The following is a 57,088-nucleotide window of genomic DNA, read 5'->3' as shown; positions in this document are numbered from 1 at the left end:
ACCGCCGGCACCATCGGGAAGACGACAAGCTCCGCCAGAACCCTGGTCACTGCCGCCGGCCGCGCCAGCAGACGCCACAGGCAGGTTGCGACAAGTGCGACGGCAAGACCGATCCCTACCGCGAGGCCGAAGTCCAGCAGACCGGCGCAAAACCCTAGAACCGCGACGAGACCACCGAAGAAAAGAGACGCAAACCGTAATGCAGGGCGCCCACCACCATCGGGCAGGACGCGCAACAGCGCGACCCCGGCCGCCTCATAGCCGACCCGTAGACCGAGCACCGCCAGCGCGAGATCGCGCCAGACGCTCCCGGCCAGGAACGGCAGCAGGCCACCGGCGACGATAACAAGCTCCGTGCCGTAGATAGGCCAGAGCGGCCGTGTCTTGCCAGCCGTCGCCGGGACCAGGCTGCCGAGAGCGAGCAGCACGAAACCGATGGCGAGGCCAACGAGAATGGCCAGCGCGACCGTGGGAAGCGCCACTGCCTGCAGGCCCATTCCGCTCATCCCTTGCGGAACATCGTCGCGGCGTGGCGGCGGGCGATGCGCGTCTGCCAGCGCCGCAGGGCCGGAGCAAGCAGGCTGTGACCATAGGCAAGCAAGCCCATCTGCGTGCCGGGCGCAACCAGGAACCGCCCGCGCTCGGCGCCGCGCACGATATGCTCGGCCACCCGCTCGGCGCTCCAGAGACCGCCCCCGGAGGTGATCTCCTTGGTGGCCGTCGGCTTGGTCAGCGCCTCAGCGGCAAGCTGCGGCGTGTCGGTGTCGGGCGGATAGGCCAGGGTCACGGAAATGTCGACCAGCGCCAGCTCCACCCGGAGCACCTCGGCAAGTCCGCGCAGGGCGAACTTCGACGGCGCGTAGGCGCCATAGCCGTAGATACCGAAGAAGGCGGCACCGGAGGAAACGAAGACCATCCTCCCGGTCCCCTTCGCGGCCATCTTGGGAGCAAGCTCGTGGGCCAGATTGAGCGCGCCGAAGTAGTTCGTGCGCATCTGGTCGACATGCTCGTGCAGCGGCTGCTCGAGGAAATGCCCGGGCTGGGCAATCCCGGCATTGAAGACCGCCCACGCCGGCACGCCGAGCCTGCGCACGAGCGAACGCAGCGCCTCGCGCGAGGCCGCCTCGTCACCGACGTCGGCCGACGCCCATTCGACGCGGGCCGCAGGCACCGCCAGCAGGATCTCGGCTGCCGTCTCGGCCAGCCGCACCTCGCCCCGCGCCATCAGCCCGAGGTCGAACCCCTTGCGGGCGAGAGTGAACGCAAGCGCCCGCCCGATGCCGCTGCTGCCGCCGGAGATGAAGGCGACAGGACGGTCGGCATCGCTGGCGTCCGCGTTCCCCATCGTCAGACGTCCGTTGCGTCGCCGGCGAAAGCGAGAAGACGGTTGTAACCTTCCGCATCCTCGATCTGCAGCGGCGGATGCTTGAACAGGAAGGCGCTTGCGTCCTCGATCGGACCGACCATGCCGCGGTCGCGAGCAATCGCCGCGGAACGGATGGCAATCAGCGCCATCGCCGCCGCATTGGGGCTGTCCTCGACCTCGAGACGCATCTCCACATGGGTGCGCACACCGCCGAAGAGGCGTCCCTCGAGACGCACATAGGCGACCTTGCGATCCTCGAGCCATGGCACGTAGTCGGACGGGCCGATGCGGATCTCGGTGTCGGAGAGACGCGCGTTCATCGCTGTCTGCACCGCCTCGGTCTTGGACTCGCGCTTCATCGCCAGCCTGTCCATGTCCATCATGTTCAGGAAGTCGGTGTTGCCGCCCACATTGAGCTGATAGGTGCGATCAACCTTGACGCCACGCATGTCGGCAAGCCGCGCCAGGGCGCGGTGGGTGATGGTCGCGCCGAACTGCGCCTTGAAGTCATCGCCCAGGATCGGCAGCTTCGCCTGGCGGAACTTCTCCGCCCACGCCTGGTCGGAAGCGATGAACACCGGAATGCCGTTGACGAAGGCGCATCCGGCCTCGAGAGCGCATTGGGCGTAGAAGTGCGATGCCTCGATGGAACCGACCGGCAGGAAGTTGATGACAACCTCGGCCTTGGCCTCCTTCAGGGCCGCAACGATGGCGTCCTTGCCGAGTGCCGGCTCGCTGGAGACAACGAAGCTGCGATCGGGCGCCTGGTTGCGCATGAAGGCGGAAACGCCATCGAGATCGGGGCCGCGCAGCACAGGCGCGCTCATGCCACCAAGATCCTTGTGGAAGATCTCCGTGCAGTTCGGCAGCGCCACGGCGGCCTCGCCGACCGTACGGCCGACCTTGCGCGCATCAACCTCGAAGGCAAGCACGATGTCCACGTCCTGCGGCCGGTAGCCGCCGAGAACCGGGAACGGCACGCCGATCGCCTCGTCCCCGAACGCGCGGCAATAGGCCACGCCCTGCACAAGCGAGCTGGCGCAATTGCCGGCTCCGACGATCGCTGTCCGGATCGTCCTGGCGGAAGTCGCTGTCATGATCAGTGTCTAGCCCCTACCCATGCCCATCGGCCTGGAAAGCGGCCTTCCGGGAACTGTCGTTGTTTCTGGCCGCGCGAGGGAATGTCCTTGCGGCTTTTGGCTGCGGTCGGGCGACCCGATCCGCGATGAGCGTTACTCGATCTCGATCCGTTCCACCAGCGGCTTGCCGGTTCCCACATCCTGCCCGACGACGACAACCCGGCTCACGCTCGGCATCAGGCCGCTTTCGTCGACGTCGACATAGGCATAGGTCGGCTTCATCTCGTAGCCGCCGGCGCGCAGCGTGAGCTGCGCCTTTCCCGGCTCGATGAGCCTGAGTGTCGCCATCCGCTCGGGATACGAGACGACGTAAAGGCTGAAGACGTTCGGATCTTCTGTTTGTCGTGCGCGCACGCCGAAAGCGAAACTGTCCTCGATCATCTTCAGCGGCAGTCTCTCGCCGGTCGTGTTGTAGCGCCGCCAGTAAGCCAGCACCGGTTCGCGCGGATCGAGGCTGCCATCTGCGCGAAAGTTCGCCGCGTAGATGATCGTGTTCGAATTGGTGGAGCGCTGCAGATAGAAGAGCATACCCGGCTCTTCGGGAACCGGGAAATCGGGCCGAATGACGGGAGCCCGATCAACGGGCTCGACGACAGACGCCTGCGCCCGCTGGCTTGAGCGCGTCTCGATGCGCGTACCTTCCTGGGCATGTGCCGACATCGGCGCAAGCGTCGCTGCGACCGCAACCGCGAGAAGCGCGGCAACGACGGCCATTCGCTTGCGCCATGCGTTCGCATCGCGTCTTGTGCCGCAGGAGATTGCGCTCGCCGCCATGGTTGGAAAGTCCGTGATTGTCGTTCGGGAACCCGAGTGGCGACGGCCGGTCAGACGCCGGCGACCGCCGGCTGGGGCTGTGTGTCGGCTGCGACCGTCCCACCGATCACCGCCAGGACGATATCGATCGCCTTGTCCATTTCCGCCTCGGTGTGGTCGGCGGAGATGAAGAAACGAATCCTTGGTTGATCCTTGGGAACGCCGATCTGGACGATAGGAGGAGCATAGATACCGGCATCGAGCAACGCCTGCGACGCGACCATGGTCTGCATCGGATCGGCGAAGAGGACCGGAACCACGCCACGACCGATTGCCGGACCCGTGTCGAGCCCGACGGCCCGCGCGCGGTCGCGGAAGTACTCGGAATTGTGGTGAAGGCGCTTGACCCTCTCCGGTTCGGCCACCAGCCGCTCAAGCGCGCCATGGGCGCTGCCCAGCGTCGCCGGCGACAGGCCGACGCTGTAGACGAAGCCCGGCAACGTGAAGCGCATCCAGTCGATCACGCTCGCCTCGGCGCAGATGAAACCGCCGGAGGACACGAAGGACTTGGACAGCGTTCCCACCGTCAGCTCGATGCGACGCGGATCGATGCCGAAATGCTCGCAAAGACCGCGCCCCGTCTCGCCGAGCACGCCGTAGGAATGCGCCTCGTCCACGAGAAGCCAGGCGTCATGCGTCTCCTTCAGTTCCACAAGGCGCGGAAGATCGGGAATGTCGCCATCCATCGAATAGAGGCCTTCGACGACCACCAGCACGTTCCGGTACTCGCCGCGATGCTCCTCGAGCAGTCGCTCCAGATCGTCGAAATCGTTGTGGGCGAAGACCTTGTGATCGTAGCGCCCGTTCTTGGCGCCAACGAAGATCGAATTGTGGGCCAGTTCGTCGATCAGGACGAGATCGCGCGGCCCCATCAGGAAGTTGATGAGCGAGACGTTGACCAGATAGCCGCTGACCAGCGTCATCACGTCGCCGACGCCAAGGAACTCCGCTATATCGCGCTCGAACGAGCGGTGCCCGGCGCGCTCGCCACCCACCAGGCGTGAGGCTCCGACGCCGCTGCCGAGGGTGTGCAGACCTTCGACCGCACGCTCGACGACCGCGTCGTTGCGGCTCAGGCCAAGATAGTCGTAATGGGCAAAGCTGATGAAGGGGATGCCACTGCGCTCGCACTTTTCGCGGTGCTCGTCGACGGGCAGGAAGTAGGGATTGTGTCGTTCGATGATCGCCTTTCCAGCAAGGCGAAAACGGCGTTCAGCAACCACTGCAAAGCTCGGCCGTTCAGGCTTCATTCGTTTCAATCTCCCAAAACCCGAGCGGCATTAATTCGCAATACAATCCCGTAAATATTGCCAATACAGAATTCATGCTGCGCAGCACGGCGCCGCCTCTCGCTTCCGCCCGCCAGAATCCATGACGCGACATGGTTTCCAGTTGCTCCTTCAAGGCAGGAAGCGTTTCCCAGAAAGCGTCGCCGACAGCCATGCGTCCTCAAACTGGCGGATTTCGCTAAATAGCCGAAAGGTCTGGTCGTGTCGAGTAAGCCGTCGAAGACCCTGCCCATCGGACAGCGCCAGAATGCGAAAACCCGACGTGCCCTGCCGGACGATAGCGCCGGCTATCCTTCTCCGCATCGGGATTTTTGCGGCAAACCTTGCGAAAGTAAGGCGCTCGGTGACCTTGAGCTTCACCGGATCAATTTCTGTTTCATCTCTGTCACAACAGCCCGGGCGCAATCCAGAAAACGCTCGATGACGACAGAATCTATCGCTCCAATGGTCCCCACGCGAAACGTTCCGACGTCGCGCATCTTGCCCGCGTAGATCGCAAAACCGCGCGCGCACAAGGCATCATAGAAAGTGGTGAAATCGAACCACGCCTCCCCCGGCTCGCGGAAGGAGACGATGACCGGAGCCTGGCGGGCGGGATCGAGGGCGGTCTCGAAGCCAAGCGCCGCCATGCCGTCGACGAGTGTCCGGCAGTTTCGCGAATAGCGCGCCAGCCGGGCCTCTGGTCCGCCTTCCTCGTCGAGCTCGTCCAGCGCCTCGGACAGCGCTGCAACGACATGGGTCGGCGGGGTGAAGCGCCACTGGCCGTCCGCCTCGATGCCCTGCGCTTGCGCCTCGAGGTCGAGAACAAGCGAGGGAGCAACCCCTTTGCGCGTGCCGAGATCGGCGCGCCGGCAGATCACGAAGGAGAGGCCGGGCACGCCCTGCAGGCACTTGTTGGAAGACGCGGCGACGGCGGCTATATCCATGCCGCTCATATCCACGGGCAACGCGCCGAAACCACTCATGCTGTCGAGAAGCAGCCGCCGGCCGGCCCGCGCCACAACCGCGGCGATCTCGGGCACCGGGTTCAGCAGCCCCGACGTGGTCTCGCAATGAACCGCGGCGACGGCGGCAAGCCCTGGGTCCAGCTCCAGCCGCCGCGCGATCTCGGCCGGATCATGGGTCTGGATCTCCGCCACCTCATAGACCTCGACCTGACGCCCGATCCTGCGGCAGATCTCGACGATGCGTCGCCCGTAGGCGCCGTTGGCGAGCACCAGAATGCGCTCGTCGGGGCGCGTCAGGCTGCCGAGCATCGCCTCCACGGCGAAGGTTCCACTCCCCTGCAGCGGGACGCAGACGCAGCTCTCGTCCGCGCCAGCGAGCGTGCGCAGGCGCTCGACGGTGCGTGTCGACAACGCAACGAAACCCGGATCGCGCGAGCCCCAGTCGCGCTGCATCGCAGCCTTGACGCGCGCGCTCGTCGTGAGCGGACCGGGCGTGAGAAGGATCGGCGCCTCGCTCATGCTCCTGCCTCGCCCGCCAGATAGGCGCGGAACCGCCGTGCGACATCGCGCGGCGCAACGCTCGGCCGCCCAAGGCCGGAAACCGTTTCCGGCGCGACCGTGACGTGCAGGAGCCGCGGGCCGGGCTGGCGCAGCGCCTCGCCAAGCGCTTCAGCCGCCCCAGCGATGCCGCTTGCCCTGGCCGCGAAACGGTAGCCGCAGGCGGCCGCAATCGCCGCGAAATCGACATTCGCCGAAACCGTGGACTGCCCGCCGGTGGACAGATGCCGGCCGTTGTCGAGCACGACGTGGGTAAGGTTCTCCGGCGCCTGGGCCCCGATGGTCGCCATGTTGCCAAGCTTCATCAGAGCCGCACCATCGCCGTCGAGAACCACGATCTCGCGGTCCGTGTTGAGCGCCGCGCCAAGGCCTATGGCGCTCGCCCCGCCCATCGAGCCGACGCAGTAGAGATTGCGCGGATGATCCTCGAGCGTGAAAAGCTCCCGCCCGGTATGGCCGGTCGTGGCGATCACGCCCGCCCCTTGCGGCAGAAGTCCGCTCATCGCCCGCAGCACGTCGAAGCGCAGCGCCGGGGCCGCGTCCGTGTCGAAGTCCTGGACCCGCGGGCGCGGGGCGACTGCGACGGGTGGCTCGTCGAGCGGACCATCGGCGATGACGCCCTTCGGCAGGACGAAGGCGGCGGGCCGACCGCTCTCGCGCATGTGTGCGAGCGCCTCGCAAAGAGCTGGCGCAATTGCCTCCCGCCTCTCGGGGAAATCCGCCCGCCGCGCGCCGAGCAGGTCGACCAGCCCGCCGGTGATCTCGCCCATCAGCGTATGCTGCGGCTCGTCCTTGATGCCGGGCTGCCCGCGCCAGGTGACGATCACCAGTGTCGGGATCTCGAAGGGATGGTTGAGCGAGGTCAGCGGGTTGACTGCATTTCCGAGCCCGGAATTCTGGAACATGACCGCCGTCTCGCGCCCCGCCAGCCAGGCGCCGGCGGCAATCGCCACCGCCTCGCCTTCGCTGGTCGCACCGACATAGCGTGCTTCCCGGTCGGAGATGACCGCGTTCATCAGCGGGGTCAGGAAACTGCACGGCACCCCGGTGAAGAAGTCGAGCCCCTGCCGCTTGGCTTCGGCGAGAAAATCCGTTGCCTCGATCATTGTCGCTGCCTCACACCTGATCGCGCGCCTGGGCGAGGTCCATCAGGTCGTTGACGTTGCGCCAGTAGCCGCGCACGTAGACAACCGCGATCCGCTCGCCGGCGCTCGCAAGCCGGGTCAGCACGGAGCCGACGTCGGCGGTGTCAAGGCTGCCCTCGGTCGCCATTTCGGCCAGCGCATTGCGCAGCTTGTCCGTTCCAGCCGCGCTGGCGCGCAGCAGACCGATCCATTCGCCGTGCCCCTGCGCGACGTCGCCGTCCGCAAGGAACCGCTGCAGCGTCGGCTCCACTCCGTCGATCTCCACCTCATCGCCGTCCGGGTGCGAGGCAAGAACCGCGTCGCGTCCGTTGTCGCCCGCCCCCTTCGCGTCGACCAGCAGCACGATATCCTCGTCGCGTCCCTCCATCAGCGACAGGAAGAACGGCCGGTAGACGATGTCGCCGAAGGAGACGACGGCATCGCCCGCGACCCCATCCAGACCGATGGCCAGCGAGCGCGCCTCGCCGGTGGTCTCATAGGCGGCGTTTTCCAGCTTGACGATGCCGGGGGCCGCCACCGCATCGCCGCGATAGCCGACAACGACGCGAACATCGCCCACGCCATGCTGCGACAGCGCCTCGACCTGACGCCCGAGCAGCGACTTGCCACGGATGGGCACCATACATTTCGGCTGCTCAGCGGTCAGCTCGCCGAGCCGTGCTCCCCTGGTCGCCGCCAGGATCACCGCCGACGACGGCGAACCGGCCGAGAGATAGCGCTTCTCGGCCCGCTCCAGCTCCTCCGAGCCCGCGAGCGCGAAGACATCTCCGAGCACCGCGACCTCGTCCTCGACCTCGATCAGCGTCTCGTCGCGCTTCAAGGTGGCGCAGGTTTCGCGCATGGCCTTGATCGAGGCGCGCAGATTGTGGTTCGCCCAGATCACCATGGAGGCACCGGCCTCGCGGAAGCGATCGGTCGGCGTGCGGTAGTATTTCGTCGGAATGAGGATGACCGGCGCGCGGTTGTCCCACTGCCGGCAGAAATCGAGGATCTCGTCGGCCGTACTCTTCTTGGAGTGGATGACGATCGCGTCCGCCCCGGCCTCCGCATAGGCATGCGCGCGCTTCAGCGCCTCGTCGACGCCACGGCCCGCGATCAGCGCCTCGATGCGCGCCACCACCTGGAAGTCCGGGTGGGTCTGGGTGTCCTTGCCTGCCTTGATCTTTCCGCAGAACTCCTCGATGTCGGCGAGGGGCTGGTTCTCACCGAGGAACGAGTTGGTCTTCGGGAAGATCTTGTCCTCGATGCACACGCCGGCGATGTCGCGCTGGCAGAGCTTGCGCACGAAGCGGCGGAAATTGTTGAAGTTTCCGTACCCCGTGTCGCCGTCGACCAGGATCGGCAGGTCGGCCGCGTCGGACATGTATTCCAGCATGTCCAGCACCTGGCTGAAAGAGAGTTCGTTGTTGTCGCGCACCCCGAGGCTCGCCGACATCGACAACCCCGACGCCCAGATCCCCTCGAAACCGGCCTCCTCGACAATCTTCGCCGAAAGACCGCTGTGCGCCTCCATCAGGAAGGCGAGTTCCGGTCTGGCCAGCATGTCGCGCAGGCGAGTGAACTTGCTCGGGCGCGCGGCCCGCTCGTCGATGGATCCGTCGGAATGCAAGGTCGATCCTCTTGGTCGGCGCGTCGCCGCGACCGGGAATGAAAGCCGGCGGGAGCAAATTCTCCCGCCCGAAACGGAGCATATAGGTAGCGAAGACGGCTGCCGTTGGAAAGCGACGTTCGCCTGCCTGTCCCGCCTGTCAGGCGTTGACGTCGACCACGACCCGCCCGCGCACCGCACCCTTGAGGATCGCGGCGCCAAGCTCCGGCAGTTCGGCAAGCGTTGCCGGCCGGATCATGTCGGAAAGCTTGTCCATCGGCAGGTCCGTGGCGATGCGCGCCCACGCCCTCACACGGTCCTCATAGGGCCGCATGACGGAATCGATACCGAGCAGATTGACCCCACGCAGCAGGAAGGGAATGACGGTTGCCGGCAGACCGGCACCGCCGGCAAGCCCGACAGCCGCGACCGACCCGCCGTATTTCATCTGCCCGAGAACGCGCGCCAGCATCGCACCGCCCACAGCATCGACGCAGCCGGCCCAGTTCTCGCTCTCGAGCGGCCGCTTCACCGTTTCCGCGATGTCCTCACGTGCAACGATGCGCGACGCACCGAGCCCAGCAAGATATTCCGCCACCTCCGGCCGACCGGTCACCGCGGCGACCTCATATCCCAGATGCGCCAGGATCGCCGTTGCGACCGAGCCGACGCCGCCGGCCGCCCCGGTGACAAGCACCGGTCCCTTCTGCGGCGTCACGCCATGATCCTCCAGCGCCATCACCGCAAGCATGGCGGTGAACCCGGCCGTTCCGACGGCCATGGCATCGCGGGCCGAAAGGCCTTGCGGAAGCGGCACCAGCCAGTCGGCCTTGACGCGTGCCATCTGCGCGTAGCCGCCCCACCACACCTCTCCGACACGCCAGCCGGTGAGCACCACCTTGTCGCCGGGCTTGTAGCGTGCGTCGTCAGAGGCCGTGACGGTGCCGGCGAAGTCGATGCCCGGCACATGCGGATAGGTGCGCACCAGCCCGCCACCGGCCCCCAGGCACAGCCCGTCCTTGTAGTTGAGCGTCGAATACTCGACCGCCACGGTGACGTCGCCTTCCGGCAATCTGCTCTCGTCGAGCGTCTCGACGCCCGCCGTCACCGCGCCAGCCTCGTCCTTGTTCACGATCAGTGCCTTGAAGCTCATTGCGGTCCTCTCCCGTGCTCCGCCGTATCGACGCCTTTGGTAGCAGAGCAGGGCTGCGAAAGAAAACCGGCTTGTTCACCCTGCTTGCGCCTGTCGAACGACCGCCAGGAATGGGGTCTATCCCGCAAGTCGTTGGACCCCTGCCCCGCGTGGCGCTATCACCGGTTCCGTCACTCGATGAAGGAGGCTTCCCGCCACCATGACCGGTCCCCTGTCGCATCTGCGCGTTCTCGATCTCTCCCGCGTCCTCGCCGGCCCCTGGTCGACACAGACGCTCGCCGACATGGGCGCGGAGGTGATCAAGATCGAGCGTCCCGGCACCGGCGACGATACGCGCGGCTGGGGGCCTCCCTTCGTGGAGGACGGTCCCGCCGCCGGCGAGAGCGCCTATTTCATGGCCGCCAACCGGGGCAAGAAGTCGGTCGCCGTCGACATCGCCAGCGACGAGGGGCGCGCCCTCATCATCGAACTTGCCCGGAAGTCCGACATTCTCGTCGAGAATTACAAGGTCGGCGGCCTGAGGAAATACGGCCTCGACTACGACAGCCTTTCCAGGGCCAACCCAGGCCTGATCTATTGCTCGATCACCGGCTTCGGTCAGACCGGCCCCTATGCCGCACGCGCCGGCTACGACTTCATGATCCAGGGCATGGGCGGGCTCATGTCGGTGACCGGCGAGCGCGACGCGCTGCCCGGCGGCGGACCGCAGAAGGCCGGCGTGGCGCTTGCTGACGTTCTCACCGGCCTCAACGCCACCATTGCCATTCTCGGCGCGGTCGCCCACCGTGAGCGCACCGGCGAGGGCCAGCACCTCGATATCGCCCTGTTCGATGTTCAAGTCGCCTCCCTCGCAAACCAGGCGCTCAGCTATCTTGTCTCCGGCGCCTCACCCGTGCGCATGGGCAATGCCCATACCGCCATCGTGCCCTACGAGGCCTTTGCCAGCGCCGACGGGCACCTGATCCTCGCTGTCGGCAACGACGGCCAGTTCGTGCGCTTCTGTGAGGTGGCTGGCCGGCCGGACCTTCCCGCCGACCCGCGCTTCACGCTCAACCGCGACCGGGTGAAGCATCGCGAGATCCTCGTGCCGGTCATCGCCGACATCATCAAGACCCGCACCACCCGCGCATGGATCGAGGTTCTGGAGGCTGCCGCCGTCCCCTGCGGCCCGATCAACGCCATCGCCGAAGTTTTCGAGGAACCCCAGGCCAAGGCACGCGGGCTCCGGAACGAGTTGCCCCACGGCAGCGGTGGCACCGTGCCGGGCGTCGCAAGCCCGTTGCGGTTCTCGAAAACCCCGGTCAACGACAAGGTCGCGCCGCCGCTGTTGGGCGAACACACCCGCGACGTGCTCACCCGCGTGCTCGAGATGGCGCCGGAGGAAGTCGAGGCGCTCGTCGCCAGTGGCGTGGTGGGAGACCGCAAGCCATGACCCATTTCAGCGATGCCCGTCGGGATCGCCCTTGAAGCCCCTGCGTCATATTTGATTTTGAGCATATTTTAGGCACAATCTCGCCGCGCCGCACTCTTGTGCAAACGCATTGTGCGCGGCACGAAAACTTGCGCAAAGCGGAAAATTTCCGCCAATCCAGCCGGGAGCCTCGCGGATTCAACGCCCTAGCGCAAAATCCCCGCTCCGCGGAAAATTGGCACGCATCTTGATCTTCTCTGTCCGTCTCGTTCTCCGGGGGAGACTGACAGAGGGGAAAACAATGAAAATTCGTAACAGGACTTCCATTGCCGGCCTGGCTCTCGCCGCCTTCATGACTTCCACCGCCTTCACTGGCGCTTTTGCGCAAGACGACACGATCAAGGTCGGCATCCTGCACTCGCTGTCGGGCACCATGGCCATTTCGGAGACCACTCTGAAAGACGCGATGCTGATGCTCATCGAGGAGCAGAACAAGAAGGGCGGCCTGCTTGGCAAGAAGCTCGAGGCGGTCGTCGTCGACCCGGCCTCCGACTGGCCGCTGTTTGCCGAGAAGGCACGCGAGCTGATCGAGGTCGACAAGGTCTCCGCCGTCTTCGGATGCTGGACCTCGGTGTCGCGCAAGTCGGTCCTGCCAGTTTTCGAGGAGCTGAATTCGCTGCTGTTTTACCCCGTCCAGTACGAGGGCGAGGAAAGCCAGCGCAACGTCTTCTACACCGGCGCCGCCCCCAACCAGCAGGCAATCCCGGCCGTCGACTACCTGATGAACGATGAGGGCGTCGAGCGCTGGGTTCTCGCCGGCACCGACTATGTCTACCCGCGCACCACCAACAAGATCCTCGAGGCCTATCTCAAGGCAAAGGGCGTGGCGGACGAGGACATCATGATCAACTACACGCCGTTCGGGCATTCCGACTGGCAGACGATCGTGTCCGACATCAAGGCCTTCGGCTCGGCCGGCAAGAAGACCGCCGTGGTCTCGACCATCAACGGCGATGCCAATGTCCCCTTCTACAAGGAGTTGGCCAACGCCGGCATCAAGGCCGAGGACATTCCGGTCGTCGCCTTCTCGGTCGGCGAAGAGGAACTGGCCGGCCTCGACACTGGCCCGCTCGTCGGCCATCTGGCCGCCTGGAACTACTTCCAGTCCGTCGAAACCGAGGCCAACGCGCAGTTCATCGACACCTGGAAGGCCTACATCGGCGACGACAAGCGCGTCACCAACGATCCGATGGAAGCTCACTTCATCGGCTTCAACATGTGGGTGAAGGCGGTCGAGAAGGCCGGCACCACCGACCCGGACGCGGTGATCGATGCCATCGTCGGCGTCTCGGTTCCCAACCTGACCGGCGGCTATTCGGCCATGATGCCGAACCACCACATCACCAAGCCGGTGCTGATCGGCGAGATCCAGGACAATGGCCAGTTCGAGACCGTATGGGAGACCCCCGGCCTCGTCGTCGGCGACGCCTGGTCCGACTATCTCGAAGGCTCCAAGGATCTGATCTCCGACTGGCGCAAGCCGCTGTCCTGCGGAAACTTCAACACGGCCACGGGCAAGTGCGGCGGATCGGGCAGCTAACCCGACCCCGCATCCAGGGGGGGAGGGAGGCGGGCGCAAGACCCGCCTCCTCCTTACCCCCTTCAGCCGCCTCCCGTCTTTTTCCGCCCGCGACAGGACCCGCCGTGACCGACATCACCGTGACAGGCCTTCCCGCAAAAGCTGCCCCCGCCTTGTGCCTTCCGGCCCCGCACCCGGCAGCCGGCCTCCGCCTCGGGCTTTTCCTCTGCCTCTTCGCCGGCCTGCTCGCGCTTGGCGCGCCGCGCGCTTGGGCCCAGGACACGAGCGCGCTTCGCCCGCTTGTCGACGCGCTTGGCAAAGGTTCCTTCGACGACACGCAGCGCCAGGTCTCGGCGCTCGCCGCCACCGGCGACCCGGCCGTCGTTCCCGCGCTCGAGGCCCTGTCCGACGGCGACCTCTACATCCGCAAATCCGATGGTCGCGCCGTCGTCGCCAAGCGTTCCGGCACATCCTACCGGCTCAAGGACCCGCTGACAGGCGAGGATCTCGGCGAGGTATCGCGCGGCGGCGCCGACAAGATCCGCGTCAACAACCGCCTGCGCCGGACGATCCGCGCCGCGCTCGGCGGGCTTACCCTGAGAGCCGGGGATCCGGCCGTTCGCCTTTCAGCGGCAGATGCCATGTTCAAGGCGCAGGACGCCGAGGCGATCCCCGCGCTTGACGCCGCGCTGGCGGCGGAAACCTCCGAGACCGTTGCCAAGGCGATGCGCGAGGCCCGCGCTGCCGCTGTCCTTGCCTCGAACCTGCCGGAAAGCGACAAGCGCGCCGCTCTCGAAACGCTCGCCGACCGCGGCGACCGTGATGCGCTGTCGCTGCTGACCGCGGTCGCCAACGGACCCGACGCAAGCCTGCAGGCGCCGGCGCAGGCCGCCATTGCCCGCGTGCAGAAGCTCCAGGCTGTCTGGGACGCGGCCCGCAACATCTGGTTCGGCATCTCTCTCGGCTCGGTGCTGCTGCTCGCCGCGATCGGCCTCGCCATTACCTTCGGCGTCATGGGCGTCATCAACATGGCGCATGGCGAGATGGTGATGCTCGGCGCCTACACCACATTCGTCGTTCAGGACCTGTTCCGGAGCTTGGCCCCCAGCTTCTTCGACTATTCGCTGCTTGTCGCGCTTCCGGCCGCGTTCCTCGTCGCCGCCCTCGTCGGCATCGCCATCGAACGCGGCATCATCCGTTTTCTCCACAACCGGCCGCTCGAAACCCTGCTTGCCACCTGGGGCGTGTCGCTGATCCTCCAGCAGGCGGTGCGCTCGATCTTCGGCCCCACCAATCAAGAGGTCGGCAACCCGAGCTTCATGTCGGGCGCCTTCGAGATCGGCCAGCTCACCATCACCTACAACCGCCTGTGGATCGTCGTCTTCTCGCTGGTGGTCTTCGCCGCGCTGCTCGTCGCGATGAAGTTCACCCGCTTCGGGCTCAACGTGCGCGCCGTCACCCAGAACCGGCGCATGGCCGCCTCGATGGGCATCCGCACGCCGCTGGTCGACGCGCTCACTTTCGGCCTCGGCTCCGGCATCGCCGGCATCGCCGGGGTGGCGCTGTCCCAGATCGACAACGTCTCGCCCAACCTTGGACAGTCCTACATTATCGACAGCTTCATGGTCGTCGTCTTCGGCGGCGTCGGCAATCTCTGGGGGACACTGCTTGGCGCCATGACGCTCGGCATCGCAAACAAGTTCCTGGAGCCCTTCGCCGGCGCGGTGCTGGCCAAGATCCTGGTTCTCGTCTTCATCATCCTGTTCATCCAGAAGCGCCCGCGCGGCCTGTTCGCGCAAAAGGGCCGGGCGGTGGAAGCATGAGCGCGAGCCCCTCGCCTCGCCGTCCGCCCCACCGCATCCGGAGCCCTCGCCCATGATCCTGCGCCATCTCTCAGGCGGCCTGACCGGCGGGCGCCTCGCGGCCCTTCTGGTCATTCTCGCGGCCGCCGTTCTCGTGCCGGTGCTCAACCTGGCGCTCCCCGCCGACCATCCGCTGCATGTGCCCACCTATGCCGTCACGCTGATGGGCAAATACCTGACCTACGCGCTTCTTGCCCTCGCGCTCGATCTGGTCTGGGGGTACTGCGGCATCCTCTCGCTCGGCCATGCCGCCTTCTTCGCCCTCGGCGGCTATGCCATGGGCATGTACCTGATGCGCCAGATCGGCACCCGCGGCGTTTACGGCGACCCGATCCTTCCCGACTTCATGGTATTCCTCGATTGGAAGGAACTGCCCTGGTACTGGTACGGCTTCGACATGTTCCCCTTCGCCATGGTGATGGCGCTTGCCGTGCCGGGACTGCTTGCCTTCACCTTCGGCTGGTTCGCCTTCCGCTCGCGGGTGACCGGTGTCTATCTGTCGATCATCACCCAGGCGATGACCTATGCGCTGCTTCTGGCCTTCTTCCGCAATGACATGGGCTTTGGCGGCAACAACGGGCTGACCGACTTCAAGGACATCCTCGGCTTCGACGTCCAGTCCAGCGCCACCCGGGCCGGCCTGTTCGCGGCCTCCGCCCTGGCGCTCGCCGGTTGCCTGCTGCTCGCCGTGGCCATCACCAGCTCCAGACTGGGCAAAGTGCTGATCGCCGTGCGCGACGCGGAAAGCCGCGCCCGTTTCCTCGGCTACCGTGTCGAGCACTACAAGCTGTTCGTCTGGACGGTCTCGGCCATGATGGCGGGCCTCGCCGGCGCGCTCTACGTGCCGCAGGTCGGCATCATCAATCCGGGCGAGTTTGCCCCGGCGAATTCCATCGAGGCGGTGATCTGGGTCGCCGTCGGCGGGCGCGGCACGCTCATTGGCCCGATCCTCGGTGCCGTGCTCGTCAACTTCGCCAAGAGCTGGTTCACCGCCGCGCTCCCCGAGATCTGGCTTTTCGCGCTCGGCGCCCTTTTCGTCGCCGTCACCCTGTTCCTGCCAAAGGGCATCGTCGGCGTCGCCAGATCGCTCGCGGCGCGATTGCCGAAACGCGGCAGCGGAGATCCATCCGCCAGGAACCCCGACAACAGCGACGCGGCCAATTCCGCCGCGCCGCGCCACCAGGCGGCGGAGTGAGATCCATGTCCAAGGCGGAAACCCTCCTCTATCTCGACGGCGTCAGCGTTTCCTTCGACGGCTTCAAGGCGCTCAACAACCTTTCCTTCGTCATCGGCCGCAACGAGATGCGCGCCATCATCGGTCCCAACGGGGCGGGCAAGACCACGATGATGGACGTCATCACCGGCAAGACCCGACCCGACTCCGGCGACCTGCGCTTCGGCGACATGATCGACCTCACCCGCCATGACGAGGCGGAGATCGCCGGCTTCGGCATCGGTCGCAAGTTCCAGAAGCCAACCGTCTTCGAAAGCCACACGGTGGAAGACAATATCGGCCTGGCGCTGAAGGCGCCGCGCGGGCCCTTCGCCACCTTGTTCCACCGCACGAGTACCGAGGAACAGGCGCGCATCGACGCGCTGCTTGATCTGGTGCGGCTCACTGGCCGGCGCGACGACCTTGCCGGCGATCTCAGCCACGGCCAGAAGCAGTGGCTGGAGATCGGCATGCTGCTGGCGCAGGACCCGCAGCTGCTGCTCGTCGACGAGCCCGCCGCCGGCATGACCGACGCCGAGACGGCCGCGACCGCCGACCTTCTGCGCGACATCGCCAAGAGCCATTCGGTCGTTGTCGTCGAGCACGACATGACCTTCGTGCGGGCACTCGGGGTGAAGGTCACCGTCCTGCATGAGGGCTCGGTGCTCGCCGAAGGGTCGCTCGACCATGTTTCCGCCGACCAGAGGGTGATCGATGTCTATCTCGGCCGCTGACGACACCGCATTGGCGGGAGAGTTCCCATGCTGAGCGTTGAATCCATCGACCTGCACTACGGTGCGGCGCAAGCGTTGAAAAGCGTGGGCTTTTCCGCCGAGGTCGGCAAGGTGACCTGCGTGCTCGGGCGCAACGGCGTCGGCAAGACCTCGGCGCTGCGCGCCATCGCCGGCCAGCAGCCGGTCTCCGCCGGCGCCATCCGCTGGGATGGCGAGGACATTTCCCGCCTCTCCCCCTATCAGCGCGCCCGCAAGGGCATCGCCCTGGTGCCCCAGGGCCGCGACATCTTCCCGCTCCTGAGCGTCCGCGAGAACCTGGAGACCGGCTTCGCCGTCCTGCCGCGCGCCGAGCGCAAGGTGCCCGACACCGTCTTCGAGCTTTTCCCCGTGCTCAAGTCCATGCTGTCGCGCCGCGGCGGCGACCTGTCCGGCGGCCAGCAGCAGCAGCTCGCGATTGGCCGTGCCATCGTCATGCGTCCGCGCCTTCTCCTGCTGGACGAGCCGACGGAGGGCATCCAGCCCTCGATCATCAAGGACATCGGCCGGGCAATCTCGTTCCTGCGCGACACCGGTGAGATGGCCATCGTGCTGGTGGAACAGTATTTCGAGTTCGCCCGGGACCTGGCCGACCGCTTCGCCGTGATGGACCGCGGCGAGGTGGTGCTCGCCGGCAGCCGCAACGAATTGGATGAAACAGAGGTGCGCGCCCATCTCACCGTGTGAGACACGGCTGCGACACGGGCGGGCATGGCGCCCGCCCTCCTGCTTGGTCGTTCTTCAGCCGCGCCCGATATAGGGCATGTTGGTCGCCATCACGGTCATGAACTGCACGTTCGCCTCCGGCGGCAGGCTCGCCATGTGCAGCACCGCGTTGGCGACGTTGGAGACATGCATCACCGGCTCCGGCTTGATCGAACCGTCGGCCTGCGGCACGCCCTTCTGGATCGTCTCGGTCATTTCCGAGGCGGCATTGCCGATATCGATCTGGCCGCAGGCGATGTTGAAGGGACGCCCGTCCAGCGAAATCGAGCGCGTCAGGCCGGTGACCGCGTGCTTGGAGGCCGTATAGGCCACGGAGCCGGGACGCGGCACATAGGCCGAGATCGAACCGTTGTTGATGATCCGCCCGCCCTGCGGCGACTGCTTGCGCATCATGTTGAAGGCGCCGCGCGCGATCAGGAACGATCCGTCGAGATTGACGCCCACCACCCGACGCCAGTCCTCATAGGAGAGATCGCCGATGGGCGTCGACAGCACGGCGGCGCCCGCATTGTTGAAGACCACGTCGAGCCTGCCGAAAGCATCCTCGATGGCGCCGAAGAGGTCGTCCACCGCAACAGGGTCTGTCACGTCGCAGGCGACCGCCAGGCCATTTGCAGCGTCAACGCCCGATTCCGCGATTGCCTGCTCCAGCAGCTCTCCCCGTCGGCCGACCAGCACGGTCCTGTAGCCGGCCTTCAGGAAGGCGATCGCCGTCGCCTTGCCGATACCTGCCGATGCACCCGTGATCAGGGCAACGTCGCCCGCTCCAGCCATTCTGCTTCCTCCCGTTGGCGACACCATCCCTCAGGTGCCTTTCGGGTCAGATTGGGCGAAGCGGGCGGGCAAATGCAAGTCGCCATCGACGGTTGGCGCGGATGCGCGCAGGCTTCCGCAGCGTCCGATCAGGCAAAATTGCGGGCAACAAGATAGCCGCAAAGCGCGGAGACGCCGGTCAGCGTCGCGCCCCAGGCGATATCGACCACCGTCACCGAAATCGGCCAGTTGCGCAGGGTCGCGAGATTGGTCATGTCGTAGGTCGCATAGGCGAAGAAGCCGAAAAGCACGCCGTAGAGCAGCGCGTCGGTCCATTGGCCGGAGCGGAACGCCGGGGCGATCGCGAAGATGACGATGCCGGCCACATAGGCAAGATAGAACCCCGCGGCGACGCCGATCCTCACCTCGTCGGCCATCAGGTGAGCAAGCCTGTCACGATAAAAGCCGACCGCAACCCGCGTTAGCCATACAAAGTCCACCGCGAGGAAGACAAGGGATGTCGCGATGTAGGCGATGGCGTACTTCATGCTCTGTCTTTCTCTGGCCAGGGTGGGCGCGCCATGTCGCATTCCGGCGCAGCCTTCCTGACTTTAAACGAAGGGAATGCGCCAGCGGTTCACTTCTGCTGTCGCGGGTCCCGCCCCCTTTACGCATGTGCCGGTGGATGAACGGGAAAGCCCCTTCACATCTTTTTGGAATTATTCTAATGTGATCTGGACAGGCCCGGTCGGCACGGTGTCGCCTCGCCTATTCCGGGCTTCGAAGGCCCCCCGATGGACCTGTGCCCATCCAACAAGGAGTGTGTCATGAAAGGCAGTGAAAAAGTCATCGAGCGGCTGAACGAGGCCCTGTTTCTGGAGCTCGGCGCCGTCAACCAGTACTGGCTGCACTACCGCATGCTGGATGACTGGGGACTGACCAAGCTCGCCGCCAAGGAGCGTGCAGAATCCATCGAGGAGATGCAGCACGCCGACAAGCTGATCGCCCGCATCCTGTTCCTCGAGGGCCATCCGAACCTGCAGAAGGTTTCGCCGCTGCGCATCGGTCAGGATGTGGAAGAAGTGCTCAAGGCCGATCTCGCCGGCGAGTACGATGCGCGTTCCTCCTACTCCAAGTCCCGCGACATCTGCCACGCCGAGGGCGACTACGTCTCGATGAAGCTGTTCGAGGAGCTTCTGGCTGACGAGGAAGGCCATATCGACTTCCTCGAGACCCAGATCGATCTCCTCGGCAAGCTCGGCGTCGAGCGCTACTCGCTGCTCAATTCCGGCTCGGCCGACGAAGCCGAATAAGTTGCTGACCGCCGCGCCGCTTTTGGTGCGGCGGTCGCTCTTGCCATTGAAGGGCCGCAGTTGCACTCTCCCCTCGTCGCGACACCCGCGAAGGGAAGGAGACCCGATGACGCCCACCGATGCCGGCCTCCGCAAGGCCGCTCTGGCGCTCTGCGCCACATTCTTTTTCGCAAATCCCGCAAACGCCGAATGCCCCGACGACAGCACGATCGACGCCTTCATGGCGGCGCGCGCGCAAGCCGCGCCGACGCCGGCGCCCGTCGCCGCCGGCGGGTCGATGGAAGATGCCCTCTGCGCCCAGGACAAGATCGTCCAGCGGCTGAGCAAGGATCTCGGCCCGGTCGCGGGATACAAGGCCGGGCTCACCTCGCCCAAGGCGCAGGAAGCCTTCGGCGTGAGCGAACCCGTCTTCGGCACGATGCTGCGCGACATGTTCCTGCAGGACGGCGCCACGGTCAGCGCCTCCGAGGCGGGCCGCCCGCTCTTCGAGGCTGACCTTATCGTCGAGATCGCCGACCCGGCCGTCAACGACGCGACCACACCGGAGGAGGTGCTCAGAACCATCTCCGGCGTGCGCCCCTTCATCGAGCTTCCCGCCCTGGTCGTCGCCAAGGAGAACAAGCTCGACGGCCCGGCGATCACCTCGATCAACGTCGGCGCGTGGAAGGGCGTGATGGGCAATGTCATCGCCATTCCGCAAGGCGACGTCGGCACCGAGATGATGGCGAACTTCAACGCGAAGCTCACCGACAGCGCCACCGGCGAGGTCCTGTCCGAGGCCCCTGGCAAGGCCGTGCTCGGCAACCCGCTCAACGCGGTCATCTGGGTCGCCGCCAAGCTCAAGGAACAGGGAAAGTCCCTGAAGCCGGGCGACTACGTCTCCGTCGGTTCCATTGGCCCGCTTCACCCGATGAAGCCCGGCATGAGCATCACCCTCACCTATGAGGGCCTGCCCGGCGATCCGAAGATCGGCGCCACCTTCGAATGACAAAAAAGGGCGCGGCGGAAATTCCGCCACGCCCTTTTTGCTTTTTTTTGAAAATCAGCGCTTCTTCTTGTTGAAAGCCGCCGCGAGTGCCGCGGCCATCGCACCATCGCCACCAGGCGATGCGTCCTTCCCGCCGCGGTCGTTGCGCCCCCCGCCCGAGGACCCGCCGCCAGGCCGGCCGCCCTTTCCGGGGCCGCCCGCTCCGCCGCCCCGTCCGCCACCGCCGCCGTCGCGCCGCGCGTCTCTCTGACCGCCGGAGGAGCGCTCCGCCGCCTCCGCCCCGCCATCCTTGCGCATGGAGAGCGCGATGCGCTTGCGCGGCATGTCAACCTCGACAACGCGAACCCGAACGATGTCGCCAGCCTTCACCACCTCGGCCGGATCGCGCACGAAACGGTCGGCGATTTGCGAGACATGAACAAGTCCGTCCTGATGCACGCCGATATCGACGAAGGCACCGAAATTGGTGACATTCGTCACCGTTCCCTCCAGCGACATGCCGGGCCGCAGATCGGCCATGGTTTCCACCCCATCGGCAAGCTTCGCCGTCTTGAATTCCGGGCGCGGATCGCGGCCGGGTTTTTCCAGCTCGGCAATGATGTCGCGCACCGTCGGCAGACCGAAGGTCTCGTCGACGAAGCTTTCCGGATCGAGCGACTTCAGGAGGTTGCCGTTGCCCATCACGTCGCCGAGCGGCCGTCCGCACGCTTTCACGATGCGCGAGGCAACCGGATAGGCCTCCGGGTGAACGGATGAGGCATCGAGGGGGTTCTCGCCGCCTGGAATGCGCAGGAAGCCGGCGCATTGCTCGAAGGCCTTGGGGCCCAGACGGGCGACCTTCAGGAGATCCTTGCGGCTGCGGTAGGCACCTTCCGCGTCCCGATGAGAGACGACCGCCTCCGCCAGCATCGAGGTCAGACCCGAGACACGCGCCAGCAGCGGCGCCGAGGCGGTGTTGAGGTCGACGCCAACCGCGTTCACCGCATCCTCGACCACGGCGTCCAGCGCGCGCGCAAGCTTCGTCTGGTTGACGTCGTGCTGGTACTGGCCGACGCCGATGGACTTGGGCTCGATCTTGACGAGTTCGGCGAGCGGGTCCTGCAGCCGCCGGGCGATGGAGATCGCTCCGCGCAAGGACACGTCGACATCGGGGAATTCGCGCGCGGCCAACGCGCTGGCCGAATAGATCGACGCACCCGCCTCGTTCACCACCACCTTCACCGGACGCGCCGCCGGAGGAATGTCGCCGAGAAGATCGAGCACCAGCCGGTCCGTCTCCCGGCTCGCCGTGCCGTTGCCGATGGCAATCAGCGCCACCTTGTTGCGTGCGATCAGCGCCAGCAGTGCCGCCCGCGTGCCGGCGACGTCGTTGCGCGGCGGATAGGGATAGACGGTCGTCGTCTCGACCAGCTTGCCGGTCCCGTCGACAACCGCGACCTTAACGCCGGTGCGGATGCCCGGATCGAGCCCGAGAACGGCCTTGTGACCGGCTGGCGCGGCCAGCAACAGGTCCTTGAGGTTGCGCGCGAAGACGTGGATCGCCTCTTCCTCGGAGCGCTCACGCAGCATGTTCATCAGATCGAGTTCGAGATGCAGCGACAGCTTGACCCGCCACGCCCAGCGCGCGCATTCCACAAGCCACCTGTCGGCCGGACGCCCCTTGTCCTCGATGCCGGCGGCATGCATCACCATGCGCTCCACCGGCCGCACAGGGCCTGGGTCCTCCTCGTCGACGGCCAGCTCAAGCGCCAGCACGCCTTCGTTGCGCCCGCGCATCAGGGCAAGCGCCCGGTGGCTCGGCACGTCGGCCCATTTCTCGCGGTAATCAAAATAATCGGAGAACTTGGCGCCCGCCGTCTCCTGCCCCTCGACGACGCGCGACCGCACGACGCCGCCGCGCCTGAGGTGATCGCGCAGCCGGCCGACCAGCGCCGCATCCTCGGAGAAACGCTCCATCAGGATCTGGCGCGCGCCGTCGAGCGCCGCCTTCTCGTCGGCCACGCCCTTGTCAGCGTCGACGAAGCCCGCCGCTTCCTTCTGGGGGTCGCGGGAAGGATCGGCCATCAACAGGTCGGCAAGCGGTTCGAGCCCCGCCTCGCGGGCGATCTGCGCCTTGGTCCGCCGCTTCTTCTTGAAGGGCAGATAGAGATCCTCGAGTTGCGCCTTGGTCTCGGCGGAGAGGATCTTGCCCGCCAGATCCGGATCGAGCTTTCCCTGCTCGTCGATCGACTTCGCAATGGCGACGCGGCGCTCCTCCAGCTCCCGCAGATAGGTAAGCCGCTCCTCGAGCGTGCGCAGCTGGGTGTCGTCGAGACCGCCCGTCACCTCCTTGCGGTAGCGGGCGACGAAGGGCACCGTGGCCCCTCCATCGAGCAGCTCCACCGTCGCCGACACCTGTTCAGGCCGGCAGGACAGCTCGCCGGCGATGCGCACGGCGATCCTCGCCGACACCTCAGCCGGCAGGGCCGATGCCTTTTTCGCCTGCGGCGCGGCGGCGGAAATCTCGGAAAGCAGCTCGGTGTTGTCGGTCATAGCATTGGCCTGTTGGGGACGCTTCGGCTTCGGTCTTAAGCCGGCCTGCGTCGCTCTTCCACTCCCCCGCACCCTTGCCCACAGACGGGTCCACAGATGCGGCGAGACGAAGGCGTCAGCGTACCACGGTGATGGAATGCGCCGCGCGGGTTACCGCCGTGTAGAGCCAGCGGTCGCGGAAATCCCGGAAGGCAAAGCTCTCGTCGAAGAGCACCACGTCATCCCACTGCGAGCCCTGCGACTTGTGGACAGTGAGCGCGTAGCCATAGTCGAACTCGTCGGAACGCCGGCGCATCGCGTAGGGAAGTTGCTCCGAACCCTCCTCGAAAAGCGCCGGAAGCACCTTTACCGCGACGCTCGACTTGCCACCCGCCTCGTCCTCGGGACGCACGTCGAAGCGGATCGTGTTGCCCCGCGACGGCCTGAGCCGTTCCACCGTCCACAGTCCGCCATTGAGCAGGCCCTTGGTCTTGTCGTTGCGCAGGCACACCAGCTTGTCGCCGACCGCCGGCATCGGCGTGGTGAAGCCCTTAAGCTCGCGGATACGGCCGTTGTAGAGCCGGCGCGTCCGGTTGGTTCCGACAAGCACCTGGTCGGCGGCAAGGATCGCCTGCGCATCGATATCCCGGCGCGAGATGATCCGGCTCTCGCCATAGGTGCCGTGGTCAAGAGTGCCGCCCTCGCGAATGACCATCGACATGTGCACGATCGGATTGTCGCGCGCCTGCCGGTGCACCTCGGAGAGCATGATGTCGGGCTCGGCGTCGGTGAAGAAGCCACCGCCCTTGACCGGGGGAAGCTGGGCAGGATCGCCAAGCACCAGCACCGGCGTGCCGAAGGACAGGAGATCGCGGCCCAGATCCTCATCGACCATCGAGCATTCATCGATGACGATGAGCGAGGCCTTGGCCGCCACGCTCTCGCGGTTGAGGGAAAAGCTCAAAGCCCCCTCGTCCTCGTCCTCCGCCTCGTCCTTGCGCCCGCGCGGACGGTAGATCATGGCGTGGATCGTGGTCGCCCCGTCGCACCCCTTCTGGCGAAGGACATGCGCGGCCTTGCCGGTGAAGGCGCCAAAGGCGACGTCGCCGTCGATGCCTTCGGCAAGATGCCGGGCGAGCGTCGTCTTGCCCGTCCCGGCAAAACCGAAGAGGCGGAAGACCTGCTTGTCGCGCGATTTCAGCCAGCGCGCCGTCTCGGCGAGCGCCTGTTCCTGCTGCGGTGACCAGTCCATGAAGCGATTCCCGTTTCGTTCGCTTCCTGTCTACCCGCTTCGCCGCCGGTTTGGCACCCGCCTTTCGCGCCTCATGGGCGCGGATGCAGCTTCACGCCCGTGCCTGTTACCGAAAAGCCGGCCATATAGGGGTCGCGTTCGTCGAGCGTGATGGTCGACGTCCCCGTCTTCACCGCCCAGCCCTCGATGGTCGGCACGATCGCCGGAAGATCACCGACGCGCGTTTCCTCCTTCACCCCGCCCCGGAAGAGCGAGCCGATGACGCTTTCATGGACGAAGCTGTCGCCGACCTTGAGGCGCCCGCGCGCGTGAAGCTGGGCAAGGCGCGCGGATGTCCCCGTGCCGCAAGGGCTGCGGTCGATGGCCTTGTCGCCGTAGAAGACGGCGTTGCGCGCGTCGGCCCCCGCCTGCGTTGCCGGCCCGGTCCACTGGATGTGGGTGATGCCACGGATGCGCTCGTCCAGCGGGTGCACCATCTCGAAGGTCTCGTTGAGGACCTTGCGCAGCAAGGGACTGATCGCCACCAGCTTGTCGACCTCAATCGAACCGACACCGGGAAAATTCTTCTGCGGCTCGACGATTGCGTAGAAGTTGCCGCCATAGGCGACGTCGAAGACAATCCGCCCGAGTTCCGGGCAGTCGATCTCGAGATCCCTTGCGGCAAGGAACGAGGGCACATTGGTGAGCTTCACCGACGTGACGAAGCCATCCTCCATCGCGTAGTCGGCGAGAACGAGGCCAGCCGGGGTCTCCAGCCGCGCCGTGCCCGGCGTCCTTGGCGCGAGCAGCCCCTCCTCGATGGCCATGGTCACCGTGCCTATGGTGCCGTGGCCGCACATCGGCAGGCAGCCCGAGGTCTCGATATAGAGCACGCCGATGTCGCAATCCTCGCGCGTCGGCGGATAGAGGATCGACCCGGACATCATGTCGTGGCCGCGCGGCTCGAACATCAGCCCGGTGCGGATCCAGTCGTAGCGGGACAGAAAATCGGCGCGCCGGGCAAGCATGCTGTCGCCCGACAGCAGTGGCCCGCCGCCGGCGACCAGCCGCACCGGGTTGCCGCAGGTGTGACCATCGATGCAGAAGAACGTATGACGCGCCATGTCGGGCACCTTGAATGCGGCCGCTCAGAACCGGCCGATGGAATAAGGGGAAAGATCGATCGCGGGCGCCCGCCCGGCGATCATGTCGGCAAGAATTTCGCCCGTCGTCGCCGCCTGCGTCAGCCCGTGATGGGCATGGCCGAAGGCATGGAAGACATGCGGAGAGGCAGAACTTCGGGAGATGACCGGCAGGCTGTCGGGAAGCGAGGGGCGAAACCCCATCCAGCGCGTCCCCTCCGCCGCATTGAGGCCCGGAGCCACCTTGCGCGCCCGCGTCACCAGCGCGTCGACCCGCGCCCAGTTGGGCGGGGCGTCGAGGCCGGCAAACTCCACCGCGCCGCCGATCCTGAGGCCCGGAGCGAGAGGCGAGAGCACGAATCCGTAGCCGGGGAGCATGATGAAGCGGCGGAACGAAACGCCCGGCTCCGGCACGGTGATGTTGTAGCCGCGCTCCGTGTCGAGCGGCACGTTCTCGCCAAGCCCGCCCGCGAGCTTGCGGGACCATGCCCCGCAGGCGATCACAACCCTCTGCGCCTCAATCTCTTCGCCGCCGGCAAGCCGGATCCGCACGCCGCTCTCGGACGGGGCGAGGTTCTCGACGCTGCCGTCGACGAACCGGACACCGCGCGCGCGCAAATGCGCGGCGATGTCCTGACACAGAGCGAAAGGATCGTCGACATGGGACCAGCCGGGAATATAGGCGCCGCCGGCGACGGTCGGCCCCAGGTCCGGCTCCATCTCCCGGATCTGCGCGCCGGATAGCTCGCGCACCTCGATACCGTGGTCGCGCTGGAGCTGCCAGCCCGGACGCGCCCGCGCCACCTCGGCCGGCTTGTCGAAAACGTCGAGACAGCCGTGCGAACGCAGCCTTCCGCCGGTGCCCGTTTCGGCCCAGAGCCGCTCCCAGGCGGGAAGCGCGGTAGCGTTGAGCGCAGCGATTGCCGAGACCGACCGACGCCAGGCGGAGGGGCGCGAGGCGGCGAGGAACCGCAGCATCCAGGGCAGGAACGCCGGCGCATAGGACGGGCGCAGCGACAACGGGCCGAGCGGGTCGAGCAACCAGCCCGGCGCCTTGCGCCAGATCCCGGGCGAGGCCAGCGGCGATACATCCGTCCAGGCGATGCCGGCGGCGTTGCCACGCGAGGTGGCCGCTCCCGGCTCTCCCCGGTCGATCAGCGTCACCTCATGGCCACGAGCAGCCAGGGTCGCGGCGGCGGCAAGGCCGACGATCCCCGCACCCAGAATGTGAACCGATGGCACTGCGCTCATGTTTCCTCCCCACGGGCGTCGCCTGCCCGATGGTCAGATCATCGGCAAAGCCGGGCGAACCGCAAGAGCCGCCTTGATGATATCGTCGACCCGCTTGCCCTCGACACCGGCGAGCGGCAGCCGCGGCGCGCGGCAGCGGTCGTTCGACCCGAGCGCATGCACCTCCGCCCGCTTGATGTTCTGGACGAGGTTGGTGGAGACGTCGAGGTCGAGCAGCGGGCGGAACCAGCGGTAGATGTCGCGCGCCTCCTCGAGGCGACCGGCCTGTACCAGTTTCCAGATCGCGACCGTCTCCTTCGGGAAGGCGACGACGAGACCGGCGACCCAGCCCGTCGCGCCCATCAGCAGGCTCTCGAGCGCGAGATTGTCGACACCGGTGAAGACGTCGAAACGCGTGCCGAAGCGCGAGATCACCTCGCTCACCCGGCGAATGTCGTCGGTGGATTCCTTCATCGCGACGACAAGCGGCTCGCTGGCGAGCTCCTCGAACATGTCGAGTGTCACGTCGACGCCATAGGCGACCGGGTTGTTGTAGACCATCATCGGAAGACCGGCGGCCCGCGTCACCGTCAAAAGGTGCCCGAGGGTCTCCCGCGGCGCCGAGCGATAGGGCACGCCCGGCAGCACCATCAGCCCGTCGGCGCCTGCCTTGGCCGCCGCCTCCGCCGCCTTCGCGGCACGCCGGGTGGAGCTCTCGCACACGGTCATGATCACCGGTCGCTTGCCCGCGACCGATTTTGCGAGCGTCAGGATCTCGAGCTTTTCCTCCGGCTCCAGCGCCATCGCCTCGCCGAGCGAGCCGCAGACGATGAGACCGTCAACGCCGGCATCGACCTGCAGCGCGAAACAGCGCTCCATCTCGACCCCATCAAGCGTGTCGGCCTCGGTGAACTTGGTGGTAACCGCCGGAAAAATGCCCCGCCACATGGTCGATCGCTCCTTGCCCAGAGTTTGGCTTGAACCTGATATATCAGGTGTCGAGCGAAGAATTTCACGCAGCTTCCTTTATGTCAACAACTGATATATCAAGAGACGGGACGTATTCGGCAGACGTGCGGGGACAGGATGAGCGGCACCAACGGCAGCGACGAAGGCAGGCAGCGCGGCACGGCGGCGCGCAGTCTCGCGGAACGCAAGGCCACGAGCCGCGCCCCCGGTGCAAGCCGATCCCGCCAGGTGACGGGCCCCGGGCTGGAACGCCTCGTCTCCGGGCGCGCACCGACGGAGGCGGTCCAGGAGGAGGAAAGCCGGGCGACCACTGCCTATCGGGCGCTCGAAGAACGCATCGTGACACTCGACCTCGCGCCGGGAACCGCGATCACCGAGAACAGGCTCGCCGCCGCGCTCGACATGGGCCGCACCCCCGTGCGCGAGGCGATCCAACGGCTCGCCTGGGAAGGTCTCGTCACCATCCGCCCCCGTCTGGGCATTCTGGTCAGCGAGATAAGCCCGGGCGATTTCGCCCGCGTCCTCGATGCCCGCCACGCGATAGAAGTCCTTCTCGCCGGCTCCGCCGCCCGTCTGGCCAGCCGTCCGCAGCGCGACCGGCTGGCGGAATGTGCGGTCGCCATGCGCGATGCGGCCGCCTGCAAGGACATTTCCGAGTTCCTGCGCCAGGACAAGATCTTCGACGAGATCGTCGCCATTGCCGCCTGCAACCCCTTTGCCGCGCGCGTCGTCGCGCCGCTGCAAACCCACTCGCGCCGCTTCTGGTACCGGTATTTCGGCGAGGCGGACCTCAACTCCGCCGCCTGGCACCATATGGAGGTGATGCAGGCGATTGCCGCCGGCGACGTCGACGCGGCGCGCGCCCGGGCCCACGACCTGCTCCACAACCTGCGCCGCCAGGCCGAAACGCTCACCGGCCCGGGAAGCTGACCGCCGCGCCGGCATTCCTGTTGGCGCGCGCCCGCACGACCGCAATGCCCGACATGGCGGCGAGCGACAGACATCCGGCCGCAAACGCCAGCACAAGTCCCATCCCCGAACCACCCACATCGACCGCCGCCCCCAGCGCGAACGGCGCCGCCGCCCCCACGATCAGCGCCGGCCGGGCGATCAGGCCAAGCCGCAACGCGTAGCCCTCCGCCCCGAAGAGGGCGAGCGGCAGCGTGCCGCGCACGATGGTGACAAGTCCGTTCGCCCCACCGTAGATCACCGCGAAGACAGCGGCCGAAAGCGGCGTCACCCCTCCCACCAGCAACACGAGAAAGGCCGCCGGCAGCATGGCCGCCGACACGATGCCCACCCCCAGCGGCGAAATGCGACGCGCAAAGACGAACTCCACCACCCGTGCCGCAACCTGGGATGGACCGATCAGCGTGCCGACAGCAACCGCGACCGCCGCCGACAGGCCCAGATCCTCGAAGAGCGCCAGCAGATGCGCCGACAGGCCGATGAACAGAAACGCGTTGGCGGCGATCGCCAAACTGACCAGCACGAATGCGGCACGTCTGTATCGCTCATCGACGATCATCGGTGCCAGCTCGGCCGTCTGCCCGCTTTGGGCAGTGTCAGCGTCCCTGTCCGGGGACTCGCCAAGGCCGCTTCCCCGCCTTGGCAACAGCAGATGCGCCGGAAAGGCGATGGCAAGCGTTGCAAGGGAAAACGCCAGATAGGCACCACGCCAGCCGTGGCTTTCGATCAGCCAGTGGGTCGCCGGCCAGGCAAGCGTCGAAGCGAAGCCGGCGATGAGCGTCAGCGCGGTTATGCGCGAGCGCGCCCGCCTGCCATAGATCCCGCCCAGCGTCGCGAAAGCGGGATCGTAGAGCGTCATCGCCATGGCGACGCCGAGAACCGCCCAGACGCAATAATAGGAAACAAGACCGCCGACGCCGGACAGCGCGGCAAGGCCGACTGCCGCCAGCAGCGACCCGCTCGCCATGACCCGCCGCCCGCCATGCGCCCCGACAGCGGCACCCACGGCCGGCGAGGCAAGCCCGGCCACGACAAGCCCCAGCGAAAAGCCGCCGAGGCCGGTCGCACGAGACCAGCCGAACTCATCGGAGATCCGTGGCGCCGTCAGCGCAACCGCATAGAACAGGCTGCCGTAGCCAACGATCTGGCTGACCCCGAGAAGAGGCACGGCGCTCCAGAGCGGAAGTCTTGCCATCGCCTCGTCCGGTGCCGGATCAGGCAGCCCCGCGCGCGGCGAGCCGCGCCCGGATGCTCGCGACATCGGCCCTGGGCGTCGCCGCGAAAAGCGTCTTCGTGTAGCTGTGCTTGGGGTCGCCGAAAACCTCGTCGCGCGTGCCGTATTCCACCGCTTCGCCAAAGTACATCACCATCACCATGTCGGCGATGTAGCGTACCACCGACAGGTCGTGACTGATGAAGACATAGGTGAGGCCGAACTCATCCTGGAGATCGGCAAGCAGATTGAGGATCTGCGCCTGCACGGAGAGATCGAGCGCGGAAACCGGTTCATCGAGCACCAGCAGCTTGGGCTTCAGCATGATCGCCCGCGCGATGGCGACGCGCTGCCGCTGGCCGCCGGAAAACATATGCGGGTAACGGCCGTAATGCTCCGGCTTGAGCCCGACCTTCTCCAGCATCGCCAGCGCCGCGTCGCGCCGTTCGGCCGCGCTCATCGACGTGTTGAGCAACAGCGGCTCCTCGAGGACCGCACCGATCTTCTGGCGCGGATTGAGCGAGCCATAGGGATTCTGGAACACGATCTGAACGGCCTGACGCATCTCGCGCCCCACGCGGTGGCGGGAGATGTCGATCATCTTGCCGTCGATCTCGATCGTGCCGGAGGTCGGCTGATCGATCATCGTCAGCATCCGGGCAAGCGTCGACTTGCCGCACCCGGATTCACCCACCACCGCCAGCGTCGATCCGCGCTCCACGTCGAAGCTGACGCCCTTGACCGCATGCAACAGGCTCGGCTTTCCGAACATGCCGCCGCTGACCACATAGTCGCGCTTGAGGTCGCGCACCTTGAGGATGGGGGCACTCATCGGCGGGCCTCCATGTCGGCGGAAAAGGTCTCGGCGAAGTCGGCCACCGTCGGCAGCCGGTCCCCCTTGGCGTTCTCCGGCAGAGCCGAAAGCAGCGCCTTGGTATAGGGATGCGTCGGCGTCTCGAAGAGGCTCAGCACGTCGGCTTCCTCCATCTGCTTGCCCTGATATTGCACCACCACCCGGTCGGCGGTCTCGGCAACGACACCCATGTCGTGGGTGATCATGATCATCCCCATGTCGTGGTCGCGCTGGAGATCGCCAAGCAGGTCGAGGATCTGCTTCTGGATGGTCACATCCAGCGCCGTGGTCGGCTCGTCGGCGATCAGAAGCTTGGGTTGGCAGGCGGTGGCGATGGCGATCATCACACGCTGGCACTGACCGCCCGACATCTGGTGCGGGAAGGCATCGAGCCGGCTTGCCGGATCGGGAATGCCCACCGCGTTCAGCAGCTCCACCATCCGGTCGCGTCGTTGCCGGCGGTTCATGTCCGTGTGCGTCTTCAGCACCTCGTCGAGCTGGAAGCCGACCGTGAAGCACGGGTTGAGGCTGGCGACCGGCTCCTGAAAGATCATCGAGATGTCCTTGCCGATGATCTGCCGCCTGGCATGGACCGAAAGCGTTCTGAGGTCCGTGCCCTCGAATGCCATCATGTCGGCCGTGACGGTCGCCGTGTCCGGCAGCAACCCCATCACCGCGAGCATGGCGACCGACTTGCCGGAGCCGGATTCCCCGACGATGGCGAGCACCTCACCCTTTTCAACCGTGTAGTCGACCCCGTCCAGCGCCCGGAAGGGCCCGGCCGCGGTGTCGAACTCGACGCTGAGGTTGCGGATTTCGAGAAGAGGCATCGTCTCAGCTCCGCTTCAGCTTGGGATCGAGGGCGTCGCGCAGCCCGTCGCCGACCAGGTTGATCGCCAGCACCGTGATCAGGATCGCGAGACCCGGGAAGGTCACCACCCACCAGGCGCGCAGGATGAACTCGCGCGCCTCGGCCAGCATCGTGCCCCATTCCGGCGTCGGCGGCTGCGCGCCCATGCCCAGGAAGCCCAGCGCCGCCGCGTCGAGGATCGCGTTGGAGAAGGACAGCGTGCCTTGCACGATCAGCGGCGCCAGACAGTTCGGCAGGATCGTCTTGAACATCAGCCGCAGGTGGCCGGCGCCTGAAAGCCGGGCCGCAGCCACATAGTCGCGGGTTCGCTCGCTCAGCACCGCCGCACGCGTCAGCCGCACGAAATGCGGCTGCAGCACGACGGCGATGGCGATCATCGCGTTGACCAGACCGGGCCCTAGCACCGCGACCAGCACAAGCGCCAGCAGCAGAGATGGAAACGCCAGGATGACGTCCATCACACGCATGATGACCGTATCGACCCAGCCGCGAAAATAGCCCGCGACCAGACCCAGGACGATGCCGCCGGTCAGCGCGATGACAACGACGACAACGCCGATGAAGAGCGAGAAACGGGCGCCGAAGATCAGCCGCGAGAGCATGTCGCGGCCAACAGCGTCCGTTCCCAGCAGGAAAGCGGCCCGGCCGCCCTCCGCCCAGAAGGGCGGCACGAGCAGCGCGTCACGATATTGCAGGTCCGGATCGTGCGGCGCAACCAGCGGCGCGGCAAGCGCCACGACCACCAGCAGCACGAAGATCGCCAGGCCGATCACCGCGCCTCGGCTCTGGGAAAAATAGAACCAGAACTCCACCAGCATCTGCCGTGTGGCGTTGCGGCTTTCGGCTTCGATGGAAACGGGTTTCGAGGTTTCTGTCATTGCTCTGTCCCGTCTCAGGTATGTCGAATGCGCGGATTGACGAGACCGTAGAGCAGGTCGACCGTCAGGTTCACGAGCATCACGATGGCGGCGATCATCAGCAGGCCGCCCTGCACGACCGGATAGTCACGCCGCGAGATGCTGTCGACCATCCACTTGCCGATGCCGGGCCAGGAGAAGATCGTCTCCGTCAGGATGGCGCCGGCGAGCAGCACGCCGACCTGCAGCCCGATGGTGGTGATCACCGGGATCAGTGCGTTTCTGAGCGCGTGCAGACCGATGACCCTGAGCGGAGCCAGTCCCTTGGCGCGCGCGGTGCGCACATAATCCTCACCCAGCACCTCGAGCATGGCCGAGCGCGTCTGGCGGGCGATCACCGCCAGCGGGATCGTGGCCAGGACGATGGAGGGCAGCACCAGGTGGCTCGCCGCCGACTGGAACGCACCCTTCTGCCCAGAAAGCAGGCTGTCGATCAGCATGAAGCCGGTCGGCTGCGGAAAGAAGTAGAGCAGCGATATGCGTCCCGACACCGGCGTCCATTGCAGGATGCCGGAAAACAGGATGATCAGCAGCAGGCCCCACCAGAAGATCGGCATCGAATAGCCGACGAGCGCCACGCCCATCACCGTCTGGTCTACGACCTTGCCGCGTTTCACCGCCGCGAGGATGCCGATCGGAATGCCGACCACAATGGCGATGATGATGGCGCAAAGGCCAAGCTCGGCGGTGGCCGGAAACAATGTCAGGAATTCGGTGACCACCGGTTTCTTGGTCACGATGGACGTGCCGAGGTCGCCGGAAAGAATGCCGCCGAGATAGTCCAGATACTGCTCCCATATCGGGCGGGAGAAGCCGAACTGCTCCATCAGTTTCTGGTAGCGCTCGGGAGAAAGCCCCCGCTCGCCCGCCATCAGCAGAACAGGATCACCGGGCAGCAGACGAATGAAACCGAAAGCCACCAACGACACACCGAGAAAGGTGGGCACGAGCAGCAGGAGCCGGCTGAGGAAAAAGCGGATCATGGGATACCGTCCATGCGCCCGCACCGGCCGCAAGGGGCCGGTGCGGGGTGTCGGGCCCGCCGGTCGGACACGTCAGCCTGGAAAATCTCCGGGCCGTGCCGCCGGCGGCTCCTCTTCGGGACCGCGGAATTACTCCGCGATGTCGACGCCGTCGAACCAGTGGCCGCCGAGCGGGTCCATGACGTAGCCCTCGACCTTCGCCGACATCGGCATGAAGACGACCGAATGGGCGATGGTCGCCCACGGGGCCTGCGCCTTGAAGACGGTCTGCGCCTCCTCGTAGAGCGCCGTGCGCTCCGCCTTGCTGGAGACGACCTTGGCCTTCTGGATCAGATCCTCGAACGGCTGGTAGCACCACTGCGCACGGTTGGAACCGCCGACGCCGTCACACCCCAGAAGCACGGCGAGGAAGTTGTCGGGATCACCGTTATCGCCGGTCCAGCCGAGCAGCACGGCACCGTCGCGGTCGGCTTCCTTGGAGCGGGCCAGATACTCGCCCCACTCGTAGGAGACGATCTCCGCCTCGACGCCAACCTTGGCGTAATCGGCCTGGATGACCTCCGCCATGCGGCGCGCGTTCGGGTTGTACGGGCGCTGGACCGGCATCGCCCAGAGCTTCATCTTGAGGTCGGTGACGCCCTCTTCCTCAAGCATCTTCTTCGCCGCTTCCGGATCGTACGGGTCGTCCTTGACGGCATTGTTGTAGGACCACATCGTCGGCGGGATCGGGTTCTTCGCCGCCTGGCCGGAGCCCTGGAACACCGCGTCGAGAATGGCCTGCTTGTTCATGGCCATGTTCAGCGCCTTGCGGACCTTCGGGTTGTCGAAGGGCGCCTGCTTGGTGTTATAGGCCAGATAGCCGACGTTGAGGCCCTGTTGCTCCATGAGCTTCAGGTCGTTCTGGGCACGGATATCGTCCAGATCGGCCGGGGCGGGATACGGCATGACATGGCATTCGCCCGCCTTCAGCTTCTGAAGGCGCACGGCCGCGTCGGTCGTGATGGCGAAGACGAGGTCATCGATCGGCTGCTTGCCGCCCCAGTAGTCGGGATGCGCCTTGTAGCGGATCACCGCGTCCTTCTGGTAGCCGACGAAGGCGAAGGGACCGGTGCCGAGCGGCTCCTGGTTCATCATCTCCTTGCGGCCGTCGGCGGCGAGCTTGTCGGCGTATTCAGCGGACAGGATCGAGGCGAAGTCCATGGCCAGATTGGCCACCATCGGCGCCTCGGGGCGCGTGAGCACGAACTTCACCGTGTGGTCGTCGACCTTGACGATCTCCTTGATGAGATCGGGCATCGACATGCTGTCGAAATACTCCCAGGCCGCACCGGATGTGTACTGGTGCCAGGGATGCTCCTTGTCGAGCTGGCGCCCGAAGGAGAACAGCACGTCGTCCGCGTTGAAATCGCGCGTCGGCGTGAAGAAGGACGTGGTCTGGAACTTGACGCCCTTGCGCAGGTGGAAGGTGTATTCCTTGCCGTCCTCGGAGATGTCCCAGCTCTCGGCGAGCCCGGGGATGACCTCGGTGGTGCCGCGCTTGAACTCTACCAAGCGGTTGTAGACCGGCTTGGACGACGCGTCGAACGTAGTGCCTGCGGTGTAAAGCGCGGAATCGAAGCCTTCCGGCGACCCTTCCGAGCAGTAGACCAGCGTCTTGGCCGAAGCTGCGGACGCCATCAGGACCGCAAGACTGGCGCCCATGAGCGCCGTTTTCATGGTGCGGCGAACAAACATGCAAACTCTCCCCTGAATGATCTCGGCCCGCCATTTTCGTTTTCCCGCTTCACTGAGATGGGGAAGCGGATTCCTGGCTCTTGGGCCTTGGCCGAAGATTAGTCGCTGTCGAACCCACTCACAACCGGTGCGATATTTCTTCTTTTGGAAATTATAGCGAAATTTTTCCAGAATTCCGCCGGCGACGCAACGCGACCCAGGCACCCGCCGCCGCCGTCAGGCCACGCGAAACGGGCGCGCCATTCCTGGCGCGCCCGTTCCTGAAATGACCTGCATTTCCCGCTTCGCCGGGCTGGATCAGAGCTCGTCCTCGCTGGGAATGTCGCGATCCTTCTTGGACCTGCTGCTGGCCGGCTTCGCCTCGATGAGAACGTCGTCGCCCGGCAGCGACGGTGTATCGGCGGCGCGCTCGCCGCCTTCCGCCGACGGGCTCGACACATGATAGGTGACCTGCGGGAACGGGATCTCGATGCCGCGTTCGTCGAAGACCGCCTTGAGATACTCGTTGTAGGCGCGCCCGGTGGCCCACTGCGAGCCCGGCAGGGTCTTGATTCGGGCCCGCACGGTGATCGCGCTGTCGCCGAACGTGGTGACGCCATGCATCTCCAGCGGATCGAGGATGTCGCGCCCGGCCTCGCTTTCCTTGAGCCGGTCGAAGGCGACATGCATCGCCATCTTCACATCGGTGATGTCGCTGTCGTAGGCGACCCCGATGGCGGCGACGTGATAGCCGTAGCCGCGCATGAAGTTGGCCACCCGGTCGACGGTCGAGAACGGGATCATGTGCGCCGCGCCATCGAGGTCGCGCAGCCGCACCGAACGGATCGTCAGCTTCTCCACGGTCCCCGTGACACCGCCCAGGGTGACGACATCGCCCTCGTTCATGGCGTTCTCGAACTGGATGAACGCACCCGTGATGATATCCTGAACCAGCTTCTGGGAGCCGAAGGAGATCGCCAGACCGAAGACACCGGCACCGGCGATCAGCGGCCCGATGTTGACCCCGAGCTCGGACAGCGCCAACAGCGCGATCATCACCAGCAGCAGGATCGTGAAGGCATTGCGGAAAAGCCCGAAGAGCGTCTTCTCCCGCGAGGTCGGCAGGCGGCCGCGCGGATTGAGCCGCAGGTCGACCCAGGACATGATGCCGAGCCAGATGAGGAAGCCGATGAAGGCGACAATGAGCGCCGAAACGAGCCGGCCGACCCAGTCCTGCCCGTCGGAGGAGCCGAACCAGCTCATCACATCGACAGCCGCCCATGCCTGCAGGATGCCGAGCAACACGCAGACGAACACCAGGAACCGCACGATGGACAGCACGCGCGGCACGAAGGCGTTGAGACGCCTCTCGAGCAACGGCAGGCGCTGGTGGACGTTCTCAGGCAGATGCACGCCGTCGGTGATCGCCCGCGTCAGCATCAGCGACACCAGCGTGCCAATCATCACCGAGAGAACCGAGAAGGCCGTGGCTTTCACCATGAAGGCGGTGGCGTCGAACGGGCGCGACAGCCACACCGAAAGCAGCAGCAGCACGTAGAAGATCGCCACCGCGTGCCAGATCCGGCCCATCACCTCGATCAGGCCGCTCGCCAGCACATTGCTCTGCCGCCCGGCATAGTCGAGGATGCGGTCGCGGGTGGCGACGCGGTTGCGCAGAACCGCGAAGATCGCAATCAGAACCGCCGCAAGAACGATCATCATCCGCACGGAATCGGCGAGCAGGAACGAGATGTTGCGGGAAATCACCGGCACCGCCACCATGACGCCGTAGCCGAGCAGGTTGTAGATGATGAACAACCAGAAGCGCCAGTAGTAGGCCTGCTCGTCATCGAGCGGCACCAGGCGCAAGGAACTGAACTTGGGGCTGAGCGCGAAGCGGGTCGCGATCTTGGCCACCTGAACGAAGAAGAAGGCGTTCAGGATCAGGGATTCGAACAGCTCCACCTCGCCATGGGTCGAGCCGGTCGCCATGGCAACCCCGTAGCCCGCGCCGATGGCGATGCCGACCACGACGAACTCGCTGACGCCGCGCAGCAGCAGCAGCAACGCGCGCTTGAGCACGGTGATCCCCTCGCCGTCGCCGATAAGGCGCCGAAACAGCATGTCGGATGCCTGCCGCAGCAGCCACACGATGACCATGAGCGAACCCGCGATCAGCGCGATCTGGATCACGATCTCCTGGATGCGGTCCCAATTCGCCCGGCTGCTGTAGGAAAGCGCCGTCGGCAACGTCGTGAAGGCGCGCAGGATCTGTTCGGCATATCCGCGCCCCTCGTTGATCATTTTTTGCGTGAGCTCGGCGATCCGCAGCGCGATCGTCGCATCGCGCGCCGGCTCCTGGTCACCGGAGGCCCCCTCCGCCGCCGGTTCGCTCTGGGCGGCCCCGCCTGGGGCAACGGCCTGGCCATCGCTCGCCGGAGCTGGGGCAGCGCCCGGTGCGCCGCTCGGCTTCCCACCCAGATACTCGATCAGCGCATTGCGCGCGCCCGGATCCTGCAACAGCTGCAACAGCGCCGCCGCCTGGGCTTGTGAGGGCGCGACACCGGAGGCTGCCGGCTGCGAGGCCGCATCCGTGCTGTCCGTGCCCGCGGTCTGGGCCCCGGCCGGGATCGGCAACTGGACGACCGACAGGCCGAGGACGAAGAGGACAAGCGCAAGCCAACCGGGGAACCGCATATGAACTCCTGAGCGACGGAACTGAAATGGACGTCGCGGGCGACTGGGGCCGCCCGCGATCCGGTCCGCTCTTTTACGTACCCGAATGAGCCTTGCCGTCAACCAGGCGCGGCCCACCGTCATTGCCGCCAAGTCCCTCGGGAAGCATCTCCTCGAGGAAGTTCTGGTAGGCAACGGGACGCAGGAACCGGTCGATGGCGCGGGAACCGACCGAGGTCGAGCGCACGTCGGTGGACGCGGGATAGGGGCCACCGTGCATCATCGCGTGAGACACCTCGACGCCGGTGGAAAAGCCGTTGCGAAGCAGACGGCCCGCCTTGCGTTCGAGAACCGGCACCAACGCACGCGCCGCGTCGAGATCACCATCTTCCATCAGCACGGTCGCGGTAAGCTGACCCTCCAGCCCGCGGGCGACGTCGGCCATCTCGCCGGTATCCTTGCAGCGGACGACGACGGCGGCCGGGCCGAACATCTCCTCGTGCAGCGAGCTGTCGGAGAGCCAGGTCTCGGCGCTCACCTCGAACACCGCCGGCAGCACAGCGCTGCCCCCGGCTTCCTCGCCGATGCGGCGGCCGGTGACGCCGGAGGCCTTGGAAAGCCGACCCACGGAAGCCCGATAAGCCTTGGCAATGCCACCGGTCAACATCGACTGGGCGGACACGCCGGTCAGCGCCTCGTCGGCGGCCTGGAGAAAGTCGGAAAGCCCCGCGCCTTCGAGCGCCACGACGACGCCCGGATTGGTGCAGAACTGGCCGACGCCCATGGTCAGCGACTGGGCCCAGCCGGCACCGAGTTCGGCACCGCGCGCGCCGAGCGCGCCGGGAAGCGCGAAGACCGGATTGACGCTACCGAGCTCACCGTAGAAGGGGATGGGCTGCGGCCGCGAGACGGCCATATCGAAGAGCGCCCGTCCGCCGCGCAGCGATCCGGTAAAGCCGACGGCCTGGATGAGCGGATGGCGCACGAGCTCGCCACCTGCCTCATGGCCGGAGCCCTGAACCAGATTAAAGACGCCTGCCGGCATTCCGCACGCCTCGATGGCGGCCAGGATCGCCTGGGCGACGATCTCGCTGGTTCCCGGATGGGCAGGATGCCCCTTCACCACGACCGGACAGCCGGCGGCCAGCGCCGAGGCCGTGTCGCCGCCGGCTGTGGAGAAGGCGAGCGGAAAGTTGGATGCGCCGAAGACGGCGACGGGGCCAAGCGGTCGCAGGATGGAGCGGATCTCCGGGCGCGGGGCTGGCTTGCGGTCGGGCTGGGCGGTATCGACACGCGCGTCGAAGCAGATGCCGGCCTCGATCCAGTCGGCGAAGAAGCGCAGCTGCCCGGTGGTGCGACCGCGCTCGCCCTCGAGACGTGCCGCCGGAAGGGCCGACTCCTGCTGCGCGCGCTCGGTGATTTCGGCGCCGCGCGCCTCGATCTCGTCGGCGATGCGGCGGAGGAAGGCCGCCCTGTCGCTGGCCGGTCGGGCGGCATAGTCGGCAAAGGCGGCCTCCGCGGCTTCCGCCGCCTTGCCCACGAGCGCTGCGTCCGCGTCACCCACGCGGGGCGACAGTTCCTCGCCGGTGGCCGGATTGAGCGGCGCAAAGGTCCGTTCCGATGCAACCCACGTTCCGTTGACGAGATGATGCCCGTTCAGCATAGAGGTCTCCTGTCGGTTCGCCGTCCGGTGACGCCTTGCGCCAGCTGGACGGCGGAGCCCGGACGATCGCGCCCGGGATGATCCTGTCGGTTTCGCCCTCCCGGCGGTTTCGCCTGAAAGGGTTCGAGAATTCCGTTCGGTCTCGCACGGGGTCGTCTTGGGAAAAGCAATCGATCCGACCGTGCACCCTGCCGTGCTTGCCATGGATTGCGCCTCGCGACAACTGACATGTCCCGCTCCAGTTTCTCTTGCGAGAGAATTTGAGCATTCATTGCAACACCTTGGTAACAATGAAAATGATACGCTCGGGAGCGAACGACGAAGGCCCACGATGCTCGAAGCATTGCTGAAGCTAGCCAGAAATCCATCCCCCGAAGCGCGCGGCCGATTGCTGCAGCGCGTCGCCGACATCTTTCTGGACCGCGTTGGCCGGCACACGGACGCGGAACTCGAACTCTACTGCGATATCATCCTGAAGCTTCTCGACAACTCCGGCCGCGAGGAGCGCGCACGCCTTTCGCGGCGCATCGCCCCCTGGAGCGACACGCCCAACAAGGTGGCCTATCGGCTCGCCTGCGACGACATCACCATCGCCGCGCCCATGCTCGAGCTAAGCCCGAGCCTCAACGAGGCCGATCTGCTGAAGCTTGCCCGGCGCATGCCGCAGTCGCACCTGACCTCCATCGCCAAGCGCGTCGGTATGCCGTGCCGGGTGTCCGACACGCTGGTCGAGCGCGGCTCTCCCCAGGTCTGGCGCGCCGTCGCCGGCAACGTCCAGAGCCCGCTGTCCGACTGGGCACTGCGGACGCTGGCGAAACGCTCCCTCTCCGACGCCCCGCTGCGCGAGCGCATGAGCGAACGGCCCGACCTGACGCCGCTCATCTGCGAGTGGCTGATCCCCCACGTCAACGCCGCGACCCGCCTGCGTCTCGAGGCGGTGATGGCCGGCACGGACCCCCGCGACCTGACGGCACCCGAGGAGATACGCCAGGATCTGCAACGCCGGTTCTCGATCTTCCTCGAGACGACGGACGTGGACGAGATATGGCGGTTGGTCGAGCGTGGCGACTACCGTTTCGGCTCGATGATCCTGGTGCTGCTGGCTGAGGGACGGATCAATGATGCCTTCCAGATTCTTGGCCGCAAGACCGAGACGCCGCTCAAGACCGTGCAGCACGCCATCTTCCAGGCCGGGATCGAGGACATGATCGCATTGGCGTTGCGGGCGGAGACCACCGACCAGGTGTTCCTCGGCCTCGCCCATCTGCGCTGCAAGCACCTTCGCCTGCCGGAGAGCCAGGCCGTGCGCTGGCTGTCAGCCTATCGCCAAAGCCGGAATGCCGACACGAACGCCGACGGCGGCGCCTCGAAAAACGCCCCTTCCCCGGGGACCGAAACCCCCGACGCCAGTCTTTCGTGACGGTTCTCTCCACCCGTCCGCCGGCGGCACGTCAGCGCCGCGCCAGGGCGGCCGAAAGCGCGCTGGCGACCACCGCGGCGCCGTAGCACCACAGACCCGGCAGCGTCACGGCGCTGGCGAAGCCGCTTGTTTTCGCGGCGAAGATGACAAGCGCGACCAGCATCACGTCCATCATCGACCACTTGCCGAGCGCATGCAGCAGCGTCAGCGCGAAGCCGGAGCGCTCTGAGACGACGGCAACGTGCAGCGCCACGATCTTGGCTGCCGGGAAGATCACCGAGAACAAGGCGACGACCGCTGCCAGCCACGTCTCGCCATCACTCCAAAGCCCCTGCAGCAACTGCAGCAGGCTCGGCCGGTCGGTGAACACATAGAGCCGTTCGAGCTCCATGAGCGGAAGGATCAGCCCGAGCACGAAGGCAGCCGTGGCGACCGGCAGCAGGAGCGACAGGAACAGGCGGCGCAAGCGAAGTCTCCGATTGGAACGCGAAGCGAACATAGGGGCGACGCTCGCCCGGCGCCACATGTCTTCGTCAGGTCCGGGGATCTCAGCTGCGCGCGGCGGCGCCGTGCCGCAGGTGCAGGAGCGGATAGGGCCTGCCCTGGTCGTCGCGCGGCGATCGGTCGACAACCGAAAAGCCCATACGCTCATAGAAGCCGACAGCCTGGGCGTTCTGCTCGTTGACATCCGTCAGCAACGCGGGAAACCGGGAAAGCGCGTGTTCCACGAGGGCCCGCCCCGCACCGCGTCCGCGCATCTGCGGGTCGATGAACAGCGCCTCGAGATGCCCTTCGCTCAGCACCATGAAGCCCGCGGCGCGCCCGTCCTCCACCTCGGCGAAGGTCAGGGGCACCTCGGGCAGGAAACCGCGCACCAGTTCCTCGATCTCTGCCCGGTCTTCGGGGGCGAGAAAGTCATGGGTCGCATCGACCGACCGGCGCCAGATCTCGATGGCCAGCGGCGCGTCGCCCGATTCGGAATGTCTGATCGTCCACATGGCGGGCTTGATCCCACGCGCAAGCTGCAACGGCAACCGCGGCGCGCGGCGACCAATGTCCGGATGCTGGAAATTTCGGGGAAAGCAACTCGGCCGGAATCGCGCCTGGCCGACGGCGTCACCGGTCCAAAGCGCGGACCGGCGGTTCAGGGGTCGACGTCCGGGTCATCCTTTCAGGACTGCACCTGACGACGTCCGGCGATCTCATCGAGTTCTTCCTGCTCGGCCGCCTCGCGCTCGTTGCGATCGCGCATCTGGTCGCGCTCCTCGAGAAGCTCGAACTTCTTGAGCTCCTCCAGCGCGGCACGCAGGTCCTCGCGGGCCGCCTCGAGCTGCCCGTTCAGTTCCTCGGCGGAATTCAGCAGATTGTCGCGACGCTGCGCCGCGGCCTTGGCGAAGGTCGGATAGGCGAAATGGCCCACGTCGGTGATGCCGACGCGCTGCTGCTCCGAGACGATCTGATCGTCGAGTTCCTGCGCCATGCGCTTGAATTCGTCGATCATCGATTCGATCTGCGCCAGTTGCCGGCGACGTTCGTCGACCTGGAACTGCTTCAGACGAATGAGACTCTCACGCGACTTCATTACTCAAAACTCCCTCTACCGCAAACACGCTATCCGAGAGTCATTTCCAAAAGGTTGGCAAGTTCGAGATAGCCCGCCGACAGCGACGTCGCCTCTCCCTTGCCCTGCCCCAGAAAGGTCTCCAGCGGGTCATGGCGGCGGATGGCCTCGTCCACCAGCGCATCGGAGCCGCGCTTGTAGGCACCCAGGCGGATCAGTTCCTCCATGTCGGAATAGGTCGCCATCAGCGCCTTGGCCTTGCGCAGCACCGGCACCGCCGCCTCCGGCACGCAGCGCGGCATGGTGCGCGACACGGACTTCAAGACGTTGATCGCCGGATAGCGGCCGCGCTCCGCGATGGCCCGCTCCATGACGATATGGCCGTCGAGAATGCCGCGCACCGCATCCGCCACCGGCTCGTTGTGGTTGTCGCCCTCCACCAGCACCGTGAACAGCCCGGTGATCGAACCGACGCCACCGCGGCCCGGGCCGGCGCGCTCCAGCAGCTTGGGCAACTCGGTGAACACCGTCGGCGTATAGCCCTTGGAGGTCGGCGGCTCGCCGATGGACAATCCGATCTCGCGCTGCGCCATGGCGAAGCGGGTCACCGAATCCATCATGCACATGACGTTCTTGCCGTCGTCGCGGAAATGCTCCGCCACCGTCATCGTCAGATAGGCCGCCTGGCGGCGCATCAGCACGCTCTCGTCCGAGGTCGCCACCACCACGACGGAGCGGGCAAGGCCCTCCTCTCCCAGGTCGTCCTCGATGAACTCCTGCACCTCGCGGCCGCGCTCGCCGATAAGGCCGATCACGGCGACATCGGCAGCCATGTTGCGCGCGATCATCGACATCAGCACCGACTTGCCGACACCCGAACCGGCGAAGATGCCCATCCGCTGCCCCAGGCAGCAGGTGACGAACGTGTTGAGAGCGCGAATGCCCAGGTCGAGCGGCGGCCCCACGCGGCCGCGCTCGTTGGCCGGCGGCGGCGTTGAACGCAGGCGCCGCGCCACGCCGCCGCTCGGCAGCGGGCCGCGCCCGTCGATGGGATCGCCCATGGCGTTGATCACGCGCCCGAGCCAGCCCTCGCAGGGATGGGAAAGGCTCTCGCGCGAGGCCAGCACCGCCCGGCAGCCCATGCGCACGCCCTCGAGACCGGCGAAAGGCATGCACAGCGCCCGCCCCTCGCGGAAGCCGACGACCTCGGCAAAGACCGGCGCGCCGCCTTCCCCGCTTTCCACCGCCAGCAGCGCGCCGACGCTCATTTCGTGAATTGGCCCGGCCACTTCCAGCAGCAATCCCTGCACGGACACCACGCGACCGTAGATCTCCGCCGACATCAATGCCTCGAGCTCCGCGAACAATGGCTCCATGCGACCCTCAACACTCCCTTAAGACGCGATTGCGAAATCGGCGTTACGGTAACCTATCATTTACGAGTTTGGTTAATCCTAATCGTGAGGGATTTCTGGATGGTGAGCCGTCCTGGGAACCGTGACCGGCGTAGAGATTGAGTCACTTGAGTCGTTTGATGCGGCTTGTTAATGTGAAACTTGAAGAATTTACGGACAGGATTTCCGCAGGTTTTTCAGGTTGTTGGAAAAGATTTCCAACCTTGTCTCATCGGTGCTTGCAGGTGTGAATCAGAATTTGTTAACCATTGTCTCACACAGTGAGTCGAGGTTAATCGCAGTCCTTCGCACCGGAAGGCGTTACCACCGGCGCGTCTTGCCCAGGATAGGCAAACAAAGGGGATTGGTATGCGTGTCCTGTTGATCGAGGATGACAGCGCCACGGCGCAGAGCATCGAGTTGATGTTGAAGTCTGAAAACTTCAACGTTTACACAACGGATCTTGGCGAGGAAGGTATCGACCTCGGCAAACTCTATGATTACGATATTATCATGCTTGACCTGAACCTGCCCGACATGTCGGGCTACGAGGTTCTCAGGACATTGCGCGTCTCCAAGGTGAAGACGCCGATCCTGATCCTCTCGGGTCTTGCCGGCATCGAGGACAAGGTGCGCGGTCTCGGCTTTGGCGCCGACGACTACATGACCAAGCCGTTCCACAAGGACGAACTGGTCGCGCGCATCCATGCGATCGTCCGCCGGTCCAAGGGTCATGCCCAGTCGGTCATCACGACGGGCGATCTGGTCGTTAATCTCGACACCAAGACTGTCGAGGTCGCTGGCCAGCGCGTCCACCTGACCGGCAAGGAGTACCAGATGCTGGAGCTCCTTTCACTGCGCAAGGGCACCACGCTGACCAAGGAGATGTTCCTGAACCATCTCTACGGCGGCATGGACGAGCCCGAGCTGAAGATCATCGACGTCTTCATCTGCAAGCTGCGCAAGAAGCTTGCAGCCGCGACCGCGGGCAAGAACTACATCGAGACGGTCTGGGGCCGCGGCTATGTGTTGCGCGAGCCCGAGGAAAAGGCCGCCTGAGACAGATCGACCGGACTGCCTGACACCGGCCGTCACCGGCCGGGTCGGGAGCTCGCGCGACCGTCCCTGACCGGCTGTCCCCGCCGGACGTGTTAAAGCCCCGCCAAAGCGGGGCTTTTTCGCGTTTATACGCCACTGCGCATCGACCGACTGAAGGGCAAAGCCGCTCTCTCTCAGAGCGCCCAGGCCCGCCGCACACGCTCGCGGATGCCGGTCAGCCGCGCCTCCGGCTCGTTGGCGAAGACGAAACGCAGGTAGCGCCCGGCGCATGCCGCCTCCCCCCAGCCGGTCATTGGCGTCGCCGCGATGCCACCACGCTCCAGCAGCAGTTCCGACGCCCGCGTCGGCGCCAGATCGAGCGCCACCGTATCGATCAGCAGCGACCAGCCGCCGTCCGGCCTGACGACGGGCAGGTCGGCAAGTTCCCTCAGGATGAGATCGCGCCGTCCGCGCCAGGCCGCCACCGCCCCCTGGATGCCGTCGTCCGCGCTTTTCAGTGCTGCCGCCGCGCCCGGCATGGCGATACCGACCTGGCAGACCACATTGCTCAGGCTGACGAGGCCAATGTCGTTGATGATCCCCGCCGGACCGAGGATCCAGCCGACCCTCCAGCCGATCATGCGGTATTCCTTGGAGACGCTGCCGACGGTGATCGTGCGCTGCGCCATGCCGTCGAAGTGAAGCGGGTGCAGCATCGGCTGATCCGAGTAGAGAATGCGCTCCATGGCGGCGTCATGGATGAGCCAGGCATCCGCCGCCACGGCAAGATCGCAGATCGCCTGCCATTCCTCGCGGCTGTGAACGATGCCCGATGGCATCGACGGGCTCATTGTCAGGATCGCCCGCGTCCGGGGTCCGCGCGCGGCCGCCAGCGCGTCGAGATCGAGCCGCCAGCCTCCGTCCCTGACGACGAGCGGCACGAGCCTGGGTACGCCGCCGGCGAGGCGGATGCGGTTCAACAACCCCGCATAGGCCGGGTCGGTGATGATCACCTCGTCGCCGGGCTCGAGAACCGCCAGCAGCGCGTTGAGGACGCCGCTCAACCCACCGGCCGAAACAATGCACTGGCTTTCCGGATCGAAGGTGACGCCAGTGTCGGCGGAGACCCGCGCGGCCGCCGCTCGGCGCAGTTCATGGATGCCAAGGAAGGGCAGATAGCTGTTCGCCGCGTCGCGGGTCACCGCCGCGAGCGTCGCCGCGACCGCCGCCGGCGGCGGAGCGATGTCCGTGTCCAGATTCTCCAGACGCAGCATGTCCGGGTCGCCGATGGCGTCGGCGGCATTGCCCATCTTGTCGACATTGATGCCCGGAATGTCGCGCAATCTCGAAACTGTCATCGCATCACCTCTATTGGATCCAATTTGCAATTATGAATACGAAAATGATAGAGCCCTGTCAAACCGCGCAGGCGGAGCTTCTGGCAGGGCCTGCGGACATGCGGGAGACGGAGATCTTGGCAAGCAGTTCGACCGGCGCGACCGGTCAACCTTCGCGCTCCGGGGGCGACGACCAGACCCGGGCGATTGCAGACCGTTTGCGCGAGCGCATCATCGGCGGGGAGCTGGCGGCTGGCGCGCCGTTGCGCCAGGAGCAGCTCGCCGCCCTCTTCGGCACGAGCCGGATGCCCGTGCGCGAGGCTCTTCGCATCCTGCAGGCGGAGGGGTTCGTCGAGATGGTGCGCAACCGCGGCGCGGCCGTCGCGCCCATCGATCTCGATGATCTGAACGAAATCTACGAGATGCGCGCGATGGCGGAGACGATGGCGCTGCGCCTGGCCATTCCCGAGCTTTCAAACAGCCGCATCGACAGAGCAGCCGTGATCCAGAACGAGCTCGAGAGCGCGTCGCTGTCCGAGTTCGGGCGCCTCAACAAGGCGTTTCATCTGACGCTCTACGAGGCCTGTGCCCGCCCGCGCCTGCTCGCCCACATCGCCCTCTTGAACGACGCGGCGGATCGCTACCTCAAGATTGCCATCCGCCGGCTCGACTATTCGGACCGTTCCAACCGCGAGCACCGCGCCTTGCTCGATGCCTGCCGCGCCCGCGACAGCGCCCGCGCCGAGGCGCTGCTTGCCGACCATGTGCGCGATGCGGGAAAGATGTTGCTCGATACATTCCGCGCCGAGGCCGCAGCCACGACGTGACGGCCAGCCGGCAGATCCGGCCAACAAAAAAGGGCCCCGCCGGATCGGCGAGGCCCCTTGAATCGTTTGCGATCGAGCGGAAGATCCGCCTCAGCCGGCAACCTGAAAGCGCGAGCGCGCGGTCAGCGGCGCACCGCCGGCCCCGGCGGCAGCGGACGGCTGGTAGAGACCGCGCAGGTCCTTGACCGGACGGAACGCATCGGTAAGCCCGACAACCGTTTCCGCCGCGCCCAGCACCAGATAGCTGTCCGGTGCCATCTGCTTGGAGATCTTCTGAAGAACCCCGATCTTGGTCGGCTGGTCGAAATAGATCAGCACGTTGCGGCAGAAGACGATGTCGAACGTGCCGAGCGAGGAGAAGTTCTCGAGCAGGTTCAGCTTGCGCCACTGCACCATGGAGCGGATGTCCGGGTTGACCTGCCAGAGATCGCCCTTCTGGGTGAAGTACTTGAGCAGCATCTGGATCGGCAGGCCGCGCTGCACCTCAAACTGGCTGTAGATGCCGTTGCGCGCCTTCTCGAGCACCTCGTTCGACAGGTCGGTGCCGATGATCTCGAAGCGGAAGCCACCGATCTTCTGCGCCATCTCCTTCAGGCAGATGGCCAGCGAATAGGGCTCCTGGCCGGTGGAGGCGGCCGCGCACCAGATCCGCACCGAGCGCCGGTCGGCACGCGCCTTGAGCATGGCCGGAACCATGACCTCACGGAAGTGCTGGAACGGCGTGTTATCTCGGAAGAAGAACGACTCGTTCGTGGTCATCGCCTCGACGACGTCGCTGGCGATCTGGCTGGCGCCGGGACGCTGCATGGCCTGGACCAGCTCCGACAGCCCCGGCAGGCCATGACGGCGTGCCACAGGCAGAAGGCGGCTTTCCACCAGGTACTGCTTCTCCGGCGTGATCACGAGACCGGACTGGGTCTTCAGATACTGCCGCAGGAATTCGAATTGGGACGCAATCACCTGGAGCCTCCACTCAGCAATCCGGCAACTTTCGGACCGATCCGGGAAATCGGCAGGATGTCGCTGCACTGGCCGGTATTGGCAGCTGCACCTGGCATGCCCCAGACGACGCTCGAGGCTTCGTCCTGGGCGATCACGCTGCCGCCACCGGCGGCAATCGTGCGCACGCCGACCGCACCATCGTGGCCCATCCCGGTCAGCACGACGGCAAGCGTCGCGGAGCCGAAGACCTTGGACACGCTGTCGAACATCGGATCGACGGCAGGCTTGCAGAAATTGATGGGCGGCGTGTCGAGCAGTCGGGCGACCGTATTGGTTCCCTCCTTTTCGACCACCATGTGCAATCCGCCCGGCGCGACGTAGATATGGCCGGGCTTGAGCACTTCGCCGTTCTCCGCTTCGCGCGCCGGACGCCCGGACGCCTTGGCCAGGTGTTCGGCGAGAATGGCGGTGAAGGTCGGCGGCATGTGCTGGGTCACCAGCACCGGAACATCGCCGATCGCGCTGCCGATATCGGTAAAGAGCTGCTGCAGCGCCTGCGGACCACCGGTCGACGAGCCGATGGCAAGCACCCGGGCACGAACGCTCGAATAGGAGCGCGTGATGATGCCGGCCGCCGCGGCGGCCGAGGGCTGTGCGGCAAGTCTTGTGTAGCCGGCCTGGGCGGATGCCAGGCGCGACACCGGGGGCTGCGCGGTCGTCTGGCCGGCAGTGGTCGAGGCTCTCATCGTCCGACCCGTGGTGCGCATGCGCACCTTGCGATGGCCGAGCGCCTTGACCTTCTCGATGAGCTCCCGCCGGAAGTCGATCGAGGTCGAGATCTGGCTCTGGCTCTCGGGCTTGGGGACATAGTCCTGAGCGCCCAGAGAGAGGGCCTTGAGGCTGACTTCCGCATTGCGGCGGGTCAGCGTCGAGGCCATGACGACGATCAGATCGCGCTTCTTCTTCAGCATGAGCGGAAGCGCGGTGAGGCCATCCATCTCCGGCATTTCGATGTCGAGCACCACCACGTCCGGATCGGAACGCTCGATGTCTTCGACGGCGAGCCGGCCGTTGCGGTGGGAGGCGACCAGCTTCAGGGCCGGATCTTCCTCGATCCAGCGGCTGAGCAGGCCACGAATGACAACGGAGTCATCCACGACCATGACGCGGACGCAATCCAGCTGTGACGCGCCGCCAGTGGGGCGCGCCGGAGATTGAACGATCATGCCTTTTGGCCCCGTGTCCTAGAGAAGCCCGGCTTCCTGGAATTTGGCTTCCACGATGTCCTTGTCGAACGGCTTCATGATGTACTCATTGGCCCCGGCACGGATCGCCTTGGTAATGTGGGCGACGTCATTCTCCGTGGTGCAGAACACCACGATCGGCGTTTCGCCGCCCTCTTCCTTGCGAAGCGACAGAAGGAACTCGAGGCCGTCCATCTCGGGCATGTTCCAGTCGAGAAGAATGGCGTCGGGCATCCGCTTGCGACAGGCCTCAAGGGCCTTGAGGCCGTTCTCGGCCTCGGAGATCTCGAAGGAAAGGTCCTCGAGAATTCTGCGGGCGACCTTGCGGATCACGCTGGAGTCATCGACGACGAGGCAGTGTTTCATCTTGCTTGCTCCCGAGTGCCGTCTTCCGGCAAGTCAGAACAACGGACCGATGGTCAGGCCGCGGCCATCGGCTCGAACATGACGCCGAACAGGCGACCAATGTCGAGAATGATCATCAGCTTGCCATCCAGCCTGTGCACGCCGCCGGAGATTTCCGCCCAGCGCTTGTCCAGGTTGGAGGGGTTCGGCTCCTGCGATTCGTTGGAAAGGCGCAGCACCTCACCGACCTTGTCGATCACCAGACCGTAGCTCTCGCCCTTGTGCTCGATGCCGACCGCCATCACCTGCGCATTCTCGTCGCGGTTCGGCAGGTGCAGGCGCTTGCGCATGTCGATCGCCGTGACGATGCGGCCGCGCAGGTTGAGGACACCGGCAACCTCGGGTGCCGCAAGCGGCACCCGTGTCACGCTCTCCGGCACGAAGACATCGTGCACCTGGGAGATGGGAAGTCCGAAAAGCTGCCCGCCGATGAACACGGTCACATACTGGATCGTGTCTGCCGCGGCGGCCGAGATGTTGTCATTGTGTTTCATGCCGCAATCTCCAATTCACCGGAGAACATATCCTTGAGCGAGGCGATCAGGCCCGGACGGTCGAACTTCGCGACATAGTCGTCGAAGCCGGCCTGGCGTCCGCGTTCGATCGAGGCCGGCGAGACGACCGCCGAAAGCGCCAGGATCGGGATCTTGCGGAAGCGCGGGTCGCGCCGCAGGGACTCGCAAAGCTCGAAGCCGTTGATTTCCGGCATCTCGATGTCGCTGACGATGGCGTGGAACATGTCGCCATTCTCCAGCAGATCGAAGGCCTGACGGGCGCCCGTCACCGCGGTCACATCGTAGCCGGCCGCCTTGAGCACCGGCGTCAGCATGTTGCGGAAGAACGCGCTGTCGTCGACCAGCAGCACCTTCTTGGTCAGCGCGGAGATGTCCATCTCCTTGCGCATGAACCAGTCCTCGAAGGCCTGCGGCAGGTAGTAGCCCAGATCGATGATCTCCGTGGCGCGCTCCTTGATGACCGCGGACCCGAGGACCCCCGGCCGGTCGGAACCGACCTCGATGTTCATCCGGTCCTCGACGATGTCGACGATCTCGTCGACCACGAGGCCCATGGAGCGGCCCGCATCCGAGAAGACCAGCATCGGCTGGGTGCCCTCGCCGCGGCGGGTCTGCATCGGATCGATGTAGACCAGCGGCATCAGCGCACCGCGGTACTGGACCAGGTCGCGGCCGTTGGAGTGCTCGATCTTGGAGACCTCGAACTCCTCCAGACGCGTGACCAGCGACAGCGGCACGGCCTTGGGCTCCGGCGAACCGGCACGGAAGAGAAGCATCGAGACGCTGCTCTGGCCGTCGAGCGATGCGGTGATCGCCTCTTCGATTTCCTTGCGCTCGGTCTCCGCGACCACGCTGGAGGCATGGCTTGCCATGGCCGAGGCGACGCCGTTGGGATCGATGATCATGATCACCGCGCCATCGCCAAGGATGGTGTTGCCGGAGAACATGGTCAGGTTGCGCAGCATGGAGGACATCGGCTTGACGACGATTTCCTCGGTGTGGAACACCCCGTCGACGACCACGCCGAAGGTCTGGCTGCCGACCTGCATCACCACGATGAAGCCGGTGTCGTCATCGATATCCGTGCCGGCATCCGGGCTGTCGAAGCCAAGCAGGTGCGACATGTGGACGAGCGGCAGCAGCTTGTTGCGCAGGCGCAGGACCGGTGTGTCCTTGATGCGCTCGATGCGATGCTCCGAGTTGGTCTGCACCCGCACCAGTTCGACCACCGAAAGCTGCGGGATGGCGAAGCGGTCGCCCCCGGCCTCGACGATCAGCGCCGAGACGATGGCGAGCGTCAGCGGGATCTTGATGATGAAGCTCGAGCCGCGCCCCGGAACCGAGCGCAGGTCGATCGAGCCGCCGATGAGCTCGACGTTGTTGCGCACCACATCCATGCCGACGCCACGGCCGGACACGCTGGTGATGTTGGCCGCCGTCGAGAAGCCTGCGTGGAAGATGAACTTGTGGATCTGCTGATCCGTCATCTTCTCCAGTTCGGCCTCGCCAGCGAGACCGCGCTCGAGAACCTTGGCCTTGACCCGGTCCACGTCGATGCCGCGGCCGTCGTCCTTGACCTCGATGATGATGTGGCCGCCCTCATGATAGGCGGAAAGGGTGATCGTGCCCTTTTCCGTCTTTCCGGCCGCACGGCGGTCGACCGGCATCTCCAGACCGTGATCGGCGGAGTTGCGGATCATGTGGGTGAGCGGATCCTTGATCAGCTCCAGAACCTGGCGATCAAGCTCCGTATCGGCGCCGATCATCTCCAGCTCGATAGGCTTGTCCAGCTCCTGGCTGAGATCGCGCACGATACGCGGCAGCTTCTGCCAGGCGTTGCCGATCGGCTGCATGCGCGTCTTCATGACGCCTTCCTGCAGCTCGGCGGTCACGTTGGAAAGGCGCTGCAGCGGAACCTTGAATTCGGAATCCTCGTGCCGGCGGGAGATCTCGAGAAGCTGGTTTCGCGTCAGCACCAGCTCCGACACCATCGTCATCAGATGTTCGAGCGTCTCGACCGCAACGCGGATCGACTGGCTGGAAACGGACGCTTTCTTCTCGCCCTTCTCCTCCGGCTCCTTTTCCTTGGCGACCGGCTTGGAAGCGGCTTTCACCTCTTCCTTGACCGCGGCGACGGCTGCGGCGGCAGCCGCGGCGGCCACGGGAGCCGGCATCGACTCGGCCGCGACATCGGGCTCCGCGCCGACCGGAAGGTCGACCTCGACCTCGGCCTCGCGGAACGCCCGCTCGAGTTCGTCGAGAGACACCTCACCCACACGCAGAGGGCGCTCGAGAGACTGTTCGACCGTCTCGGCCGCGGCCTCCTTCTCAGCGGGCTCGGCCGCCTTGGCGACAGCCGCATCGCCGGTCACTGCCGACAGCGACATGCGCTCGAGTTCGGAGATGAGATCGTCGTCGCTGCCCTCGGGCTCGGTGCCGCCGGACGCCTCGAGATCGGCAAGGATCTCCTTGATGCGATCGATGGAGCACAGGATGAGCGAAACCGCTTCCTGGGTCACCGAGGCGCCGTCGCGGAACTTGCCCATCAGCGTCTCGCCGGCATGCGCCAGCGCTTCGAGACGGGGAAGTCCGAGGAACCCGCAGGTCCCCTTGATGGTGTGAACCAGACGGAAGACGTTATCGAGGATCTTCGCGTTGTTAGGTTCTTGTTCGAACTTCACAAGCTCGACGTCTACGACATCGAGGCTCTCGTTCGTTTCTGTAAGGAACTCGCTAAGCAGGTCGTCCATGGCAACGCTCACCCGACTGGTTACTGGTACTAGACCCGGGCCTGCACCCGGATCCCCATCCCGTTCGTCGAACAATGAGCGTCAAACTGTTAAGATAGGCTGAAATCTTTCCAGCAAGGCTGCAACGAGTTCAGTCTTTAGCGGTCGCAGTAATTCTTACTCCGTCATCTTGCTTAATGACTTCTAAATTCATGCCCGACTCGCGTGCAAGAAGGATCGTATAAACCGGCTGCACCGTGTGTGCATCGATCCTCTCCGGCTCGCGGCCGGACGTTAGGTCAAGAACAAGCGAAGGAACCTTGGTTGTAGATCCCGTTACTTTCAACTCGAAAGTCGGATTGGACGCCTCGCCCGTCATCGAGACGGTGATCAGGCCGCCGCGCGGCACACACTGGTTGGCGAGCAGGATCAGGTTGAGCAGCAGCTTGACCCGGTTCTTCGCCATGAGCAGGCGCGGCACTTCCCAGGCGATGTCGGCCTTTTCATTGGCAAGGAAACCGGCGGCCACCGAATGGGCGTCGCCAAGGTCGATCTCCGCGCCAGCCGATCCGGCGGCGCCGAAGGCAAGGCGGGCGAACTGGAGCTTCGCCGAGGCCTGCCGCGCGCTCTTGCGGATCAGGTCCATGGCGAATTCCTTCATGTCCTCGCCATTCTCCTCGTCGAGCACTTCAAGCCCGTTGGTGATCGCTCCCACCGGAGAGATGATGTCGTGACATACCCGGCTGGCGACAAGGGCGGCGAGATCCAGGGCGCTGAGATCGTCGATGGAGGTCATTCGGTCGTCCTCGAGAAGCTGGCATCGGCCAGCGCGATTCGCAGGCCGTGAAAAAGCGTTACACCCGGGATTCGGCGCTGCCAAGGCATCGACGGGCACGACGGGGCACGCTCTCGTGGCCAGCCGTCTCGCGCGCCGTCACGGGATGCAGCCCAGCCGCTCGGCCTTGTCCTCCGCCACCCGCCAGCTCTCGTCCGGGTCGGCCAGGAAGAGGAACCGGTTGATGTCGGAATGAAAGATCAAAAGCCTGCCGTCGAACAGGGCGAAGATCCCCGGATTTCCGTCAACGGCAAACCCTTGCGCGAGCGCGTGAGGATCGCAGCCGGTGAAGGCCGGCGCATAGACGTGCGGCGCCTTCACGAAGGCCGCCTGGTTGCCTTCGTTGCGAAACAGCCAGTTCGTGCCGCGCCACGAATAATAGAGTTTCTCGTTGCCCGCGACCGCCCGGTGCTCGGTGAAATAGGCAACCGGGTCGCGCCCGTCGAGCGCATAGCCGCGCATCGGGTCGGTGGCATAGTCGAGAGCCCTGGCGGGCGCGACGGACGCGCAGGCGGTCAACGCCAGTACAAGCATCACGAACGCTACGGAAATACGCGGTGCCTGCACGTCGCCGCGCGGCCTCCACAATGTCTTCCGATTTCTCTTACACTCTGACACCGAATCAGTCCCGCCTCCGCATCGGATCGACTGTGCCTTCAATTCGCCCGCAGCCGCAACCGCGGCAATTCCTGACGGGCGGTCTTGCCGGCACGTTTCCAGCGGATCCGCACGGGGAGCGCGGGAAGGCGGCCGGACGGGCCGCGCAACGCACCGGAACGGGAAGCGTGACGCTGGTGCGGCAAGCGTCACGCGATTGAACGTCAGCAAGCGGGAAGGACCTGACCACATGAGTTCCAAACGAGCAGTCTCGTCTGTCGCGGCAATGCGGCGCAATGCCGGCCCGGCGCCCTGGGTGGCGCTGTCGCTTGCGCTTCTTGTTTCCCTTCTCGTGCTCGCGGCCGCCCCCGCCGCCCGCGCGCAGCAGGCTCCCGAGCAATACAGTCAGGGCGAACTGGTCAACGCCGGCCACCATTTCTTCGGCCAAGTGTCGGGCGGCCTCGCCTCCGTCATCGAGCGTGCCGTGCAGCAGTACGGGCAGCCGAACGGCTATGTGCTCGGCGAGGAAGGCTCCGGCGCGATCATCGCCGGCGCGCGCTACGGCGAGGGCCAGCTCTTCACCCGCAACGCCGGCACCCACAAGGTGTTCTGGCAGGGTCCCTCGCTCGGCTGGGACATCGGCGGCGACGGCGCCCGGGTGATGATGCTGATCTACAATCTGCCCGATACGTCGGCCATGTACCGTCGCTATGTCGGCGTCAACGGCTCGGCCTATCTGATCGGCGGCTTCGGCATGACGGTGCTGTCGAACCACGACATCTACGTGGTTCCGGTGCGGGCCGGACTGGGCGCCCGTCTCGGCGTCAACGTCGGTTATCTGAAGTTCACCGAGCAGCCCACCTGGAACCCGTTCTGAGCCGCAAGGCCGGGATCCGCCACGCCGCGAGGGACCGCCACTGGTGCCCCCGTGGCGTGGCTGCCAGGCCGCAGCCTCCGAAAAAACGACAGGATACGGCCTGCCGGCTTGGCGCGCGCGCCCGCGTCAGGTAAGCAAGGGCGGGAACCGTAAGGTGTCTTGCACGGGGCTTTTCCGCCCGTCCTGCCCTTGCCGCTGCCGCCCGCGCACAAGTGCTGGAGCGATGGCGGGCGGGGCGGATCTTGCACGATCCTGCAGAAAGTGGTGAACCGTCTTGATCGAAGCGGCGATGTATGTGGCGCTCGGGTTTTGCATCGCCGGTCTTCTGGCCATCGCGATCATGCCTTCCATCTGGCGCCGCGCCGTACGCCTGACGCGCCGCGCCGTCGAGGCAACCAGCCCGATGACCCACGCGGAGACCCGCGCCGAAATCGGCGCGCTGCGCGCCGCCCACGCCGTCGAGTACCGGCGGCTCGAGGCCGGCGTGGAGCGGCTGCAACGCAGCGCCGCCGAAAACCGCATCGCCCGCGACCGGGCGGAGCATGTCGCCAGCGATCTTCGCAAGGAGTTTGGCGCCCGCGAGCAGGCGCTTTCGGAGGCGATGGCGCGCGAAGACACCCTGCGCCGCGAGATGGCAGACCATGAGGAAGCCCTGGCCCGCGCCAGGGCCCGCATCCGCGAGCTGGAACGCACGGTGCAGCGCCTCGTGTCCGCGGCCGAGGAAACCGCCCGCCCGCCTGAAGCCCCCTCCGTGGCCGGTGAGGGCATTAGCGACCAGTCTCCCGACACCGCACAGATCGAGGCGGCCCGGGAAGCGGAGCGCACCGCGCATCGCTCCGCCGTTTCCGGTCTCGAGACCGAGATCGAGGCCCTCAAGCGCCAGTTGGAGCGCGCCCAGCGCTCGGCCGATCGCGCCGCCGACACCGGCGAGCAGCCACGCGGAAGCGAGGACCTCGCCCGCATGCGCAAGGGCATGCGTGACCGGGATGACCGGCTTTTCGCGGCGGAATCGAAACTTGTCGCCGCCCAGGCCGAAATCGCCCGCCTGTCGATCCTTGCCGAACAGCAGGCGGAACACGATGGCGAGGCCGGGGACGGCGGATCGGCCGCCGGCGTTCTCGACCGCACCCGCAGACTCGAGACCGACAACGCCCGCCTGCGCGCCGAACTCTACGGCAACGACGACATGCGCGCGCTGCGCGATCAGCTTGCCGAACTCGCGGCCGGCGTCGTCGCCGCCATCGGCACCGACGAGGATCTCTCCACGCTGGCGGAAACACCTTCCGCCGTCGAAGCCACTTCGGCCCAGGACGCGAACGCCTTCCTCCCCCGCGACGCCGTCGCCGAGCCGGAGGTTGAGGTTGAGATTGAGGAAGCGGCCAAGGCCGGGAAAACCGGGGACGCGACATCGGCGGCGCCTGAGACACCAGAAAAGCCTCAGGAGCGGGCCGCACGCGGCGACGGCACCCAAGAGACCGGCGAGCGCACGCAATCGCTCGCAGCGCGCATCCGCGCCGCGCGCGGACGGATGAAGGCGGATGCGAACACGCGCTCGCAGCAGCCCCAGGCACCGATCCTGCCGGGCCCGGCACAGCCCTCGCGGCGCAGCAGCGCCAGCGAGAAATAAGCAACCACGCTGGTGTTCTCCGCCTGACATCGCAGCGACCTGAGACCGTCACGACCCAGATCGTCCTGGTCCGAAGCCTTCACGACCTGACGGAGAACGGCACCGCGATACGGCAAAGCGACCGCGTGCGAAACGCCGGTCGATCAGGCCAAGCTCATGATTTGATGAGACGTTCCAAAACGTGCG

Annotated in this window: 51 protein-coding genes (1 of these 51 cut by a window edge); 14 read left to right on the top strand and 37 right to left on the bottom strand. The window is 65.9% G+C overall.

Translation table 11 applies throughout. The features are described from left to right. From ACSLUQ_RS19200 to acuI, 10 genes are all read right to left on the bottom strand, one after another. A protein-coding gene (locus ACSLUQ_RS19200; RefSeq protein WP_461809442.1) for a phosphatidate cytidylyltransferase crosses the window boundary here: on the bottom strand, positions 1-497 show its 5' portion. Its footprint begins 442 nt before the window's first position; the window shows 497 of its 939 coding nt (coding positions 1-497); it begins with the start codon at positions 495-497; its stop codon lies beyond the left edge, outside the window. Positions 498-502: 5 nt separating this feature from the next. Continuing rightward, positions 503-1,345, bottom strand: coding sequence for an SDR family oxidoreductase (locus tag ACSLUQ_RS19195; protein WP_417773093.1), 843 nt, complete (start codon positions 1,343-1,345; stop codon positions 503-505). Between the two features lie 2 nt (positions 1,346-1,347). Beyond that, positions 1,348-2,463, bottom strand: coding sequence for an inositol-3-phosphate synthase (locus ACSLUQ_RS19190; RefSeq protein WP_417773092.1), 1,116 nt, complete (start codon positions 2,461-2,463; stop codon positions 1,348-1,350). Between the two features lie 135 nt (positions 2,464-2,598). After that, positions 2,599-3,219 (bottom strand): DUF4833 domain-containing protein, encoded by a 621-nt coding sequence (locus ACSLUQ_RS19185; RefSeq protein WP_461809441.1) that lies wholly within the window; start codon positions 3,217-3,219, stop codon positions 2,599-2,601. A 110-nt stretch (positions 3,220-3,329) separates the two neighbouring features. Beyond that, a complete protein-coding gene (locus tag ACSLUQ_RS19180) occupies positions 3,330-4,568 on the bottom strand; it encodes an aminotransferase class I/II-fold pyridoxal phosphate-dependent enzyme (protein ID WP_461809440.1) in 1,239 nt (412 codons plus the stop codon). After that, a complete protein-coding gene (locus tag ACSLUQ_RS19175) occupies positions 4,558-4,761 on the bottom strand; it encodes a hypothetical protein (RefSeq protein ID WP_461809439.1) in 204 nt (67 codons plus the stop codon). Before ACSLUQ_RS19175 ends, ACSLUQ_RS19180 begins: the two co-directional genes overlap by 11 nt. A 202-nt stretch (positions 4,762-4,963) precedes the next feature. Continuing rightward, positions 4,964-6,073, bottom strand: coding sequence for a 2-aminoethylphosphonate--pyruvate transaminase (locus ACSLUQ_RS19170; RefSeq protein ID WP_461809438.1), 1,110 nt, complete (start codon positions 6,071-6,073; stop codon positions 4,964-4,966). Beyond that, positions 6,070-7,218 carry a phosphonopyruvate decarboxylase gene (aepY, locus tag ACSLUQ_RS19165; protein WP_461809437.1) on the bottom strand — a complete coding sequence of 383 codons (1,149 nt, stop codon included), beginning with the start codon at positions 7,216-7,218 and terminating at the stop codon, positions 6,070-6,072. The genes ACSLUQ_RS19170 and aepY overlap by 4 nt, the downstream gene beginning before the upstream one ends. 10 nt (positions 7,219-7,228) lie before the next feature. Beyond that, positions 7,229-8,866, bottom strand: coding sequence for a phosphoenolpyruvate mutase (gene aepX, locus ACSLUQ_RS19160; protein WP_417773086.1), 1,638 nt, complete (start codon positions 8,864-8,866; stop codon positions 7,229-7,231). 139 nt (positions 8,867-9,005) lie between these two features. Beyond that, positions 9,006-9,998, bottom strand: a complete 993-nt coding sequence (gene acuI, locus ACSLUQ_RS19155) for an acryloyl-CoA reductase (RefSeq protein WP_461809436.1) — start codon at positions 9,996-9,998, stop codon at positions 9,006-9,008. A 199-nt stretch (positions 9,999-10,197) separates the two neighbouring features. Here acuI and ACSLUQ_RS19150 point away from each other — a divergent pair, with 199 nt between their 5' ends. From ACSLUQ_RS19150 to urtE, 6 genes are all read left to right on the top strand, one after another. After that, positions 10,198-11,430 carry a CaiB/BaiF CoA transferase family protein gene (locus ACSLUQ_RS19150; RefSeq protein WP_417773084.1) on the top strand — a complete coding sequence of 411 codons (1,233 nt, stop codon included), beginning with the start codon at positions 10,198-10,200 and terminating at the stop codon, positions 11,428-11,430. A gap of 280 nt (positions 11,431-11,710) precedes the next feature. Then, positions 11,711-13,009: an urea ABC transporter substrate-binding protein gene (gene urtA, locus ACSLUQ_RS19145; protein WP_417773083.1), complete on the top strand. Its 1,299-nt coding sequence runs from the start codon at positions 11,711-11,713 to the stop codon at positions 13,007-13,009. A 152-nt stretch (positions 13,010-13,161) separates the two neighbouring features. Then, a complete protein-coding gene (gene urtB, locus ACSLUQ_RS19140; RefSeq protein WP_461809468.1) occupies positions 13,162-14,811 on the top strand; it encodes an urea ABC transporter permease subunit UrtB in 1,650 nt (549 codons plus the stop codon). A 52-nt stretch (positions 14,812-14,863) separates the two neighbouring features. Beyond that, positions 14,864-16,045 carry an urea ABC transporter permease subunit UrtC gene (gene urtC / locus ACSLUQ_RS19135; RefSeq protein WP_417773082.1) on the top strand — a complete coding sequence of 394 codons (1,182 nt, stop codon included), beginning with the start codon at positions 14,864-14,866 and terminating at the stop codon, positions 16,043-16,045. A gap of 5 nt (positions 16,046-16,050) precedes the next feature. Further along, positions 16,051-16,797: an urea ABC transporter ATP-binding protein UrtD gene (urtD, locus tag ACSLUQ_RS19130; RefSeq protein ID WP_461809435.1), complete on the top strand. Its 747-nt coding sequence runs from the start codon at positions 16,051-16,053 to the stop codon at positions 16,795-16,797. A gap of 27 nt (positions 16,798-16,824) precedes the next feature. After that, on the top strand, positions 16,825-17,520 hold the full coding sequence (urtE, locus tag ACSLUQ_RS19125; protein WP_417773080.1) for an urea ABC transporter ATP-binding subunit UrtE: 696 nt from the start codon (positions 16,825-16,827) through the stop codon (positions 17,518-17,520). Positions 17,521-17,574: 54 nt separating this feature from the next. On the opposite strand, the gene ACSLUQ_RS19120 is transcribed toward urtE, so the two are convergent. Continuing rightward, complete coding sequence (locus tag ACSLUQ_RS19120; RefSeq protein ID WP_417773079.1) at positions 17,575-18,333, bottom strand: SDR family oxidoreductase; 759 nt, start codon at positions 18,331-18,333, stop codon at positions 17,575-17,577. A gap of 128 nt (positions 18,334-18,461) precedes the next feature. Beyond that, entirely contained in the window at positions 18,462-18,860 is a 399-nt protein-coding gene (locus ACSLUQ_RS19115; protein ID WP_417773078.1) for a DUF2177 family protein, read from the bottom strand. Positions 18,861-19,139: 279 nt separating this feature from the next. On the opposite strand from ACSLUQ_RS19115, the gene bfr reads away from it, so the two are divergent. Further along, positions 19,140-19,625 carry a bacterioferritin gene (gene bfr / locus ACSLUQ_RS19110; protein ID WP_461809434.1) on the top strand — a complete coding sequence of 162 codons (486 nt, stop codon included), beginning with the start codon at positions 19,140-19,142 and terminating at the stop codon, positions 19,623-19,625. Between the two features lie 106 nt (positions 19,626-19,731). Then, entirely contained in the window at positions 19,732-20,613 is an 882-nt protein-coding gene (locus tag ACSLUQ_RS19105; RefSeq protein ID WP_461809433.1) for a 2-keto-4-pentenoate hydratase, read from the top strand. A gap of 54 nt (positions 20,614-20,667) precedes the next feature. Here the strand turns inward: ACSLUQ_RS19105 and ACSLUQ_RS19100 are convergent, their stop codons facing one another. The 5 genes from ACSLUQ_RS19100 to ACSLUQ_RS19080 all read right to left on the bottom strand — a co-directional run bounded on the left by ACSLUQ_RS19100 (position 20,668) and on the right by ACSLUQ_RS19080 (position 27,675). Further along, complete coding sequence (locus ACSLUQ_RS19100; RefSeq protein WP_461809432.1) at positions 20,668-23,145, bottom strand: Tex family protein; 2,478 nt, start codon at positions 23,143-23,145, stop codon at positions 20,668-20,670. A gap of 115 nt (positions 23,146-23,260) precedes the next feature. Further along, positions 23,261-24,376 carry an ATP-dependent DNA helicase gene (locus tag ACSLUQ_RS19095; protein ID WP_461809431.1) on the bottom strand — a complete coding sequence of 372 codons (1,116 nt, stop codon included), beginning with the start codon at positions 24,374-24,376 and terminating at the stop codon, positions 23,261-23,263. 71 nt (positions 24,377-24,447) lie between these two features. Then, positions 24,448-25,479 carry a 4-hydroxyproline epimerase gene (locus ACSLUQ_RS19090; RefSeq protein WP_417773073.1) on the bottom strand — a complete coding sequence of 344 codons (1,032 nt, stop codon included), beginning with the start codon at positions 25,477-25,479 and terminating at the stop codon, positions 24,448-24,450. 24 nt (positions 25,480-25,503) lie between these two features. Continuing rightward, entirely contained in the window at positions 25,504-26,748 is a 1,245-nt protein-coding gene (locus tag ACSLUQ_RS19085) for an NAD(P)/FAD-dependent oxidoreductase (protein ID WP_461809430.1), read from the bottom strand. Positions 26,749-26,781: 33 nt separating this feature from the next. Then, a complete protein-coding gene (locus ACSLUQ_RS19080) occupies positions 26,782-27,675 on the bottom strand; it encodes a dihydrodipicolinate synthase family protein (RefSeq protein ID WP_461809429.1) in 894 nt (297 codons plus the stop codon). A 138-nt stretch (positions 27,676-27,813) separates the two neighbouring features. Here ACSLUQ_RS19080 and ACSLUQ_RS19075 point away from each other — a divergent pair, with 138 nt between their 5' ends. Then, on the top strand, positions 27,814-28,626 hold the full coding sequence (locus tag ACSLUQ_RS19075; protein ID WP_417773070.1) for a GntR family transcriptional regulator: 813 nt from the start codon (positions 27,814-27,816) through the stop codon (positions 28,624-28,626). Here ACSLUQ_RS19075 and ACSLUQ_RS19070 read toward each other — a convergent pair. The 8 genes from ACSLUQ_RS19070 to ACSLUQ_RS19035 all read right to left on the bottom strand — a co-directional run bounded on the left by ACSLUQ_RS19070 (position 28,607) and on the right by ACSLUQ_RS19035 (position 39,554). After that, on the bottom strand, positions 28,607-29,860 hold the full coding sequence (locus tag ACSLUQ_RS19070) for an MFS transporter (RefSeq protein ID WP_461809428.1): 1,254 nt from the start codon (positions 29,858-29,860) through the stop codon (positions 28,607-28,609). The two genes, ACSLUQ_RS19075 and ACSLUQ_RS19070, sit on opposite strands and share 20 nt — an antisense overlap. Positions 29,861-29,879: 19 nt before the next feature. Next, positions 29,880-30,710 carry a dipeptide ABC transporter ATP-binding protein gene (locus tag ACSLUQ_RS19065; protein WP_417773068.1) on the bottom strand — a complete coding sequence of 277 codons (831 nt, stop codon included), beginning with the start codon at positions 30,708-30,710 and terminating at the stop codon, positions 29,880-29,882. After that, positions 30,707-31,561, bottom strand: coding sequence for an ABC transporter ATP-binding protein (locus ACSLUQ_RS19060; protein ID WP_417773067.1), 855 nt, complete (start codon positions 31,559-31,561; stop codon positions 30,707-30,709). Before ACSLUQ_RS19060 ends, ACSLUQ_RS19065 begins: the two co-directional genes overlap by 4 nt. Before the next feature lie 4 nt (positions 31,562-31,565). Then, positions 31,566-32,420: an ABC transporter permease subunit gene (locus ACSLUQ_RS19055; RefSeq protein ID WP_417773132.1), complete on the bottom strand. Its 855-nt coding sequence runs from the start codon at positions 32,418-32,420 to the stop codon at positions 31,566-31,568. A 74-nt stretch (positions 32,421-32,494) separates the two neighbouring features. Then, on the bottom strand, positions 32,495-33,502 hold the full coding sequence (locus ACSLUQ_RS19050; RefSeq protein ID WP_417773066.1) for an ABC transporter permease subunit: 1,008 nt from the start codon (positions 33,500-33,502) through the stop codon (positions 32,495-32,497). 129 nt (positions 33,503-33,631) lie between these two features. Next, positions 33,632-35,236 carry an ABC transporter substrate-binding protein gene (locus tag ACSLUQ_RS19045; RefSeq protein WP_417773065.1) on the bottom strand — a complete coding sequence of 535 codons (1,605 nt, stop codon included), beginning with the start codon at positions 35,234-35,236 and terminating at the stop codon, positions 33,632-33,634. Positions 35,237-35,533: 297 nt separating this feature from the next. Continuing rightward, positions 35,534-37,912 (bottom strand): mechanosensitive ion channel domain-containing protein, encoded by a 2,379-nt coding sequence (locus ACSLUQ_RS19040; RefSeq protein WP_461809427.1) that lies wholly within the window; start codon positions 37,910-37,912, stop codon positions 35,534-35,536. Positions 37,913-37,985: 73 nt separating this feature from the next. Next, entirely contained in the window at positions 37,986-39,554 is a 1,569-nt protein-coding gene (locus ACSLUQ_RS19035) for an aldehyde dehydrogenase (NADP(+)) (protein WP_461809426.1), read from the bottom strand. A 331-nt stretch (positions 39,555-39,885) separates the two neighbouring features. On the opposite strand from ACSLUQ_RS19035, the gene ACSLUQ_RS19030 reads away from it, so the two are divergent. After that, on the top strand, positions 39,886-40,974 hold the full coding sequence (locus ACSLUQ_RS19030; protein ID WP_461809425.1) for a DUF2336 domain-containing protein: 1,089 nt from the start codon (positions 39,886-39,888) through the stop codon (positions 40,972-40,974). Positions 40,975-41,005: 31 nt separating this feature from the next. Here the strand turns inward: ACSLUQ_RS19030 and ACSLUQ_RS19025 are convergent, their stop codons facing one another. The 4 genes from ACSLUQ_RS19025 to fliI all read right to left on the bottom strand — a co-directional run bounded on the left by ACSLUQ_RS19025 (position 41,006) and on the right by fliI (position 43,911). After that, positions 41,006-41,440, bottom strand: coding sequence for a paraquat-inducible protein A (locus ACSLUQ_RS19025; RefSeq protein ID WP_461809424.1), 435 nt, complete (start codon positions 41,438-41,440; stop codon positions 41,006-41,008). Between the two features lie 82 nt (positions 41,441-41,522). Then, the gene (locus tag ACSLUQ_RS19020; protein ID WP_461809423.1) at positions 41,523-41,972 is read right to left on the bottom strand and encodes an acetyltransferase; all 450 of its coding nucleotides are present in this window, start codon (positions 41,970-41,972) and stop codon (positions 41,523-41,525) included. Between the two features lie 173 nt (positions 41,973-42,145). Then, entirely contained in the window at positions 42,146-42,556 is a 411-nt protein-coding gene (fliJ, locus tag ACSLUQ_RS19015; RefSeq protein WP_417773059.1) for a flagellar export protein FliJ, read from the bottom strand. Positions 42,557-42,585: 29 nt separating this feature from the next. Next, positions 42,586-43,911 carry a flagellar protein export ATPase FliI gene (gene fliI / locus ACSLUQ_RS19010; RefSeq protein ID WP_417773058.1) on the bottom strand — a complete coding sequence of 442 codons (1,326 nt, stop codon included), beginning with the start codon at positions 43,909-43,911 and terminating at the stop codon, positions 42,586-42,588. A 387-nt stretch (positions 43,912-44,298) separates the two neighbouring features. Here fliI and ctrA point away from each other — a divergent pair, with 387 nt between their 5' ends. Further along, the gene (gene ctrA, locus ACSLUQ_RS19005) at positions 44,299-44,988 is read left to right on the top strand and encodes a response regulator transcription factor CtrA (RefSeq protein ID WP_417773057.1); all 690 of its coding nucleotides are present in this window, start codon (positions 44,299-44,301) and stop codon (positions 44,986-44,988) included. A 173-nt stretch (positions 44,989-45,161) separates the two neighbouring features. Here the strand turns inward: ctrA and ACSLUQ_RS19000 are convergent, their stop codons facing one another. Next, entirely contained in the window at positions 45,162-46,325 is a 1,164-nt protein-coding gene (locus ACSLUQ_RS19000) for a pyridoxal phosphate-dependent aminotransferase (protein WP_461809422.1), read from the bottom strand. A gap of 116 nt (positions 46,326-46,441) precedes the next feature. Here ACSLUQ_RS19000 and ACSLUQ_RS18995 point away from each other — a divergent pair, with 116 nt between their 5' ends. Beyond that, a complete protein-coding gene (locus ACSLUQ_RS18995) occupies positions 46,442-47,131 on the top strand; it encodes a GntR family transcriptional regulator (RefSeq protein ID WP_461809421.1) in 690 nt (229 codons plus the stop codon). A 90-nt stretch (positions 47,132-47,221) separates the two neighbouring features. Here the strand turns inward: ACSLUQ_RS18995 and ACSLUQ_RS18990 are convergent, their stop codons facing one another. From ACSLUQ_RS18990 to ACSLUQ_RS18960, 7 genes are all read right to left on the bottom strand, one after another. Next, positions 47,222-48,091: a CheR family methyltransferase gene (locus tag ACSLUQ_RS18990; protein ID WP_417773054.1), complete on the bottom strand. Its 870-nt coding sequence runs from the start codon at positions 48,089-48,091 to the stop codon at positions 47,222-47,224. Then, on the bottom strand, positions 48,088-49,299 hold the full coding sequence (locus ACSLUQ_RS18985) for a protein-glutamate methylesterase/protein-glutamine glutaminase (RefSeq protein WP_417773053.1): 1,212 nt from the start codon (positions 49,297-49,299) through the stop codon (positions 48,088-48,090). Before ACSLUQ_RS18985 ends, ACSLUQ_RS18990 begins: the two co-directional genes overlap by 4 nt. Positions 49,300-49,317: 18 nt before the next feature. Continuing rightward, positions 49,318-49,683 (bottom strand): response regulator, encoded by a 366-nt coding sequence (locus ACSLUQ_RS18980; RefSeq protein WP_417773052.1) that lies wholly within the window; start codon positions 49,681-49,683, stop codon positions 49,318-49,320. A 53-nt stretch (positions 49,684-49,736) separates the two neighbouring features. Continuing rightward, entirely contained in the window at positions 49,737-50,216 is a 480-nt protein-coding gene (locus ACSLUQ_RS18975; protein ID WP_417773051.1) for a chemotaxis protein CheW, read from the bottom strand. After that, positions 50,213-52,987 (bottom strand): hybrid sensor histidine kinase/response regulator, encoded by a 2,775-nt coding sequence (locus ACSLUQ_RS18970; protein ID WP_461809420.1) that lies wholly within the window; start codon positions 52,985-52,987, stop codon positions 50,213-50,215. Before ACSLUQ_RS18970 ends, ACSLUQ_RS18975 begins: the two co-directional genes overlap by 4 nt. A 130-nt stretch (positions 52,988-53,117) precedes the next feature. Continuing rightward, positions 53,118-53,762, bottom strand: a complete 645-nt coding sequence (gene chpT / locus ACSLUQ_RS18965) for a histidine phosphotransferase ChpT (RefSeq protein WP_417773049.1) — start codon at positions 53,760-53,762, stop codon at positions 53,118-53,120. Positions 53,763-53,900: 138 nt separating this feature from the next. Next, entirely contained in the window at positions 53,901-54,368 is a 468-nt protein-coding gene (locus ACSLUQ_RS18960) for a YHS domain-containing (seleno)protein (RefSeq protein WP_417773048.1), read from the bottom strand. A 280-nt stretch (positions 54,369-54,648) separates the two neighbouring features. On the opposite strand from ACSLUQ_RS18960, the gene ACSLUQ_RS18955 reads away from it, so the two are divergent. Together ACSLUQ_RS18955 and ACSLUQ_RS18950 are read left to right on the top strand one after the other, a co-directional pair. Continuing rightward, on the top strand, positions 54,649-55,275 hold the full coding sequence (locus ACSLUQ_RS18955; RefSeq protein ID WP_417773047.1) for a DUF1134 domain-containing protein: 627 nt from the start codon (positions 54,649-54,651) through the stop codon (positions 55,273-55,275). Positions 55,276-55,549: 274 nt separating this feature from the next. Continuing rightward, the gene (locus ACSLUQ_RS18950) at positions 55,550-56,902 is read left to right on the top strand and encodes a hypothetical protein (protein ID WP_461809419.1); all 1,353 of its coding nucleotides are present in this window, start codon (positions 55,550-55,552) and stop codon (positions 56,900-56,902) included. The last annotated feature ends 186 nt before the right edge of the window (positions 56,903-57,088 follow it).

It is taken from the genome of Stappia sp. ICDLI1TA098, from assembly GCF_054880955.1.
The sequence above is the reverse complement of the archived record's forward strand: the minus strand, read 5'-3'. Positions and strand labels throughout refer to the sequence as shown.

Coding starts and splice junctions, on each gene's coding strand:
- ACSLUQ_RS19090 (WP_417773073.1), bottom strand. CDS start 25,479: ATGGCGCGTCATACGTTCTTCTGCATCGATGGTCACACCTGCGGCAAC.
- ACSLUQ_RS19150 (WP_417773084.1), top strand. CDS start 10,198: ATGACCGGTCCCCTGTCGCATCTGCGCGTTCTCGATCTCTCCCGCGTC.
- ACSLUQ_RS19120 (WP_417773079.1), bottom strand. CDS start 18,333: ATGGCTGGAGCGGGCGACGTTGCCCTGATCACGGGTGCATCGGCAGGT.
- ACSLUQ_RS19180 (WP_461809440.1), bottom strand. CDS start 4,568: ATGAAGCCTGAACGGCCGAGCTTTGCAGTGGTTGCTGAACGCCGTTTT.
- ACSLUQ_RS19045 (WP_417773065.1), bottom strand. CDS start 35,236: ATGTTTGTTCGCCGCACCATGAAAACGGCGCTCATGGGCGCCAGTCTT.
- ACSLUQ_RS19095 (WP_461809431.1), bottom strand. CDS start 24,376: ATGGACTGGTCACCGCAGCAGGAACAGGCGCTCGCCGAGACGGCGCGC.
- ACSLUQ_RS19195 (WP_417773093.1), bottom strand. CDS start 1,345: ATGGGGAACGCGGACGCCAGCGATGCCGACCGTCCTGTCGCCTTCATC.
- fliI (WP_417773058.1), bottom strand. CDS start 43,911: ATGGAGCCATTGTTCGCGGAGCTCGAGGCATTGATGTCGGCGGAGATC.
- ACSLUQ_RS19000 (WP_461809422.1), bottom strand. CDS start 46,325: ATGACAGTTTCGAGATTGCGCGACATTCCGGGCATCAATGTCGACAAG.
- ACSLUQ_RS18985 (WP_417773053.1), bottom strand. CDS start 49,299: ATGATCGTTCAATCTCCGGCGCGCCCCACTGGCGGCGCGTCACAGCTG.
- ACSLUQ_RS19115 (WP_417773078.1), bottom strand. CDS start 18,860: ATGAAGTACGCCATCGCCTACATCGCGACATCCCTTGTCTTCCTCGCG.
- ACSLUQ_RS19055 (WP_417773132.1), bottom strand. CDS start 32,420: ATGCTGGTGGAGTTCTGGTTCTATTTTTCCCAGAGCCGAGGCGCGGTG.
- urtD (WP_461809435.1), top strand. CDS start 16,051: ATGTCCAAGGCGGAAACCCTCCTCTATCTCGACGGCGTCAGCGTTTCC.
- ACSLUQ_RS19030 (WP_461809425.1), top strand. CDS start 39,886: ATGCTCGAAGCATTGCTGAAGCTAGCCAGAAATCCATCCCCCGAAGCG.
- ACSLUQ_RS18970 (WP_461809420.1), bottom strand. CDS start 52,987: ATGGACGACCTGCTTAGCGAGTTCCTTACAGAAACGAACGAGAGCCTC.
- urtE (WP_417773080.1), top strand. CDS start 16,825: ATGCTGAGCGTTGAATCCATCGACCTGCACTACGGTGCGGCGCAAGCG.
- ACSLUQ_RS19190 (WP_417773092.1), bottom strand. CDS start 2,463: ATGACAGCGACTTCCGCCAGGACGATCCGGACAGCGATCGTCGGAGCC.
- urtA (WP_417773083.1), top strand. CDS start 11,711: ATGAAAATTCGTAACAGGACTTCCATTGCCGGCCTGGCTCTCGCCGCC.
- ACSLUQ_RS19105 (WP_461809433.1), top strand. CDS start 19,732: ATGACGCCCACCGATGCCGGCCTCCGCAAGGCCGCTCTGGCGCTCTGC.
- ACSLUQ_RS19070 (WP_461809428.1), bottom strand. CDS start 29,860: ATGGCAAGACTTCCGCTCTGGAGCGCCGTGCCTCTTCTCGGGGTCAGC.
- ACSLUQ_RS19080 (WP_461809429.1), bottom strand. CDS start 27,675: ATGTGGCGGGGCATTTTTCCGGCGGTTACCACCAAGTTCACCGAGGCC.
- ACSLUQ_RS19035 (WP_461809426.1), bottom strand. CDS start 39,554: ATGCTGAACGGGCATCATCTCGTCAACGGAACGTGGGTTGCATCGGAA.
- ACSLUQ_RS18980 (WP_417773052.1), bottom strand. CDS start 49,683: ATGAAACACTGCCTCGTCGTCGATGACTCCAGCGTGATCCGCAAGGTC.
- acuI (WP_461809436.1), bottom strand. CDS start 9,998: ATGAGCTTCAAGGCACTGATCGTGAACAAGGACGAGGCTGGCGCGGTG.
- ACSLUQ_RS19175 (WP_461809439.1), bottom strand. CDS start 4,761: ATGGCTGTCGGCGACGCTTTCTGGGAAACGCTTCCTGCCTTGAAGGAG.
- bfr (WP_461809434.1), top strand. CDS start 19,140: ATGAAAGGCAGTGAAAAAGTCATCGAGCGGCTGAACGAGGCCCTGTTT.
- ACSLUQ_RS19085 (WP_461809430.1), bottom strand. CDS start 26,748: ATGAGCGCAGTGCCATCGGTTCACATTCTGGGTGCGGGGATCGTCGGC.
- ACSLUQ_RS19075 (WP_417773070.1), top strand. CDS start 27,814: ATGAGCGGCACCAACGGCAGCGACGAAGGCAGGCAGCGCGGCACGGCG.
- ACSLUQ_RS19020 (WP_461809423.1), bottom strand. CDS start 41,972: ATGTGGACGATCAGACATTCCGAATCGGGCGACGCGCCGCTGGCCATC.
- ACSLUQ_RS19185 (WP_461809441.1), bottom strand. CDS start 3,219: ATGGCCGTCGTTGCCGCGCTTCTCGCGGTTGCGGTCGCAGCGACGCTT.
- fliJ (WP_417773059.1), bottom strand. CDS start 42,556: ATGAAGTCGCGTGAGAGTCTCATTCGTCTGAAGCAGTTCCAGGTCGAC.
- aepY (WP_461809437.1), bottom strand. CDS start 7,218: ATGATCGAGGCAACGGATTTTCTCGCCGAAGCCAAGCGGCAGGGGCTC.
- ACSLUQ_RS19100 (WP_461809432.1), bottom strand. CDS start 23,145: ATGACCGACAACACCGAGCTGCTTTCCGAGATTTCCGCCGCCGCGCCG.
- urtC (WP_417773082.1), top strand. CDS start 14,864: ATGATCCTGCGCCATCTCTCAGGCGGCCTGACCGGCGGGCGCCTCGCG.
- ACSLUQ_RS19065 (WP_417773068.1), bottom strand. CDS start 30,710: ATGAGTGCCCCCATCCTCAAGGTGCGCGACCTCAAGCGCGACTATGTG.
- ACSLUQ_RS18955 (WP_417773047.1), top strand. CDS start 54,649: ATGAGTTCCAAACGAGCAGTCTCGTCTGTCGCGGCAATGCGGCGCAAT.
- ACSLUQ_RS19060 (WP_417773067.1), bottom strand. CDS start 31,561: ATGCCTCTTCTCGAAATCCGCAACCTCAGCGTCGAGTTCGACACCGCG.
- ACSLUQ_RS19040 (WP_461809427.1), bottom strand. CDS start 37,912: ATGCGGTTCCCCGGTTGGCTTGCGCTTGTCCTCTTCGTCCTCGGCCTG.
- ACSLUQ_RS19170 (WP_461809438.1), bottom strand. CDS start 6,073: ATGAGCGAGGCGCCGATCCTTCTCACGCCCGGTCCGCTCACGACGAGC.
- ctrA (WP_417773057.1), top strand. CDS start 44,299: ATGCGTGTCCTGTTGATCGAGGATGACAGCGCCACGGCGCAGAGCATC.
- ACSLUQ_RS18975 (WP_417773051.1), bottom strand. CDS start 50,216: ATGAAACACAATGACAACATCTCGGCCGCCGCGGCAGACACGATCCAG.
- chpT (WP_417773049.1), bottom strand. CDS start 53,762: ATGACCTCCATCGACGATCTCAGCGCCCTGGATCTCGCCGCCCTTGTC.
- ACSLUQ_RS19050 (WP_417773066.1), bottom strand. CDS start 33,502: ATGATCCGCTTTTTCCTCAGCCGGCTCCTGCTGCTCGTGCCCACCTTT.